Source organism: Embleya sp. NPDC005575 (genome assembly GCF_040605455.1).
GTDB lineage: Bacteria > Actinomycetota > Actinomycetes > Streptomycetales > Streptomycetaceae > Embleya.
The window spans coordinates 1-57,671 of the sequence record NZ_JBEXCV010000031.1 but is presented as its reverse complement, the minus strand read 5'-3'; the positions used below and the strand labels follow the sequence as shown (position 1 = coordinate 57,671).

Genomic DNA, 57,671 nt, shown 5'->3' with positions numbered 1-57,671 from the left:
GGTCCCTCTTCCCACCTATGACCAGCATTGGTGCGCCCACACCGTGAACCGTCGTGGCTTCGGCGAGGGGGCGGCGACCATCGAGCCGGGCCGCGTTGCGGAGTTCCTGGGACGACGCGCGGAGTACGCGGTTCGAATCAACGCGGAGCTGGCAGAGTTCCTCGCCGAGGATCCCGTGGAACGAATCGCCACGCACCTGGAGAGCCTCGCATCCAGTCGCCGAGCGTTCTCCATGGGGCGATAGGCATTGCTCACGCCTACATGGTCCGACGCCGAAGCCGCCCAGGCCCTGACTCTTGCGGTCTCCCTGGCCTGCTACCGCTTCGGGGTCTCCCCGTTAGTTCGCGCGCTGGCCGGCGCATGGGGCCCCGGAAGAGCGCGGAAGGCCACACGGAGCACCGCCGCCGTGCTCTTCGTCGTGCTGCCGACCATCGTCGAACCGGCTGCGGGCATGAGCGACGCCGGGCCGATGAACCTCGCGGTCCTGGCCGTCGTCGCCCTGCTGACCTGGCGCTGGTGGACGCTGGACTACGACGTGACGCACCCCCGACGGCGCCAAGTACTCGCGCGGGCCGCGTTGGTGGTGAGCGCCGCAGCCGGTGTGCTCTACCTGCCGGCGCTGTTGTGCTGGCTGGCCATCGCATGCCGGTACTTCGACGGGTGGCAGCACCACGCGATGATGCCGATCCGCCTGGTCAAGGCTTCACTCGCGTGGTGCGCCACCGGCTTGCTGATCGGCGCGGCCCACGCGTGGACAGCCGTCACCGTGACCACCTCACCCGACGCCATCGTCATGCTGCTGGGCTGCGTGGCGCTGTCCCACTACGTCAAACCGGCCTGGAGCAAGGCCAGGCTGGGGAAGCACTGCTGGGACTGGGCATGGCACAACCGCACGCACTACTTGGCGGGATCGGCGTACGCGTGGGGCTGGGCACGATTCGTACCCGCACGCTCCGCCCGTCGCGTGCTGGTTGTGCTGGCGCGGCTGGACCGCCCAATGAACATAGCGACGATGCTCGTCGAAAGCGCCGGTCTGATCGCCTTCCTTGATCCGCGGCTGCTGATCGCCTGCCTGGTGGCCACCGCCGGTTTCAACCTCGTGATCGCCCTCGCGTCGGGCATCTTCTTCTGGGAGAACATCGCCGCGAACCTCCTCCTGGCCGCCGCACTGATCCACGCAGACCTGCCGGCGACGCCGCTCTTCGGGGTGGCAGGAGCCGCCACAGCTGCGGTGATCGTGCTCCTGGCTTGCGCGGATATGGTCTGGCAGCCCTTCCACCTCGGCTGGTGGGACGCGCCGTTCACCGCCCGTGTGCACTGGGAAGTCGAGACTACGAACGGCCGCAGCTACGGCCTGTACAACGACTTCATGTGCCCGTACGAGCGCGAATACGGGCGCGTCCACGGCTACTTCCTCACGGACGAGCCCGTCCTGCACGGACACCTCGGCATCGTCTGGGACCGTGACCTACGCGATCACATCGCCGCATCCGGCGGAGACGCCACGACCATGCGCGAGCTCAAGCACCGATACGGCCACGTCCAGGCGGACGCGCAACAAGTCGAGGACCACACTCGCTACCTGACCTCGATGTTCACGGCACTCAACCACGGCGCCCACAAGAGCCCGCTTCCTCGACGACTGCGTTGGCTCAAAGCGCCCGGAGGCCAGCTCTTCCACTGGGGCGACCTCCCACGCTATCGAGGCCGAGAGCCGGTCCAGCGCATCGTGATCCGCTACCAAGAGCGCTTCCACCACCCGCACACGCACCGGCTCGAAGTGCTCACCGACGTCGTGCTGCACGAGCTGGAGATTCCGCCACCACAGGTACCGCCCATGAAGAAGGAGAAGTATGCGCCAAGCCCTCATCGACTGCGGCGCCAATCTCGGCGCCATCCTGAAGACGTTCATCGACCAACACCCGGATCGCGACTTCTACGCGTTCGAACCCAACGCTGACCTGCACACGTCCATCCACGATCACATAAGGGACTCAGGCCACCCACGAGTGACCGTGTCCGACCGAGCGGTGTGGACGCACGACGGCACGATCGACTTGTTCCTCGGCCACCACGAAAGTTCGACGCTCCTGCCGGGCAAGTGGGTGCCTCCGGTATACGACAACGACCAGCAGATCGACTACACCAAGCCGGTCGTCGTCCCCTGTCTGAACTTCAGCAACTGGCTCGGGAAGACCTTCGCCACCGGTGACGACCTCATCGTCAAGATGGACATCGAAGGCGCCGAATACCCGGTCCTACGCAAGATGCTTGCGGACGACACCCTCCGCCTCGTCTCCGTGCTCTACATCGAATGGCACTACGACCGGTTCTCGTGGATGACGCGCGACGAGCACGAGGAGCTGTACGCCGCGGTGTCCGCCCAGGTCGACGTCCGGGAGTGGGATTGACCCCGCCCCAGGAGCACCACGAGCGACAGCGCTACATCTACGTCGTTCGCCACGGCCAGACCGAGGAAAACGAACGCGGCCTGCACCAGGGCCAAGGCATCGGCGGTCAACTCAGCACGCAGGGCGCCAGGGACACGCACGAGCTGGGACCGCGCCTGGCCGGGATCGCCTTCGACAGCCTGTACGTCAGCCCGGCCGCCCGCTGCCAAGCCACCGCCGAGATCCTGCGGGAGTACCTGGCCGCCATCCCGGACGTCAGGACCGACAAGCGCCTCGATGCGAAGAACAGCGGCCACCTCGCGGGCCGCCCCCGCGAACTCGCCGCAGCGGAAGCGGCCCGAGCGGGTGTACCGATCCACCGCCATCGCGTGCCGGGCGGGGAAACGAGCGAGGAGGTGCAGGCCCGCTACGTCGCGCTGTGGGACGACCTCTGCGGCGGCCCCGCGCGACGAGTCCTGCTTGTGGGCCACGGAGGCGGGATCGCCTGCCTGCTCCTGCACTTGGCGCGGCGCCTGTTCTCGGACTACCTCGACCACGTGCCGGGCTCCGCCGCGCTGAGCCTGCTGCGGGTTCCGGAAACGACGTCGCGCGGCGAGATCGTTCTGATGAACGTCTCGCCGCGCGAGGTGGGCAGCGAACTGCCGGTGTAGGCGAACCGCGGGGGCGGACCGGATTGGCGGCCTGCCCGCTCCCGCGGTTCAGTCTTCGGAGGGCGCGCCGAAGCGCTCACGCCAGATGGCGACATCCTCATCGGCAATCTTACGGAACAACACCGGCGGAACCTCAAATCCGATGCCGGCGGCGACCTTGTCGAGCTGCTTCAGCTCGTCGGCGACCGGCCAGACGCGCCGGGCGTCGTCGTCGAGTTCGAAGATGCCCTGGATGGTCGCGGCGCTGGCGGGGATCACCGGCTCGGAGATGACGCCGAACAGGTGGATCAGGTTCATCGCGGTTCGGAGCGTGAGCGCGGCGGCCTCCGGGTCGGTCTTGACCTCGGTCCACGGCGCCTTGAACTCCAGGTAGACGTTCGCCGCGCTCCACAGGGCCCGCAGCGCCTGGGCAGCCTTGCGGTACTGGTTCGCTTCCAGGTGCTCCTGGTACTCGGCGAGCAGTTCCACCACCTGGGCGCCCAGGTCGGCTTCGGCCTGACCGGGCGTGCCGCCCGCAGGCACCTGGCCGCCGAACTTCTTGTTACTGAAGGCCAGCACCCGGTTGACGAAGTTGCCGAGGGTGTCGGCCAGGTCCTTGTTGACCTGGGCGGAAAACAGCTCCCACGAAAAGCTCGTGTCATCCGACTCGGGCGCGTTGGCGATGAGGAAGTACCGCCAGTAGTCCGCCGGCAGGATCTCCAGCGCGGCGTCCATGAAGATGCCGTAGCGACGGCTGGTGGAGAACTTGCCGCCGTAGTAGTTCAGCCAGTTGAAGCCCTTGATGAAGTCCGCGAGCTTCCACGGTTCATCCGTCCCCATGATCGTGGCCGGGAACGTGATGGTGTGGAACGGGATGTTGTCCTTGGCCATGAACTGGACGTACTGAACATCCGAGGCATCCCGCCACCACGATTCCCAGTCCCGCTCGCCCTCGGGGGCCTGGTCGGCCCACTCCTTGGTCGCGGCGATGTACTCGATCGGGGCATCGAACCAGACGTAGTAGACCTTGTCCTCGAAGCCCTCGCGGGCCACCGGGACACCCCAGGAGAGGTCGCGCGTGATGCCGCGGTCCTCCAAGCCCTCGTTCAGCCACTTCAGCGCGATCGAGGTGGTCAACGTCGGCCAACCCTCGCGGGTCTCGATCCACTCCCGCAGACGCGGCGCGAGCTGCGACTGCCGGAAGAACAGGTGCTTGCTGTCCCGGACTTCGAGATCGTGGCTGCCGCTGATCGCGGACCGAGGATCGATGAGCTGCGTGGGGTCGAGCAGGCGGGTGCAGTTCTCGCACTGGTCACCGCGCGCCGCGTCGTACCCGCAGTGCGGGCAGGTGCCGATCACGTAGCGGTCGGGCAGGAAGCGCTCGTCCGCACGCGAGTACACCTGCTTGACCACGCGCTCCTCGATCAGCCCCTGCTCGGCGAGCCGGTTGCCGAAGTGCTGCGTCAGCTCGCGGTTCTGCACGGAGGAGCTGCGGCCGAAGTGGTCGAAGGAGAGCTCGAAGCCCGCGTAGATCTGCGCCTGCAGGTCGTGCTGCTGCGCGCAGAACTCGGCGACCGACAGCCCCGCGTCCTTGGCCGCGAGCTCGGCCGGGGTCCCGTGCTCGTCCGTCGCACAGACGTACAGCACCTCGTGCCCACGCTGGCGCAGGTACCGCGCGTACACGTCGGCGGGCAACATGGAGCCGACGAGATTGCCGAGGTGCTTGATCCCGTTGATGTACGGGAGGGCGCTCGTGATGAGGTATCTCGCCATGCGATGCACTACTCCATGAAGAGGTTGCGGGTCGGCCGTGGACCCACAAGCGCGTGCGGCGACTACAACGAGGGCCAGCGGTAACAGAAAGCTAGCACAGCGTCGAGCCCCGCCCAGATGAATACCGAAAGCCACCGAGTCGACACGCAGAGGTCAGGAAGCAGGGTCCGTCAGTCGGCGTCTCGAGGGGTGGCTTCCCCGATTACATGGTACGGGCCGCTGGCGCGCACATTCGCGGTCCATCCAAGCGCCACCAACGCGGCCGTCAGCTCCTGCGGCTCGTGAAGGACCTTCACCGCACGATGCACCGTCCCGTCGACCAGCTCACGGCGCACGATGGTCGGGTCAGGGCCCGGCAGCGGCGTCTCAATCTCGGCCTTCCGGGGCCCATCGTCCACGAACACGACGCGACCACCCGGCTTCAGCGCCTGGCGAAGCATGGCCCAGAACGCTGCAAAGTGGCTCCTCGGAACGTGGGTGAGCCAGAAGGCGAAGAACACCGTGTCGTACCGACGGAGCGGGACCCACTGAAAGACGTCGGCCTCAACGAAGGTGACCGACGCATCGGCCATCCGCTCCCGCGCGACAGCCAGCATCTCCGGTGCCGCATCGAGGGCTGTCAGGGTGCTCGCTCGGTCGACCAGGTAGCGCGTCCATTGCCCAGTCCCGCAGGCCAGCTCCAAGACGTCACCGTCGATGGCGGAACCCGCAACCTCGCTCCACAAAAACTCAAGGCCCATGCGCTGTGCGTAGGCAACGTCGTAGTCACCCGCTCGGGCCCGGTAGTAGGCGACCTGCTCACGCAGAACTTCATTCACGGCATCGCGGCCTTCCACAAGATGTTCAGGTCAAGCTGAGCTCCCCCGTTGTGTGGGAGGGGCAGTTCAGCACACACGGCCTTCAGCTCAGCGGTATTGCCGCTGAGCTGAGGGCCGTTATTGGTGCGCTCAGGTCATGCACCAACCAGAGTCGCAGGTAGCGTCCTTGTCCTCGTCATTGGCGCCAGCCGCAGGGATCGCCAGGGGAAGAGGCCGTCCATAGCGCGTGAGGAAAGCAGGATCGCGTCCGAGATCGCGTCGGCGGGCGTTGAGTGTCTCCTCCAACTGCACTGCACGTGCGAACACTTCGGGCTCTTCGATCCGCTGCCGCCTCCAGGCGTCGACAGTGCGAAGCGGGCAGAAGAAGCAGGAGCTCTTGGGCGGCTCAGGGAGCCCAGCGCGCTCAATGATCTCCAGGCAGTCGGCACGTCGCAGCCCGAGGTCGAGCAACGGGTATTCGATCACCTCATACGCCTCGCACCTACGACGGTTGGCGCGGTGAATCTCGTCCACAGAGATACCGATGCCGACCGTTGCTGGATCGCTCTTGGTAGCGCCTGCGCCACGGAGCCACCGTCCGACAACCTTGATCTTGAAGTCCGCCGTGCAGGACCTACGACCAGGCGCGCCATTGGCCATGCGTACCGGGATCGGGATGGAACGGGTAGCGGGTCGATTGAGACGTTGCCAAAGGGTCTCGGTGGTTCCATCGCGGCGCCGGCGATCCAGGATGCGCAGGTCGAGCCCGGCCTTGGCTGCGTACGGAGCTGCGACCTCGCGGAGGTACTTGAGGGTGCCGGGGTTCTCGCTGTCGTCACCGACGTTGGCAAACAAGAACGTTCGATAGTCGATCTTGCCGTCGGCAGCCAATGCGAGGAGGGCCGTCGACTGCACTCCGCCACCGTAAGAAATGACCTTCACGAGCTGGCTCCCCGTGCACAGCCTGTGGATGACGCGCCGCTAGCGCGGGTAGATGCCGGCGCCTGACAGATACTGCGTGACATGAGGGGCCCCCTGGTGAGAGTCTGAACTCGACATGAGAGATTCTATTGATAGAATTGCTATCGTCAACTGTTTCTCCCACTAAGGGTGCCAATGCAGACGTACGAGCATGTGCTGCGCCGACGTTCGCCAGCGTGCCTCTACCGCTTCGGCCGGATCACCGTGGTGTGGCCCTCGGAGAGCACCTCGCCGAGGAAGGCGACAGCCTCGGCGTGCTCAGCGGACGTGAAACTCTGCGCCGCTGGCAGAGACTTCTTGGGCGGTCGGGGCTCCAATGCCACCTTGCGGCCCCGCGGCTTTTGCGGCGTCCGCTCACCGGCCTTCAGCCGCTCAACCTCCTCCGCAACAAGAGCCGCCCCACGCTCGTGCGCGTCCGTTACGACCGTATCGAGCAACCAGAGCGGCGACCGGGAGAGCAGGAGGTCGGCCTCGGCGATCTGTCTACGGTGTCGCCGACGAGACACGGTCTGCCTATCAACACCTAGCACCTGAGCGACCTCCTGGATCCCCAGGATGACGGGTAGCAGCTCACGGTCGTCGACGCGGTAGCCACCCGGGATGCTCGCTTGGTAGTGCTTGAGGCGTTGCTCGGCGACCTGCCGGCCCGCATGGCCGTCGAGTCGGAGGACGGTGTTCAGCAACCAGTAGGGGTTGCCGGACGCGACAAGGTCGGGCTGGCCCAGTGTTCCGTCGACGCGCCACTTCGCCGAGGTCTGACGTTTGACGCCGAACAGCTCGGCGATCTCGGCGTGGCCAAGCAGGTAGGGGATCCGCGCTACTGCCATGTCCCGGTACCTTCTCCGCCTTGCGCACCACGTCGAAGCCCTGGTTGGTGGGGCGCCATTAAGATATCGCGCTGCCCGGGCTGTGCTGAGCCTTGGTGGCGGGCGGAGATCCCGGAGCGTGGTCCGCCAGAGCATCGAGGCCTCGCAGACCACCCTCTGCGGTGAGGTGGCTCCCTCTAGGTGAGTTCCTTGCCCTGACGAATCTCCCAGGGGCCGACGGGCACGAGGTGGACCTCATCGAAGTAGCCCAGCCACGCTGCGATCGTCTCGACTGCGCGCTGCGCCTGCTCAGCCGTGAAGTCTCCTGTTGCGGCCAGGTCCGCCTGCGCGTCGCCCAGGTTCATCCGCCCGGCTGCCGTCAGGGCGTGCAGTTCGGGCATCGCGCGGAGGCGGGCAAGGACTGCTGAACCGAACGCCTGCTCGTCGAACCCGGGACCGATGTCGAGGTGCGCAAGATCGCGGAGTACGCCGGCGAGCACGTCGCTACCGATGTGGCGGTGGCGTCCGTTGTAGACACGGTAGAGCCGTTCCGGGTTTCGGGTCTCCGGAAGCCAGCGTGCCGGCTGCCTGTCCTGGCCTGGTACGAGGACGCGGGGGCTGTCCTCGTCGCTATGCATGAGGCTCGCCTGCTCGCGTAACTGCTCGGCCAGTTGCACCGTCCCGGGCACCGCGGCGCCCTCGATCGCATCAAGTACCCGCTGCACTTCGGGATGGGCCACGTCGGCCTCCACAAGGAGCTCGACGTTGGCTGCCGGAACTCGACCGGTGGCCTTGCCAGTGAGGTTGGCGGACCCCACGAGACAACGGTCGTCGGCCACGTACAGCTTTGCGTGCAGGTTGTGGCAGAGCAGGACGACCGCGCGGCCGTCCTGCTCTGCCAGTTCGGCGATCTCCGGGTCGGATACGCCAGCGGCGACCTCGGGTACGGACCAGCGGGTGATGCACGTGATCTTCTGGACTCCGGCGGGTATCGCGTCAAGCGCAGCCCGGAAGGTCTCCTTCTTGATGAAGGGCGCTACCAGGATGACGCTGTTGGTCGCCGTGCCCAGGAGCTGTTCGATCTGGCGCCAGACGTGGTCGGTCGTCACTCGTCGTCCTCGTCGTCGGCATCGCTGGCTCCGAGAAATTCGCTGGCGAGGCGGCCCCAGTCCTGCCGCATCTTCTTGGCGCGCTCGCGCGGCTTCTCCGGCTGCTCGTCCTCAAACCGGGCCCAGGAAATCAGCAGAAGTTTGAAAGCACCGGCTGCAGCGGTGAGGCGTTCAGCGAGCTCCTCGCGGCTCGCACCCTCGATGTCCCCGTCGAGGACAGCAATCAGGTCGTTGTAGACCGGGTGGTCCATATTGAGGGCGACCTGGAGCATGCCGGGGATGTATTCGACACTAAAGAAGGCGGGGGAGTCGGGATTGCGGCTGGTCAGGAGCCGGACATGCTTGCCCTGCGACATTGTTTCTTCGATGATGCGCTGGGCGTCGGCCGGGGTGTAGCGGTGCGTTTCGACCAGGCTCTCGTACTGGAGCTGCTTGCTCTCCTCTTCGGTGCTCTCCTCAGCGAGCTGGTCGGTCAGGCTCGGCCGGCTCTCTGCTCGTCGGCGCTTGACTGCAGTCTCGGCCTGGACTTCGACCACCTCGTGGCGCTTGCGGCTCGTACCTGTGCCCTGCGTCTGGTCTTCCAGGTCGGAGCGCAGCTTGCCGAGGAGCTTCTCGCGAATGTGGTAGACGATCTCGATGAGGGGAAGGCGCGGATTTCCCTCCTCGCGCAATGCCTCCCGGAATTCGTCCCATGACAGGCCGGCCGCCTCCTCTCGCCAGTTGAAGTGGGCGAGGCTGGAGAAGATCGTTGCGGACTGCTTGTTGTTGGTGACTCCGAAGACCTCGTCGAGGCCTGGCGGGAAGTCGATCTCCACCCCCCACCAACGTTCACGCGTGTCATAGGAGTTGATCCACCCGGTATCGAGATCCAGTTCCCGGTCTGCGCGTATGAGGGAGATTCCCTGATTCCGAGCTGCGTGCTTGCCCCACGGGGTGTCACCAGGCTTGAGGCTGGTCGGCACGTTCGGAGGCCACGCCTCACCTGCGATGTCGGTGCGGCGGGCGGACTGAACGGCGATCGAAGACCGGACGAAGACGGGGTACTCCTCCCCATCCACGCCCTTGACCACGAACCGCTCGACACCAACCTGGCCAACGTTTCCGGCGCCGTGAGCACGAAACATCGGCTTGCCATCGAAGGGGTGCGGAGTGGCACTCGGCGCCATGAGGTACAACGGGTCGTTGGGGCGGGTGTCCCGGACGCCGGGCAGCTGGACCCAGCCGCGTACCGGGACAAGCTTGATCCGCTTGCCCTTCATGATCAGCCGTCGGTAAATACGACCGATCAAGCTCTCGGTGTTGGCGATAGTGGCCTCGGCACCGCGCCACTGGACCCGCTCAAGAGCGGTCCACTGCACCAGGGTGCCGGACGTGCCGAGACCTTCGGAGAGAGCCTGCCACTCGTCGGGCACAGCGTCCAGCTTGGGCTCGGGGACCTCCTCAAGCCCCTGAGAGATCTCCTGGAGGTCGAGGTAGGTATGGAGAGCGTTCTGGGGGCCGTTGGTCCAGGACCAGACGTCGACCCGGTCGCACTGCGAGATGCTGGAGTTCGGTAGGCCGACACCGAAGCGGCCGATCCCCTTGCGATCCCCACGAGTACCAGCCCCGAAGCGCAGTGACTGCCGCAGGGTCTCGGGATCCATGCCGGAGCCGTTGTCGAGGACCGCGATCTTCTCGACACGGTAGCGGGCCCGATGGGAGGGGCGGTCCATCGACTCGACGACGAAGAGTTCGACAAGGTCAGCCTTGGCTTCAAGGCCGTTGTCGATGAGTTCGGCAATGGCATGGGCCGTCGACTTGTAGCCGCTGTCCTGCAGGGCTTTGACCGTCAGATCGGATGTGACGATCGAGTACTTGGATGTCACCGGGTGTTCCACACGTCCTCCCAGTTGGTGAATGCTTCCGCCACGTCTCCGAAGCCCGGGAGCGCGGGATCGACGACCGTGACGATGTCGCAGGTGGCGGTTCCGCCCGCCTTAGGTCCACGGATGACCCGACCCACCATCTGGCTGTAGAGGACCAGAGACCGGGTGGGGCGGGCGATGACCACGGCACTTGCAGCAGGAGCATCGAAACCTGTGGTCAGGACGCCGAAGTTTGATAGAACCATCGGCCGAGTGCCAGGCCCCTTGAAGCGGGCGATGACCCGGTCTCGGTGTCGCGGCGAGGACTCGGCAGTTACTTGATCGGCATCGAGACCGAAGACGGAGAGAATCGCAACAAGCAGGCGGCTGTGCTCGACGGATGCAGCAAAGAGGAGGATCCGCCGGTGTCGCTCGCTGAGGTCGAGCACGGTATCGACGACCTGCAAGTTCCACTGCACGCTCTCTGCGAGCTTCGTCATCAATTCGTCGGGGATGTCGAACGAGGCGGCGAGGGCCTGTTTGTCCCGGGTACTGAGGAGCATGCCTGAGTCAGCGGCTACGGTGCGGAAGTTCGACCGAGCGAGGTAACCCTGTTCGATCAGGGCCGTAACGGGGCTGTCGTATCCGTCGATCTTCAGCATGACCTTCTGGCGTGCGAAGAAGTCGGACAGCCGCTCATCCTCGTCGATGTCGGCCCATGTCCGTCCAGGGGTCGCCGTCATCCCCAACAAACTTGAGTCGCTACGCAGTGTGAGAGCGTCGACGACTCTGCGGTAGGTCGGGGCGATCGCCTGATGGGCTTCGTCGAAGGTGGTGAGAGTGGTGCGCACGCCGAGGCGGTCGAGGAACGTCGGGTCGGCGTTTGCTGCGGCGTTGGCCTTGTCGAGGCCCAGGACGATGAGGCCGTCCTCAATCGCCGTGAGGTCGGTCGGCGCGTCTCCCCACATCCGGGCCACGGTCACCTCACGGTTGCCGAGTGAGGCCCATGCCTTTTCGAACTCGAGTGCCGCTTGCTCCAGTAGTTCTCGTCCCCTGGCCAGCCACACCACGACGGTCGGCTCGTGCCGGCGCAGGTGGTCGCTGATGAGATTCATGGCTGTGCGTGTCTTGCCGACACCAGTGGGCAGGTGCAGCAGGACCCTGCGCTCTCCGGAGTAAAGCATGCGCTGGACACTGTTGGCCGCGAGTCGCTGATGGGGGAACATCCCGTACAGCGGCGCAGTGGCGCTGCGGAAGGAGACCGGTAGCTCGGGGGCACGGTCGACGACGAGGCCCAGGAAGCCGAGAAGGGTGCGCTGCTGTTCGGTGGTCCACGGCAGGGCCGCGAGGAGGGTGCCGGAGCTCGTGGAGTGGTCGACACCGAGGCGGCTAGCGAGTTCTGCGAGCTTTTCCTCGGGCAAGAACCGCAAGAGCTGCGTGCGCTCCTCGGGGTCGCCGATGAGTCGCTCCGGAGAAACAGCCGAGGCTGCGACCAGGCGCAGCTTCTCGTCTGCGTCTTCTCCCTTGTGCAGAAGGTCCAGCAGGTCACAGGCATGCTGGCCGAGAAGACCCCGCACGTACGAAAGAGGCGCGCTGTTCAGCACGGATGCGAAGGCAATACCTGGAGATCCGGTCACGACACGTATCGCCCTGTCTGCGTCTGCACACCGCGACTTGCTTCTCCAGCTCCCACCCTCAGCCCCTGTCCATTCGCCCGCCCCTTGGCACAGCGGCACGCGACCAGCTCGCCCCTCACTCTGAGATCAGACCCTAGACCCGTCAGCCAAGGTCCGGCCCCCGAACCTCTGGGCTCTACTGCGAGTTCTGGTCGACTCGGCAAACCACTCAGGTCACACTTGCCCGAACTACCGGTTTCCGCAAGGGAATTCGCATCGCTACGAGGCACATCCCATCCAAGGGAACATTTGTTTTATTTCGGTCATTGGGAGTCATTGCCGGGGGCTGAAGTTCATGCCTCGCCTTCGTTTGTCCTTCGCTCCGGCTAGGATCTCCTTACTACTGGTGGAGGGTTTCGTACCGGACGAGATTCGCCGCCAGTTGATGAAGAGCGGCTAGAATAGAGCGAAACGGGGTGAACTGTGACGTTTCAGTCACCTAGCTCGGATCCGGCCTACCTCGACTACAACGCCACCGCGCCGGCACGACCAGAAGCCCTCAAGGCAGCGGTCGAGGCCATGAGCGCCGTCGGCAACGCTTCTAGCACCCATCGCTCCGGCCGTGACGCGGCCGACCGCGTCGATCTGGCGCGCCGGCAGGTAGCTGAACTCTTGAACTGCTCCCACGGCGAGATCGTTTTCACCTCCGGGGCCACAGAAGCCAACAACCTGGCCCTGCGGGCAGCATTCGAGATCGGTGGTCGACTGGTCACGAGCACGGTCGAGCATCCGGCGGTTTTGGAGACTGCCAAGGCCATCACCTTTGGCAGCCCCGGATCCCTGATGCTGTTGCGCGTCGATGAGGACGGCCTGGTCGACCTGGATGCCCTCCGCGCGAGTCTGACCACCGGTGAAGTGGCAGTCGTGTCGCTGATGGCAGCCAACAACGAGACTGGGGTAATCACCGAACTCGAACCTATCGTCGAGGCTTCCCACCGCGCGGGAGCGCTCGTCCACACGGACGCCACGCAACTCATCGGCCGGCTCCCGATCGACCTCGCGGAGACGGACGTAGACCTCCTCTCCCTGTCCGCCCATAAGTTCGGCGGCCCGCAGGGGGTCGGCGCCCTGTTCGTACGCCGCGGTATCGCCTTGCCGTACCGCCCGTTGCTCTTTGGTGGCGGACAGGAGCGAGGCTGGCGGGCCGGAACACACAACGTGGCGGGCATCGCAGGCGCGGGTGCCGCCGCCGAGGCCGCCCGGCGGGCTCTGGCCACGGAGATTCCCCGAATCGAACAGCTGCGTGACGCACTGGAGGAGTCGCTCGTTGGGCAGGTCGGCGATTGCCGGATCAACGGCGCGCTCAGCATGCGGCTGCCTGGAGTCACCAGCATTACGTTCCACGGTGCGCCAGCGGATGCGGTGCTCGCCGCGATGCCGGACGTGGCGGCGTCAGAGGGGAGCGCTTGCTCCTCTGGCGCGCCTAGCCCGAGCCACGTGCTCCTCGCCATGGGACGCAGTCGGGAAGAGGCTGACTCCACACTCCGTTTCTCTCTCGGGTACGCCACGACCACGCTCGACATCGAGCGCGCTGCTGCGTCGGCGGCACGAGCCGTCCGGCAGGTGCGAGCAGCGCTGACGGCCCCCATGTAGCAAGGCCTGCACTAACACCATCCACGCTTTGACGGACACGGAGAAAGCCTCGCATGTCAGACAGCCGGCTCGCGGAAGCCGCCCACTTCAACTTCGCGCGCCACGAGACCTTCGCGCCGCGATTCGGGTGGCTCCATAAGGCATACATGCAGGTGAAGGACCGCCCGGACACGTTCCTAGCGGATGACGCACCCGTTCTTCTCGGGGTCGGCAAGAACATGTCCAATGCCATGAGGTATTGGTCACGGGCTTTCAAACTGACCCGCGAGTTCCCAGGCGATGATGCCAACGCCCGCGCATTGTTCTCCTACCCCACGTGGGAGGCACGGTGGCTCCTCGATGAGAACGGTGCCGATCCTTATCTAGAAGAGCAGGGCAGCCTATGGCTGCTGCATTGGTGGCTGTTGTGCTCCCGGCCCGGGGCAAAGAGCTGGGCGCCGTCCTGGTATGTCGCTTTCCAGCTCGCGCCGTTCGCGCGGTTCTCAGCGCCCGACCTCACCCAGCTGATCGCGCGACACGCGAACTTGTCGTACGCAGAAGCGCCTGCGGAAGCATCCGTTATCAGGGACGTCGACTGCATTACCAAGATGTACGTTCCAGCGAAGCGGGCCAAGGGCGGCGCGCCCGGCGCGCTTGAAGACCTGCTGGCTTGCCCCTTCCGTGAGCTCGGCCTGATGGAAGCGGTGGACCATCCGACCTCCGGACGTGCCGAGTGGGAGTTCACGACCGGCTCGCGCATCTCCTTGCCTGACCGCGTGGTGGCGTACGCCTGCCTCGACTACGCCGCTCAGACCACCCGCAGTGCCGGGTCTATTTCCCTCGCCCGGCTCGCCAACGAGCACGGCGCACCCGGGCGGGCCTTCCGCGTGCGTGAACCTGACATTGCCGGAGCCCTGGAGCGGGTGGCCGCCACCACTGCGGGCCTGCAGGTGGTGGAGGCGGTCGGTCAGCGCAGTCTGGCGTTCACCTCCGACCCGTTCGATCTGGCTTGGGATGTTTTGGACGCCCAGTACGACAAGGTCCGGGAGAGGCCGGGCTTCCCGACCCGCGAGGACTGGGGCCGCAGCTATCCCAAGCTCGCCGAAGCTGAGGCGCGCGAACTCAAGCTTCAGGACGTTTTTGAGCCGCAGCTCGCCCTGATCGAGGAGACACAGTGACCACCGAGACCCCCACGCGGTCCAGCGCCGCCCGCATGTCCTCCGGTGGCCCGCAGTTCCCGGCCGGTGTCCAGGTGATCGGTTCGCGTATGCGCTCCACCAATGTGGAGCGCGATGTCTTGGACGAACTGCACTCCCCGTATATCGGTGCTCGGGCAGTCGACGTGTTCGATCGGGTTGCCAACGCCCTCGGCGACCTGCGCCGTCCCAGGTCGTGGTCGTTCACTGGACCTTATGGCTCGGGCAAGTCCACCCTAGCCAATCTCATCGACGCGACTCTCGGGTGCGACGAGAGCCGGCGCGCCGAGGCACACGCTGTGCTGGCCACCGTCAGCCCCGGCCTGGCGCGGCGCCTGGCCACATCTCGTGACCAACTAGCGCCGGAAGGTTTCCTTGGCGCTGTCGCGACCGCCCGGCGCGAGCCTCTCGTTACCACCCTGTCCCGTGCCCTGCAGACCGCCGCCAAGCGGCGCTGGCCGTCCAGGACACCCAAGGCTGTCGCCACCGCGCTGGCGCGGTGCGATGATCCTGCCACCGCCAAGCCCGAGGACATCGTCGCTGCCGTCACCGCCCTGTGCGCGCAGCAGCCTCTCCTGCTGATCATCGATGAGTTCGGCAAGACCCTGGAGCACCTTGCCGGGCACAGCGAGTTCTCCAGCGCGAAGGACGACCTGTTCCTCCTGCAGGATCTCGCGGAGAAGAGCGCTGGCAGCCGTGGCCTGCCGTTGTTCATGATGACACTGCAGCACTTGTCGTTCATGGACTACGCTGCCCACTCCAGCGAGCTGCAGACCCGCGAATGGGCCAAGATCCAGGGCCGATTCGAAGACATCACCTTTGCCCCCCACCTGGGCGACTCGGTCCAGCTGATGCGCCGCCGACTCGATCAGTCCGCTGTTGCGGAGCCCGGCCGCAAGCTCATCTGGGCGCACGCCGAGGCAGCCGAGAAGGCCTGGCGTGATCACGGCCTCAACGATGTCGTGGACCTCGCGGTGCAGGACTTCGCCGACCTCTATCCCCTGCATCCGTTGACCGCGGTCGCGGCGCCCTTCCTCGCGGCGCAGATCGGTCAGCACGACCGCAGCCTGTCCGGGTTCCTCAACAACGACGAGCCCCACACGATCCGCCGCTCACTCGCCTCGTTCTCGACTGACAAGCCGCGCCGGGCGAGCACCGTCCAGCTGCCCCAGCTGTACGACTTCTTCCTCGACTCCGGCCGAACCTCGTTGCTGGCATCAAGCAACGCCAGCCGCTGGATCGAGATCGAATCCCGGGTCACCGAAGCCAATGGCCTGTCCACTGCCGAGCAGCGCCTTCTGCGCACGATCGGCATGCTGAACCTGATCGACTCCGACGGTGCGCTGCGGGCGACCGCGGCAATGATCTACTTCGCGCTGCACGACCCGGCCGACGCACCCAGTCCCAAGGCGTTCGCCGCCCTGGAGAAGCAGCTCAACGGCCTGGTGGACCGTGGCCTCCTGGTACTCCGCACATTCAACGGCGAGTACCGCGTGTGGCGCGGAAGCAACTTCGACATCGACGGGCGCCTCAAGGAGGCACTCAGCCACCTCGACGAGGCAGCAGTCCTCCAAAGGCTCGGTGACTACCTCCCGCTGGCTGTCGCGGCTGGCCGGCACAGCCAGATCACAGGCATGCTTCGCGCCCTTTTCGTCCGAATCTCCGGTGCCCAGACGCAGCTCATCGAGGGACCCGACGAACTCAACGACCACGCCGACGGCCTTCTCGTCTTCCACCTCGGAACCATGGAGGATCGGCCTTTCGTCGAATCTTCGCTGCCCGTAGTGCTCGGGACGACCGATGAGCCAGACCTAGTCCTGCGTGCTGCCTTCCACCTCGTGGCGCTGGAGGAACTGCAGCGCGACAAAACCCTGGACCCGGTGGCTAGTCGCGAGATCTCCGAGCGGACATCGGCTGCCAAGCGCGAGCTGCTCGAACTGCTCAGCGCAGCATTCTTCCCTCTTACCCAGCGAGCCACCTGGCGCCTGTGGCGCTCGGGCATCACTGCGGAGTCTGGCGAGGGCGAGGTCATCGAAAGCCGTAGCCTCAGCGGACTTGCGTCCATCGCTTGTGACCGGGTGTTCCCTGCAACCCCGCACATTCGCAACGAGATGCTCGGTCGCCATGAGCTGACCAGCCAGGGGGCGAAAGCACGCGGGAAACTGCTGACCGCCATGCTGACCAAGTCCGGCGAACGTCACCTGGGCATCGACAAGTACCCGGCCGAGCGCGCCATGTACAGCGGGGCTCTGGAGTTCATGGGCCTGCACCGGGAGAACAGCGGCACCGCGGACGACTCCTCGACCACGCTGCTGCCCTACGGCTTCTCGCGGCCAGGCCCCGCCCACCCGCACGTGCTGCCCGTCTGGGATGCCCTTGAAATGGCACTCTCGGACGCCCACAAGCGCACCAATCTTGACGAGATCTTCCGCGCCGTCATGGTGCCGCCATACGGCGTCAAGGCCGGCGTGGTGCCTCTGTTGGTGGTGACCGCACTTATCCTGCGCAGCCAGGACGTGGCCCTGTTCGAGGAGGGCTCCTACCTACCGCGCCTGACCACCGACGTGGTGGAGCGGATGATCAAGGCGCCGGGCCGGTTCTCCGTGAAGGCCACGCCACTCGGTGACGGCCTGCGGGAGAGCGTTGTCAAGAAGCTCTCGCTGGCACTGAACGTCGAACCGCCCCGCTCCCAGGCGCTGCGCAACCCGGCCATTCTCTCGGTTACCCGTGCTCTGCTCGAGCGGGTCATGGTGCTCACGCCATACGCGCGCCGCACACAGCGCATCAGCAAGGACGCCATTGCGATCCGCTCCGCGCTGTTCACCGCGCAAGACCCGGACGACCTGCTCTTCCACGCTCTCCCACAAGCCCTATGCCTGGACCCGATCAGCCCCGAGGCTCGCAAAAGCACCAGCGGCAACAAGGGCTACGTCGAGCGCCTGACTGCCGCAGCCGAGGAAATCGCCGGCGCCGACCGCGCGCTTCGCGTCGAGGTCGTCGAGACCATCAGCCGCGAGTTCCGCCTGCCCTCGGCTCTGCCCGAACTGCGACAGGCACTCGCACGCCGTCTCCAAGGCTTTGCCGGTATCTCGCTCAGCCTCGAGCTTCGCGGGTTCGTCGCCATAGCACTGAACGAGGGCTTGTCGGACTCCGACTGGCTCGACCCCGTGATCGTGCGGCTGTCGCACTCTGCCCTGGGCGACTGGTCCGACAACGACGTCACGCTCTTCGCCCGTCGTGTCCGGGAAATGGCCGCCGCGCTCGACCGTGTCAGTCACCTGTACAAGACGGGCGAGGCGGTCGGCGGCGCTGAGGAAGATCTCGAAGCCCGGCTGCTCACCCTGACCGACAAGGATGGTGGCGAGCAGCGCACGCTGATCTACCTGCCCGAGCAGTCCCGGCAGGAGGCGGAGAGCCTCGTTGTCAGTGTCTTGGCACAGGCTAAGAAGGCGCTCGGCCCCGACGGTGCGCGCATTCTGCTCGCGGCGCTCGCCCAGCGTGTGTCCGAGCCTGTTGCCACTACTGCACTCGAGAGGACGGAGTGATCGTGAGTGACGCAACCACCCCGGCGAAGAAGGTCCGGCACGTCCTGGGATTGTCCGGGGGAAAGGACTCCTCCGCACTTGCCATCTACATGCGTGACCGCGTGCCGGAGATGGAGTACTTCTTCTGCGACACCGGCGCTGAACTGCCCGAGACGTACGAGTACCTCAACAAGCTCGAGGCCGCGGTCGGCAAGCCGATCACGCGGTTGAACACCGACCGGGACTTCGACCACTGGCTCGAGGTCTACCAGGGCACTCTACCGAGCCCCCAAATGCGCTGGTGTACGAAGAACCTGAAGATCAAGCCTCTGGAAGAATGGGTCGGCGAGGACGAGGTGATCTCGTACGTCGCAATCCGAGCGGACGAGAACCGGCTCGGCTATGTGAGCACCAAACCCAACATCACCGCGGTCTTCCCCTTCCGTGAGGATGGCATCGACCGGGAGGGCGTCGGCCGCATCCTCGACGAGGCCGGCACCGGCCTGCCCGGCTACTACGAATGGCGCACCCGGTCTGGCTGCTACTTCTGCTTCTTCCAGCGCAAGCACGAGTGGGTCGGCCTCAAGGATCGCCACCCCGAGCTCTTCGACAAGGCTGTTGCGTACGAAGAGAAGGTCCGCCACCAGGACACCGCGATGCAGGGCCGCGACTACACGTGGTCTCAGGGCGAGTCCCTGCACCAGCTCATAGAGCGGCGAGAGGAAATTCAGGCCAAGCACGAGGCGAACCTCGCCCGAGCCGCCAAGCGGATCAAGCCCAACCGGCCACTGCTGGAGGTCCTCTCGGACGCACTCGACGCCGATGACGACGAGGCGGGCTGCTCCGTCTGCCATCTCTGAATCCCTCGATTTCAGTCAAGAGTCCGTTTGATGGCAAACAGTCATCAAACGGACTCTTTTCTGTCTCGCTCACCGACTGTCGGTACGGCGTGTAAGGATGTGTGCGCTCATCACACGCCGTCACCCAGTCGGAGCACATGAGGAATGGCGACACCAGACACGGTCGCGCGCGCAGTCATCCGCCACCGCCTGGACGCCAGTCCCGCTCTGGAGCTCCAGTTCGGCATCACACCGATGATGGACGTGTCGGGCCTCCAAGTCCTCCAGGACGACCTGAAGCGACTCGCATCCCCGTGGGAACGGCTCGTCGCAACCGAGAGCATCGCCATAGCGATTCCCGACGAGCCAGGCGTCTACATGTTCGTCTGGCGCCCCGCGATCAAGCTGGCCATGGCAGACCGGACCGAGGGCAGCTTCCACCAGGTCCTCTACATCGGGCACGCGGGTGGAGCGGGGGAACTGGGCAACACGCTCAGAAATCGGTACCGAAACTACAAGAAGCACCTGCGGGGGAACCCCGAGGACCTCTGGACCCGAGAACCCCCGACCAATCGGGACGACCGGCTTACTTACTACCTTGCCCTGCGCCCCCTGGAGTACTGGTTCGCGACAGTCGACGACAGGTCGATGATCAGGAACCTGGAAAGCCGCCTGATCCACCTCTACAACCCACCGATCAACACCCGGGGCGGTCCCACTCTGCGCGGTCGGCTCAGCACCATCCCCAGACCAGCGCTCCGCTCCTAGGCCGCGCTCGCTCGCCCCCTGACATCGAGGTACCTCCATGCCGTCCAAGACGTTCGTTCCCGCCTTCGAAGCGAAGGTCGGCAACTGGACCTACTACTCCTGCCTGATGAGCTACGCCCAGGTAGCCCGAGAGATTAACTTCGCGCATGAACTCGGCGGAAACCGCGACCTCGGTACCATGATCCAGCGCGGCGTCGGCACGCGGACGCAGTACATCACCGAGTACCTGCTCACCAACGAGAACCGCTTCCTGGGTGCTCTCATCATCGCGGTGTGGGGTGGGGACCCCAACTACCTCTCGGTGACGATGGATGCCGAAAATCAGGCCGTCCTCCAAGGGCTGGACCGCAACTTTGGCGTCCTCACGTTCGACGGCACCCAGCAGTTCTTCGCCCTCGACGGCCAGCACCGGCTCAAGGCCATCAAAGACGCGATCAAGCAGAACCCGGAGCTGGGAAACGAGGACATCAACGTCATCGTGGTACCACACTTCGACACTGATGAAGGCCGGCGCCGCACCCGGCGGCTCTTCACCAACATCAACCGGAACGCCAAGAGCACCAACCTGCAGGAGAACATCGCCCTCGATGAGGACGACAGCTTCGCCATCCTCACTCGGCGTCTGCTCGACGATGACGAGTTCCTGAAGCGGGACAAAGTTGTCCTCGTGTTCAGCAAGGTGGGCCAGGACGGCGAACTCGTTTTGGCTCAACGGTCGGTCTCCGCGTCGAGCCCGGCCTGGAGCACCATTGCCGTTGTCTACGACATCGTCAAGGAGATCGGCTACGACCTCCCCTGCACTACCGAACAGTCCAAGCAACGAGCGACCGACGAACTTCTCGACCAGAGCTTCGAGATCGTCGCCGTACGCCTCCGGGAACTCCTTGACGCGTGTGGCAACTTGCGTCAGCGCTACCTCGCCTCAGTGTCACCGAAGGACGTGCGGGCGCCCAAGGGCCGCGACGGCGCCGGTCACCCGTTCATGCGCCCTGCCATCCAGAACCAGGTGGCGAAGGTGGTTCGGCACATCCTGGAGCAGGGAGCCTTGGAGTGGCCGGAGATCATGAAGCGGCTGTCGGCGCTTGACTGGAAGATGACCTCGGCCCCGTTCTCCTCCATGTGGATCGAGACCCCGGAAGGTGCCAAGGCCAAGGGCAAGATGGCCAGTGGCAACACCCAGCTTCTGTATGACCTCCTGCAGGTCCACGTCGCACCTCGCTCTAAGGCCCAGATCAGTCGGGCGCTGCGCGCCTATGCTGACGTGATGAAGACTAAGTACCCGATTCCGGCTGAGGAGTTCTTCGCGCTTCTCCCGGTCGACGCCGACTGAAGTCGAAGGGCGCTTGGCTAACCGAGATGCGCCTTGCTGGCTCTACTCCTGCGCGCTGCTGATGACGAACCGTCAGCCGGGCTTCTTCTGAAGGGCGCCACATATCGCCAGGCCAGCACGAAGTCGAAGTCCACATCCTGGCTGGACAGATGCGCGACGCGCGGTCAATCTCGCGAATCGCACGCCAGCTCAGCATTGGAAAAATGGCCGAATGTCCGGCAGCGCCAGGACGCCGACTCATGCAATCCACCACCGTCGGACGACGAGCCTACGACCAGGCACCGACACCTCCCGGGGCCTCTGAATGCGTGAGCGATGCGTGAGCGGAGGTGCTCACGCATCGCATCACGGGACGGTATCAGCGGGACGCGGTGGTGTGCAGATCCGGACAGAACTGCACACCGCTACCCGCCCCAACACCCCTTACCACCACCGCTGTCTAGCTTTTAATCCGCGGGTTCAGGGTTCGATCCCCTGACGGCCCACTCGCGTCAGGGCCGGCTTTAGGCTTCTGACCAGCACGAATACCGCGCACTGCGGTCTTCTTTACGGCCCTGGACCTCTGGTCCGGGGCCGCTTGCGTGAGCGGACGTCCCAGTGTCAGGTCACACAGGAGCGGCAGGGCTTCATCGGTCGGCGCGGCGACTTGGTCTTCGGCGGACTCGACCACCTTCGCGGCACGCGGGACGATGCGACCGGCGGCCTCGGCCAGGGCCCGGTCGACCTGCGGCAGCACGCTGAATGGTGACGTCGGGTATGGGCCTGCTGTGTAGGAGGATCTGTGGCTGCGGGTGGTCGCGGCACTGGAGTCGCGGCGGGTACGGCGGTTCCACAGGGAAGTCGGTCACCGGATCGCCCAGGGAATCCGGGCCGGTCCGGAGCCACTTCCGCCGGACCGAACTACTCCCCGTAGAGGGTGGGCAGGTCGACCAGGAGGATGTTGTCACGTCGGCCCACCAGTTCGATCAGGTCGGGGTAGAAGCCGTGCAGGGAGTACAAGGCCAGCGTGGTGCCGGAGGTGTCGTACCCCTGGTCGGCCAGCAGAGTGCAAATGTGCTCCAGACGTTGCAGGTCTCCGGTGCCGCGGCGGGCGGCGGTCGCCTTGGCCTCCCCGATGAGGGCGATCTTCGCGCGGGGGGACTGCGGTCGTTCGCCGGCGGCCAGGGCGATGACGTCGACCTCGTGCTTGGTCCGGGCGGCCGGGTCGGCGACCTCGGTGGTGCCGACCGGTCCGGGCAGACTTGTGGGCAGCAGGCTGTAGGCGTAGCGGCGGGTGAAGTCGCGGGCCAGGTCCTCGAAGTGCGGTCCGAGGATCTTGGAGTTGAAGGTCGGGGCGGCCTGCTGCCACACCTGCTCGGCGAAGCCCTGCTCCACTGCGGCCGCCTGCGGCAGCGTGATCAGCTGGTTGAAGCGGATGACCGGGTCCGCGAGCGTGATGACCGGGTGCCGGGTACGCAGGATGTCCTGCTCACGCCGGATATACCCGGTCGACTCCAGCACCCCGAGAGGGTGGGCAACGGCGTTGCGCGGACGCTCAAGGGCCGCGCCGATCTTGGTGGGGGTGGTGGCGCCCTGGGCGATGGCGGTGAGGATGTCGTAGTACAGCGTGTGCTGCGTGATCCGCGGGTCCTCCCGCAGGAGGTACTCGGTCTCGGTGCGCGAGTACACCGCGCGGCCCGGGTCGAGGAGGGTGCGGGTGAGCCAGGCATCGAAGCCGTCGTCCGGATGCGGGCGGGCGGCCACCGGCCGGTAGCCGGGTGCACCGCCGAGAACCGCGTGCACCTTCAACGCGGTCAGCGGATCCTTGATCTGCCAGAAGGTGCGGCTGTCCCGGTAGTCGAACGGCCCCAGGCGCAGGTCGACCACGGCCCGGCCCCGCAGCGGCTTCGTCCCCGACAACAGCTCATGCATGACACTCATCGCGGAACCGCACAGGATCAACCGCGGGCCCGGCCCGTCCCCGGGCCGCGCGCCACGCTGACGCTCGTCGTAAAGCTGCTGGAGCAGGCCCGGGATCTCAGGTGAGTGCTGCAGCAGGTACGGCAGCTCGTCGATCACCAACAGCGGGTGCGGTGAACGGGCGGTCACATCCAGGGCATTGGACAGCACATCACGCCAGTCCGTCAGGCGCAGACTGCCGGACCGCAGACCGGCATGGGCAGCGATCGCATCGCTGAATCGCTGGATCGCAGGCAGCCGCCCCTCTTCCCGGACCGCCGTGACATACAGGCCGCCGACCTGCTCGGACAAGGCCTGCAGAAGGTACGACTTCCCGTGCCGCCGTCGCCCGGACACGATGCCGAGCCGCATCGCGGGATCCGGATCAGCGAGGAACTCCGCGAGAAGGTTCCACTCTCGGTCCCGGTCGACCACGTCGCCCGGCTTGGCCGGCAGACCGTTCTCCATCGGATCTCCCACACATTGACTGCGACTGATTTTGTCGAAGTCTACTTCGACACAATCTCGCTGGGCTTCACCATGACTGCTACGGCAGCAGAGCCCGGGAGCACGGAGGCTGTCCCAAAACCCATCCTGACCTGCTGTTATTTATGCCTTGGAGGGGCGTAATGATGTGAAGCCCAGGAGAGTCGAACGTCCGGCGGCGCCAGGATGCCTGCTCAGGAAATCCACCATTGTTCGGATGGACGCGGCCAGGTACAGACCACTCCCAAAGGCTCTGCATGCGTGAGCGATGCGTGAGCGGAGGTGCTCACGCATCGCGTCACGGGGCGGTATCAGCGGGACGCGGCCGTGTGCAGATCCGGACAGAACTGCACACCGCTACTCGCCCCAACGCCCGCTACCGCCACCGCTGTCTAGCTTTTAATCCGCGGGTTCAGGGTTCGATCCCCCGACGCCGACGAACGCACCGGCCTGGACGTCCCCGGCGTACTGCTCGCCACCGCCGGCTCCACCCTCCTCGTCTTCGGCCTGGTCAGCGGCCCGGATGCGGGCTGGGCATCGGTCCGCGGCGCGGGCGCGATCGGCCTGGGCGTCGTGCTGCTCGGCACGTTCCTGCTCGTCGAGCAACGCACCCGCGACCCGCTCGTACCGCTTCGCCTGTTCGGCAACCGCAGCCTGGCCGTCGCCATGGCCGCAATCCTGGTCTTCCAGAGCGGCCTCGGCGGCGCCTATTACGTCTTCACCACCTACCTCCAGAACGGCCTGGGCTACGGCGCGCTGCGCACCGGCCTGGCCTTCGTACCGGTGACCGTGTTGTCGGTGTTCGCCGGCATGCGGCTCGGTCCCGCGCTGATTGGCAGCCGGGGCCTGCGGATCACGCTGTTCGCCGGGATGCTCGGCAACGGATTGGGCATCGGCGCGCTCGCGCTCGGCATGTCGGCCGACGGCCCGTTCGCGGCGCTGCTGCCGGGCATCCTGATCTGGGGCATCGGCGGCGGTGTCACCTTCACCGCTGTTCGTCACCGCCGCCTCCGGTGTGGCCGCCGGCGAGCAGGGCATCGCCTCCGCCCTGGCCACCACCGCCCAACAACTCGGCGGCGCGGCCGGACTCGCCGTGCTGATCGCCGTGGCCAACGCCCACCTCGACCTCGACGCCGGCCCGGCCTCCCCCGCCGACCTCGTCGACGGCCTGTGCACCGCCGGCCTCGTCGCGGGCGCGGCAGCCGTACTCGGCGCGTTCCTGGCCCTCGCCCTCAAGCGCCCACCGACCACCGCATCGACGCCGACGCCAACGCTGCCCCCGGTCGCGCCCTCGCCGTCCCCGACCCCGACCGAACCCGCCACCGGGACCGCCGCCCACCCCACCACGCACCCCAACACCACCGAATCCGCCGCGCATACACCTTCTTCGGCTGATCCCGAGCGCCCAAAAACCTGGAACCCAGGCACCCGCCGCCCCCACCACACCACGCGAACGATGGGCCCCGACCACCCGGTCGGGGCCCATCGCCGCGCACACCTCGTCCGCTCGACTCACACCAGAACGTCCACCCTCACCGCCGACCCGTCCGACCCGTCCGACCCGTCCGAACCTTTCGACCCGTGCAACGCACCCGACCCGTTCGACTCTGCCGAACCCGACGCGGCCTCCGCCTGCCGCCTCGGCAGCAGCTGCACCAGCGCCGCGACCGCCGCGCAGAAGGCGGTCAGCAGCCACAGGCCGTTCACGAACGCGTCCCCGAAGGTGTCGGCTGTCGGCGCGTCACCCAGCGTGTCGTAGAAGACGATGCCCACCAGGGCCACCCCGAGCGCGCCGCCCACCTGCTGTGCCGTGGAGAGCAGGCCCGCCGCCGAACCGGCGTGCTTGGCCCTGATGCCGGCCAGTACCGTCGCCGCCATTGGACCCATCACCAGGCCCATGCCGAACCCGGTCAGCGCGAGCCCCGGGATCAGCGCCAACGTCTCGTGGGTGCCGGACAGCGTCTCCACCAGCACCACATGTCCCAGACCCTGCACCAGCGCGCCCGCCGCCAACACCTGTCGACCCAGCTTCGCCGCGATCCGGCCCGAGATCGCCGAGGACAGGAAGTACCCGACCCCCAGCGCGATGAACAGCAGCCCCGAGTCCAGCGCCGACATCCCGTGCCCCATCTGCAGGTAGAGCGCCAGGATCAGGAAGAAGGCGGCGTTCACCAGGCCGTACACCAGCGCCATCGTGATGCCGACCGAGAACGGCCGCTCGCGGAAGAGCACCGGGTCCACCAACGGCGCACCGCCGCCCTGACCCAGCCGGCGCTGGTACAGCGTGAACGCGCCGAGCAGCAGCGGAGCGACGCCGAGGGACAGCCACGTCCACAGTGGCCAGCCCTGCTCGCGGCCCTGGACGAGCGGCAACACCACGGCGACCAGACCGAACGTGATCAGCGCGGTTCCGACCAGGTCGAGCCGGGTGCTGCCCTCGCCCCGGCTCTCCGGCACCAGCCTCGGAGCCAGCACCAGAGCGACCACACCGACCGGCACGTTGATCCAGTAGATGCTGCGCCAGTCGAGTCCGAACAGGTCGACCTGGATCAGCGCGCCGCCGATGAGCTGACCGAAGACTCCGGCGAAGCCCATTGCCAGTCCGTAGGCGGTGAACGCCTTGACCCGCTGCTCGCCGACGTACAGCACGTTGACGATCCCGAGCACCTGCGGCATCAACAGCGCCGCCGCCGCACCCTGCAGAACCCGGGCGGCGATCAGCATCTCCGCGTTCCCGGCCAGCCCACAACCCGCCGAGGCGAGGGTGAACAACCCCAGGCCGATCGCGAACATCCGCCGCCTGCCGTAGATGTCCCCGAGTCGACCGGCCGTGATCAGCCCGGCGGCGACCGCGAGGCCGAAGCCCGCGACCACCCATTGGATCGCGGCCGGAGTGGCGTGCAGGTCCTCCTGAGTGGCCGGGATCGCGACGTTGACGATGAAGAAGTCCAGCGTGGTGATGAAGATTCCGGCGAGCAGGACCAGCAGCGCACCCCACGACTGCCGAGGCGTCGATGCCTGTGCTGCGGGAGCCGTGGCCGTCGTGGCGGCGGACATGGGTGATTCCTTTCCGTTCCGGGTGAAGGCGCCGAACGGCGCGCGAGAGAGGTCGTGATGCGTGAGGTCGTGATGCGTGAGGTCGTGATGCGTGAGGTCGTGATGCGCGAGAGGCCGAGACCGCGCAACGAGGTCGAGCGGTGCAGGAAGAAGCGCACGGCGCGACAAGAAATAGAGAAGAGAACGCGAAACGCGCCACCGCGAGGACACCGGGGGCCGGGCGCTGACGTGGCCCGGCCCCGGATCCGTCGAGCGGGTACATCACCGGATCACAGACCCGCCGGAACCTTGTCCAGGAAGCCGCTGACCAGGGTGATCCGGCCGTCCTCGGCGACGTGGATCACGTCGAAGCCGACCGCGATGGCCTCCTCGCCCGCCGGGCCGAGGTTCCACGTGAAACGTGCCAGGTCGTGGTGGCCGTCCACCGCGCCGCCGAGAGTGAACACGAGGCCCGCGAACTGCCCCTGCACCGCGCCCAACGTGGCGTCGATCGCGTCGTGGCCCTCGGCCACCACCAGCGGGTCGACGTAGCGGGCGTCCTCGGTGTAGACCTCCTCGACCAGCTTGCGGCGGGTGGCCGGGTCGGCCTCGTTCCAGGTGGCGATGTAGCGCTCGGCGAGGGCGGTGAAGTCGATGTTCGTGGTCATGGTGACCGTCCTTGTGCTTCCTCCGGGCTTCCGGCTGTTCCGGCGAGCTCCGTTGCACATGAACCTACGGAGCCCCGTACCGACCGGAATCAGTCCCGCATAGGTACTTTGGCGCAGGAGGGATCAGTACGAGGGATCAGTACGAGGGATCAGTGCCGGCATCGGCACCACGAATCGACACCACGGATCGACACCAAAAACCCGCACGAGGAGCCCGCACGAGGAGCCCGCACCAGGAACCCGCACGAGGATCGACACCGCCGGGAGATCGGTGGACATGGGGGACGGCAAGGCATGTTGTACGGACGAGACTCCGAACTGAGAACAATCGAGCGCCTGCTCGCCGACGCCGAGGAGGGCCGCAGCGGCGTGCTCGTCGTGCGCGGCGAACCCGGCATCGGCAAGACCGCGCTCCTGGATCACGTGCTCACCGGCACGAGTGTGCGCACGCTCCGGGGCACCGGGGTCGAGTACGAGGCCGAACTCCCCTACGCCGGACTGAGCCTGCTGCTCCGCCCGGCGCTGGGACACCTGGACCGGTTGCCCGACCCGCAGCGACAGGCCCTGGCGGCCGCGTTCGGGCTCGCGGCGGGCGAGCGTTCGGAGCCGATGTTCGTCGGTCTGGCGGTGTTGTCGTTGTTGTCCGAGTACGCCGGCGACGGCCCGCTCCTGTGCGTCGTGGACGACGCGCAGTGGCTGGACCGGGCCTCCCACGACGCACTCGTGTTCGCCGCCCGCCGGCTGTACGCCGAGGGCATCGCGCTGATCTTCGCCGCCCGCGAGGACCGGCACGCGTTCGCGGCGCAGGGCCTGCCCGAACTGCCGCTGGCCGCACTGCGACCCGAGCACGCGAGCGCGCTCCTGGACGAGCACGCCCGGGACATGTCCGCGACCACCCGCTCCCGCGTGCTCGCCGAGTCCCGGGGCAACCCGCTCGCGCTGATCGAACTGCCGGTCTCGTTGGCCGGTGAACGGTCCGGCGGCACCCTGCGCCCGGGCGCGCTGCCGCTCACCAGCCGGCTCCAGATCGCCTTCCACGGCCAGGTCACCCGGCTCGACGAGCGGACCGGGATGTTGTTGCTGCTGGCCGCGAGCGACGACTCCGGCGACCTGGGCATCCTGCTTCGGGCCGGGGCCGGGTTCGGCGCGGGCACCGCCGATCTGGCCGCCGCCGAGGAGGCGTCGCTGATCGTCGTCGACGACGACCGGCTGCGCTTTCGGCACCCGCTGATCCGGGCCGCGGTCCAGCAGCGTGCGCCGATCGACCGCCGGCTTGCCGCACACCGCGCGCTGGCCGACGCGTTCGACGCGCCCGACCACGCGGATCGGCGCGCCTGGCACCTGGCCGCCGCCGCGACCGGTGTCGACGAGCCGGCCGCGACCGCGTTGGAGAGCACCGGCGAACGGGCTCGCGAACGCAGCGGTCACCTCGCCGCCGCACTGGCCTACGAGAAGGCCGCACGGCTGAGCCAGGACGTACCGGCGCGCACCCGCCGCCTCGTCCTCGCGGCCGAAGCCGCCTCCGAGGCAGGCGAGTTGGACCGGGCTCGCACATTCGCCGAACGGGCCCAGTCGACCGCGACCGACGACGCGATCCGGGCCCGGCTGTTGCATGTGCGTGCGCTGTCCGACTTCTGGCAGGGCGCGTTCACCAACGCGCACGAGTTGTTGCTCCAAGGCGCCGCGCTCACCGCCGGGAGCCGGCCCGAGCGCGCGGCGCGCATGCTGCTTCAGTCCATACACACCGCGTGGTACCTGGGCGAAGAAGAACTCCGTTTCACTTTGCGGGAGTTGGCAGCACTGCACCTGCCGCCGACGGCGCCGGTGACCCCGGTCGTCGAGTTCATGATCGCCGCGTTCCCGCCGAAGGAGAACGCCGAGCAGCCGGACCCCCGGCACGCTGAGGACGGGCACCCGGACACCCGGCACCCGCAGAACGGGCGCCCGGCGGCCGGGCATCCGGACACCGAGCGCCCCGACCTGGGCGACCTGATCCGCATCGCGCCCCGGACCGGCAACGAAGAGCAGCGCGACCTACTGCTGGCCTGCGGCGTCGGACTGGCCCTGGGCCAGGACGTGGACGCGCACCACATCGCGTCGCTGTTCGCCCGCGAGAGCCGGCTGCACGGCGGAATCGGCCGGTTGCCGACGATCCTGTTCTTCGTGGCCGAGGCCGAGATCTTCGAGAGCCGACACACCGACGCGTTGGCCACCGCGTCCGAGGGCCTGCGGATCGCGCAGGACAGCGGGCAGCAGCAGTGGATCAGCCAGTTCGAGAGCGTGCTGGCCTATTTGGCGGGCATCTCGGGCGACGAGGAGGCCGCCCACCGGCACGCCGACGCAGCACTGGCCGGCGGTGTGGGCAGCGCGATGCCGGCCGGCGCGCCGTGGTCCGCGTGGGCACTGGGACTGCTGGATCTGGGCCTGGGCCGCCCCGAGTCGGCGCTGAACCGGCTGGAGCGGCTCGCCCGCGAACCGCTGCGGCATCACATCAGCGCGACCCGCTCGATCCCCGACCTGGTCGAGGCGGCGGTCCGGTTCGGCGCCCCCGAACGGGCGGATGAGCCGCTGGCCCGCTTCGAGCAGTGGGCCGGGCGGGTCGACCAACGCTGGGCCGACGCGCTGGTGCTGCGCTGCCACGCGCTGCTGGCGAGCGACGACGTCGCCGAGGAGTTGTGGCTCGCCGCACTGGCCCGACACGAGAGCGAGCGCCGGCCGCTGGAGCGGGCCCGGACCGGACTGCTGTACGGCGAGTGGCTGCGCCGACTGCGCCGCAAGACCGACGCGCGCGACCGGCTGCGCACCGCCCTGGCGGAGTTCGACCGCCTCGACGCCCGGTCCTGGGCGGATCGCGCCCGCACCGAGTTGGGCGCGATCGGCGGCAGCGCGACACCCCAGGGCCCACAGCCCGCCGGTGTGCTCGCGCGGCTCACTCCGCAGGAGCTGCAGATCACCCGGCTCGCCGCGCAGGGGTTGTCCAACCGGGACATCGCGGCGCAGCTGTTCCTCAGCCCCCGCACGGTCGGCCACCACCTCTACAAGGCCTACCCCAAGCTCGGCATCGTCTCGCGCACCGAACTGACCGCGATCCCGGAACTGGCCGCGCTCACCGGCTGACCCGCAACCACCACCGCCGATGCCCGGACCACCGATCCCCCCGGCTCGCCGATTCGTGAACCACCGGCCGGGGACCACCGGCCCCGGGACCACCGATCCACAAACCACCGATCGCCGCGCCCCCGCAACCCGGCGATCAGCCACCGACGTCGATCCGCACGGGCCGATTCCAATCCGCCGCAACCCGGCGCAGTACCGGGTGTTCGGCTCCGCCACCGGCCCGGATGTGCTCGTACAGCGCGCGCAGCACGTCCGCGCCGCCGGCCGCCCACAGCTGTTCGGCGACCCGCGTCAGGGAGAAGTGGTACCACCCGAAGTTGATCGCACCCCGCTCGAACGAGCGTTCCATGTCCGTGAGTTCGCGAATCGGCGTGACCTCGACCGGCAACTCGTCCACGGTCGCGGTGAAGGCCCTCAGGGCCGGCAACAGTTCCGGCTCCACCTCGTGCGTGTAGCCGACCATCGCGAGATTCGCGTGCAGCTCGGCGATCCACATGCCCGGGTAGGCGGGCCAGGCCTGATCCTGGAAGAGGTGGGTGAGTTCGTGCACGGCCACCAGGTCGAAGTACGGCCGCAGTGCGGGCGGCTCCCCGTACTCGGCGCGCACCGCCGCGGCTGCGCCCGCACCCAGGTGCGGCCGGATCGCCGCGAACAACTCGGTGCCGAACCAACCGTCGTCGGCGGCCACCCGCAGGTGGTCCTGCGCGCCCTGCGGCGTGCCGTACAGCGGCACCGTCGCCACGCCGTCCCAGTCCGCCGCATCCGCCACGGACAACCGGATGCGCGGTGCGAAGCCCAGTCGTTCGGTCAACCACGCGGCGGCACGGTCCACGCGCTCCGCGACGCACGCGGCCCGCTTCCGCGCGCCCGGGCTGTACCGGACCGTACAACCGAAACCGTCGAGTGTCGCCAACGCTGCCACGCATACCTCCGAATGAGCTCGCCCGCCACCATAGGCACAGCGATCCCACCCCCGCCCGGATTTCCCCGGCCGCCAAACGATCCTGCCGATCCGCCGGCCCGGACCCGCGCCACCCGACCACCCAGCCATCCAGCCACCGCGCCCCCGACCACCGACCACCGACCACCGCCGTGGACGATCCGGGCACCCGGCGCCCCGACCAGGAAACGGGCGACCGATCCCCTCAGGGCTTCCAGAGCAGATCCCGGCCGGATGCGCCGACCGCCCGCTCGAAAGCGGTCGCCCCCTCGGGCACGGCCACCGGCACCGCGAAGCCGTCGTACTCGCGGTACATCTGCGCATACCCAGCCACGATGCCCTCGACCGCCTCGCCCAGCTCCGCCGACGCCCGGTAGTCCTGCCCGGTCGCCCGGGCCACGTCCCAGCCGTGCAGGACCAGCTCCAAGAGCAGCATCGCGGCGATCTCCGGCGCGGGCATCGTCCCGCCGCCGCCGAAGTCGATCTCGCCCTCCCACGCGGCCGGCTCCGCCCACGCCGCCACCCCGCGCCGCAGCTGCGCGCCGTAGGCGTCGGCCCAGTCCGACTCGGCCACGAAGTCACGTGCGGTCAGCTCCTCGGGCAGTGCCGTGCGCCGTGCCCGGTGCTCCATGCCGTGCGAGGTGAAGACGACCCAGTGGTTGAGCAGGGCGCGGGTGTCGTATTCGGGGCACGGCGTCGGTCCGGCGATCTGCTCGGGCACAACGCCGTGGGCGAGCCGATCGGCTTCGGCGGCGGCTTCCACGAAGTGGTGGTGAATGTTCATGGATACGACGCTATGCGGCCCCCCGGAGCCGGTCTTGAACAAACGCGACAGCCCCCGAGCACCGGCGCCGTCCGCCTCGCCGGGCCATGTCACAGGCACCGTCTACGGTGGTGGGATGAGGCTTCCCTACCGCCCTCGCGGGGTGCTGCGCGCGGCCGTCGCGCCCGGCGCCTGGGACCTGAGCCTGTACGAGCCGGCCGCCGATCTGGCGCCGTTCGTCGACTACCACTGGATCGTGCGCTGGGATTTGCGCGGTCGATCGCCCTACCGGCAGAAGGTGCTCTCCCATCCCAACGTGCACCTGGTCTTCGAGCAGCCGCACCCGGCGGTGTACGGCGTGGTGCGGGACGTGTTCGAGCGCGAGCTGAGCGGCGCGGGTCACGTGTTCGGGATCCGGTTCCGTGCGGGCGGCTTCCGGCCGTTCCTGAGCGGCCCGGTGGCGGCGCTGACCGATCGGGTGCCGCCCGCGGCCGACCTGTTCGGCCCGGGCGTCGTGGCCGTGGGCGAACGGGTGCTCGGCACCGTCGACGAGTCCGACCGGGTCATCCTCGTGGAGTCCTGGCTGCGCGGCGTGTTGCCCGCACCGGCCGACGCTCCGACCGGCGTCGACCCGACGATCGCCGAGGTGGCCGCGATCGTCGAGCGCATCACCACGAATCCGAACCTGTTCCGGGTCGACGACCTGGCCCAGGAGGTCGGCGTCCCGGTCCGCCGGCTCCAGCGGCTGTTCGCCGAGTACGTGGGGGTCGGCCCCAAGTGGGTGCTCCGCCGGGCCCGCCTCCACGAGGTCGCCGATCGGGCCGAGCACGGCGACGGGATCGACTGGGCGGCGCTGGCCGCCGCTCTGGGCTACGCCGACCAGGCCCACCTGACCCGCGATTTCACCGCCGCGGTGGGCACCGCACCGGGCCGCTACGCCAGGACCTGAACGCCCGCAGACCCCGGGCGCGGCCGGCGCCGCTCGGGGCCGGATCGTCCGCTCGCCGAAAATGCAATCCTTGACGGGTGCCCACCACGCTCGTCGAAACCCAATTCCATGCCGTCCTGAGCGCGTCCGACGACGCCCTGGAGGACACGATCGACCTCGGCGCGTCCCTGCTCGCGGCCTCCGCCGCCGACTGGCCGCAGATCTCGCGCGCGGTGCTCGCCCTGTACGAGCGCACCGCGGACGGCTGCTGGCGACGCGGCTGGCAACCCGCCGACGTGGTCCGCGCGGTCACCCGCGAGCTGGGCGAACGACACGCCCCGATCGCCGCCGACCTGGTCGCCGCACAGGCCCGCAGCCACCCGGGCACCGGCCGCCGATGGACCGCCCAGCTGCGCGACCTGGACGCGAGCACACCGTGGTGGAGCTCGGACGACGCCTACCTCACCGAGCTGGGCGCCCGGGAGAACCTGGACCGTTTCGGCACCGCCGCACGCGTGCTCGAACTGCTCCGCTCGATCGCCCGACTGCCCGCCATCGAGCCGCTCGCCGCCGCCTCCTTCCAGGAGCCGGTCCGCAACCGGCCCGCGACCGGCGAACCCCGCCAACTCGGTCGGGTGCGCGCCCTGCTCGCCAAGGCCGAGTCGAGCGAGTTCCCGGAGGAGGCCGAGGCGTTCACCGCCAAGGCGCAGGAACTGATGACCCGGCACCGGATCGACGAGGCGCTGCTGGGCGCGCAGGAGGGCTCACGCCACGCTCCCGCCGCCTGCCGAATCGGCGTGGACAATCCGTACGAGGGCGCGAAGGCACTGCTGCTGGACGCGGTCGCCGACGCCAACGGCTGCCAGGCGATCTGGTCGAGTTCGCTGGGCTTTTCCACCGTCGTCGGCTTCGACTCCGAACTGGACGCGGTCGAGTTGCTCTACACCTCGCTCCTGGTACAGGCCACCACCGCGATGAACCGAGCCGGCTCGCGCTACCACGAGTCCGGCCGCTCCCGCCGCACCAAGACCTTCCGCCAGTCGTTCCTGATCGCCTACGCCGACCGGATCCGCGAGCGGCTCACCGCTGCCAAGGAGGAGGCCGAGGCGAGCGCGAACGAGGCCGCCGAGAACCGCCTGCTGCCGGTCCTGGCCGCCCGCGACGTCGCGGTTCGGGAGACCACCGAGCGCATGTTCCCGACCAAGACCACTCACCGCCTGCGCGGTCGCGACGCGGACGGGTGGCGCCATGGCCAGGCCGCCGCCGACCGGGCCGAACTGGGCCTGCGGGGCAAGCTGGACCGGGGCGAGCCGGCCCGCTCGTAGGTCTGCGAAAGCATCGGATCCGCGAAACCAGCGCATCCGCGAAGCCATCGAACCCGCCAGGACAACAAAGCCGCGAAGGCATCAGAGCCGCGGCAACCAGTTCCCCCGCTGCGCCGGCACCGCCGAGGGGCGCGGCCCACAGCGCCCCTCGGCGACCGCCCGATGCGCCTGACGCGGCGTCATACCCGGTCCCGTCAACGGCTCGACGTCCTCCAGACGGAGCGGGTCGCCGCATACCGAACAGACCACGGCCGGTTCCGCCTCGTGCCCCTCGGACCCACCGTGCCGGTAGACCACCGGCGGCCCGGTCTCGTCCGCGAGCCAGGTGTCGCCCCACTGGCCGATCGCGACGAGCACCGGAAAGAAGTCGCGGCCCTTGGCGGTCAGCACGTACTCGTGCCGGGGGCGCCGCTCCTCGTACGGGACCCGATCGAGCAGGCCCTCCTCGACCAGGAGATTCAGCCGCTGCGCCAGCACGTTGCGGCCGATGCCGAGGTTCTCCTGGAGATCCTCGAACCGCCGGACCCCGTAGGACGCCTCCCGCAACACGAGCGGCGTCCAGCCGTCGCCGAACAAATCGAGGACGCGCGCGATGGAACACGGCCAGGTTCCGAACGAGGTCCGCTTCATGTCGCCACATTACTGAGCGGGGCGGGATCGATACGCGATCGATCCCGCCCCGCTCAGTGTTTTTGACTACACGTCAGTTACAGCTCGGTCACCCGGCGCTTACGCGTCGCGCTTCCACCGCGGCTTGCGGTCGCCCGCCGCCGGGCCACCGGCCGGACGGTCGTAGTGACCGTCCCGACGCGGCGCACGGTCGTGCGAACGGTCGCGGTCGCCGTAGGACGGCCGGTCGTTGTTGTACGTCGGACGGTCACCGCGCGGAGCGCGGTCGTTGCCGTAACCGGGACGGTCGCCGGTACGCGGCGCGCGGTCCCCGTACGACGGACGGTCGCCGCGGTAGCCACCCTCGCGCCGCTCGCCGCCGCCGCCGTAGGACGGACGGTCGCCGGAACGCGGTGCGCGGTCCCCGTACGCGGGACGGTCGCCGGTACGCGGCGCCCGGTCGCCGTAGGCCGGCCGGTCACCCGTGCGCGGAGCGCGGTCGCCGTTGTTGTACGCCGGACGGTCGTTGTAGGCGGGGCGGTCGCCACGCGGGCCGCGGTCGCCCGACGGACGGTCGCCGCGGTAGCCACCCTCGCGCCGCTCGCCGCCGCCGTAGGACGGACGGTCGCCGGAACGCGGCGCCCGGTCCCGGTCGCCGTAGGACGGACGGTCGCCACGCGGCGCGCCGCCACGACGGTCGCCGCCGCGGTCGCTGCCGTACGGCGGACGGTCGCTGCCGCGGTCGCCGCGGTAACCACCCTCACGCCGGTCGCCACCGCGGTCGCCCCGGTCGGGACGCTCATAGCGCTCGGTGCGCACCGGCACGTCGCCGTTCTTCGCGGCCTCGGCCAACTCGGCCGCCTTGCGGCGCAGTTCCGCGGCCTCGGCCTTGAGCTCGATGATCCGACCGGCGAGCCGCTCGGCCTCGGCCTCGGCCTCGACCGCGGCGTCCGCCACGGACTGCGCCTTGACCTCGGACAGCGTGCGCGCGCCGGTCAGCTTGCGCATCTCCGGGTCGTTGGAGCCCTGCACCCGAAGGCGGGTCGGCTCGACACCGGCGTCCTCCATCAGGCGGTCCACCGTGCGGCGCTGGTGCGGCAGCGCGAGGGTGACCACCGCACCGGCCTCGCCGGCGCGCGCGGTACGACCGGCGCGGTGCAGGTAGTCCTTCGAGTCGGCGGCCGGGTCCACATGCAGGACCAGGTCGATGCCGTCGACGTGGATGCCGCGGGCGGCGACGTCGGTGGCGACCAGGACCGGCGTGCGGCCCTCCTTGTACTCGGCCAGGGTGCGGGTACGCGCGCCCTGGGTCATCCCGCCGTGCAGGGCCTCGGCCCGGACGCCGGCCTCACGCAGCTGCTGCGCGACGCGGTCGGCACCGAACTTGGTCCGCACGAAGATCATCGTGCGCCCGCGACGGGCGGCGATGGCCGCCGTGACGTACGTCTTGTCCTTGGGCTGTACGACCAGCACGTGGTGCGACATGGTCGTCACCGACGACGCGTGCGGGTCCACCGAGTGGGTGACCGGGTCGACCAGGTACTTGCGGACGATCGCGTCCACACCCTTGTCCAGCGTCGCGGAGAACAACATCCGCTGGCCGCCACCCGGGATCAGGTCGAGCAGCGCGGTGACCTCGGGCAGGAAGCCCATGTCCGCCATCTGGTCGGCCTCGTCGAGGATGGTGATCTCGACGTTGTCCAGCACGGCCGAACCGCGGTCCACCAGGTCCTGGAGCCGACCGGGGGTGGCGACCAGGATCTCCACGCCGCGCTCCAGCGCGAAGATCTGCTTCGGCATCGACATGCCGCCGGTGACCGTCTTCATCCGCAGGTCGAGGATGCGACCGTAGGGCTCCAACGCGTCGTGCACCTGCATCGCGAGTTCACGCGTCGGCGTGAGGATCAGCGCGAGCGGGCGACGGGCCCTGGCCTTGCGACCCGACAGGCGGGTCAGCATCGGCAGGCCGAAGCCCAGCGTCTTGCCGGAACCGGTACGACCGCGGCCGAGGATGTCCTTGCCGGACATCGCGTCCGGCAACGTCGCCGCCTGGATCGGGAACGGGTGGGTCACGCCGCGGCGCGCGAGCGCGTCCACGACGTCCTTGTGCAGACCGAACTCGGCGAAGCTGGGGCCGGTCGGTTCGGGCACGGCCTCGGCGGCGACCTCGTCCGAGGCGTCCTCGGCCTCGTCGAGCCCGGCCTCGGCGGCGGCGTCGTCCTCGACGCTCGCGTCGACGTCCGCTTCGGTGTCGGTGTCCACATCGGCGTCCGCCGCGGCTTCGTCCTGCGCCGCGAGCTCGGTGTCGCCGTCATTGGTGTCGTCGTTCTCGACGACCTCGGGAGCGATCTCGGTAATCTCCGCGGCGACCTCGGTCACCTCGGCTGCCTGCGCACCCGCCACACCCTCCTGCACCTCGGCACCTTCGGTACCGGGCATGGGCGTAGCAGTGTCATTGGCATAGGGGGGCATGCAAAACCTTCCGGATGCGGCCCGTCTCGAAGGTCCGCAGCCGAAATGTGGTCGCACGAGAAAGCGACACTTCTGCGGAGCACCAGAACGAGCCTACGAGGCGTCGCGACTCATGGCGGCGCCTGGATATGGGCAAAGCGATTCACCAGCGTACCCGATCACTGCTCGTTTACGCCTATCGGGTGCGTTCGTACTCCACCCGCAGGCGGGCGTCCTCATGCACGACCAGCAGTCTCGGACGCTGCCACGACCAGTGCTCGGGGAGCAGGAACAGCGTCCCTGGGGCGCGGCGCAGCAGGCGCAGACCGGTGTACCGATAACGGTAGGAGGCACCGATTTCTTCCTCGACCACGATCCCGTCGTCCGAGCGCATCCGCAGATCCTGCACCGAGTACAGGACGACACCGGTCCGCCTGGGCAGTTGGTGGGCGACCGCCTTGCCCGCGTCGCGCCCGGACACCTTCGCGTACGCCCCGGACGCCCCGAACAGACACAGCACCACGGCGGCCCCGGTCAGCAGCACCGACAGCGACCACGACCGCGAGCCGGCCGCGGAGCTGCGCCGGTGCGCACCGATCCGACGCGAGAGCAGCACTCCGTACGCACTGATCGACAGCCCCACCGCGAGCGCGCCCGGCAGCAGCAGCGGCCACCACTGCGCACCACGAACGGGCCACCGGTACACCGCGACCCAGGTCGCGCCCGGCACCACGAACCACGCGCAGCGCAGCGACCACGCGCACCACGCGGCGATCCGCCGATGCCTGCGCAGCCATACCAGCAGCCGGGGGTGCGCCGCTCGTGCCGCGAGCAGCGCGGCGACCAGCACGAGCAGAGGCCGGTACAGCGCACGCAGGCCGTCCGCCAGATACTCCAACGTCGGCGTGTCCAGCACGCTCTCGTCGAACCCCAGGTAGTCGGACCGGGCCGAGGCACGTGCCCAGCCGAAGTGATACAGCAACCCCGCAAGGACGAGCGCCGACACCACGAAGGCGGTGGCGAACTCGCCGACGGGGCTTGCCGATCGCCCCTCCGAGGCGCCCTTGGCGACCTCGGTGCGCGCCGCCTCGACGACCCGATGGGCGGCCCGGTGCGCGGACTTGCGACGCCTGGTGGCCCGTCGAATCGGCACTGCGGATCCGTGTTCCACCGCGTGTGCGGGCCCGGTTGCGGCCTGTACGCCGAACCACCGGGTGAGCATCGAGACCGGCTCGCCGCAGGACACCTCGGCCAACCCCGTCGCGAGGTTGCCGGTCGCCCGGAAGGGTGCGAACTCGGTCGGCCGTCCGGGGACTTGTGCGTGCCCCCCGGCCGGCTCGGCGAACACGTCGGGCTCATCGGACCCATCCGGCCGCACCGGCTCGGCGGCGCCCGCGCGCCCCGTCTCCCGGGTCTGCGCCTCCGGATCCCCCCACGCCTGGCCGGGGACCGGTCCGTACGCCTGCGGTCCCGGCACGCGCCGCCGCTCGCCGCGAGTGCGCGGCACGGCCGACGCGGCCGGCGCGGGCTCGCCCACCCGGGTGGTCGACCCGGTTCCGGGAAACTCGGGCTCATCGTCGGCGAAGTCCGGCATCGGCCCGATGTCCCCCTGCGTGGTCACCGCTTCAGCATGGGCACGGGAAAACTCCGGCTCCAATTTCGCAACACCGCCCGTCACCCGTTCGGCCGCCGGCGCGTGAGGGCGCGACGGGAGCGCGCGCGATCTCGAACCCGACACCGGCGCTAGCGTGTTCGGGTGTCACAGACCCGAGTACTCACTGCGGTCTCGCTCGGCGGCGCCATCGGGGCGCTGGGCCGCTGGGCGCTCGCCGAGGCGCTCCCGCACAGCGGCACGGCATTCCCGTGGGCGACCCTGCTCACCAACGTCACGGGTTGCCTGCTGATGGGGATCCTGATGGGCCTGACCCCGCCCGGCCCGCTGATCCGCCCGTTCCTGGGCACCGGTGTGCTGGGCGGCTTCACCACGTTCTCCACGTTCGCCGTCGAGACTCGCACCCTGGCGGCCGGCCAGGCGTGGGTCTCGGCCTGCCTCTACGTCGTGGGCAGCGTCGCCCTGGGATTGGCCGCCGTACAGGTAGGCCTCGCCATCGCCCGCCGCCCGCGCGAAATCGCCGGATGATCCCGCTGATGGTGGTCCTGGGCGCGCTGATCGGCGCCCCGCTGCGCTACCTGACCGACCTGCACGTGTCCGCGCGCACGAAATCGGCCTTCCCGTGGGGCGTGCTGACCGTGAACGTGGTCGGCTCGCTGATCTTGGGCGTGCTCACCGCCCTGGCCCCCGACGAGCGGATCGCCGCACTGATCGGCACCGGCTTCTGCGGCACCCTCACCACGTTCAGCACCTTCGGCTACGCGACCGTGGACACCTACGCCCGCGGCCGACGCGCCGTCGCCGCCGGCTACATCCTGCTCAGCCTGATCCTGGGCCTGGCCGCGGCCGCCCTCGGCCACGCCGCGGCCGGCTGACGCGCGGTCAGCCGTACCCGTGCTCGTGCAGCCACTCGTCCCCGATCCCGAAGTGGTGCGCAACCTCGTGCACGACGGTCACCTCTACCTCCTCGACGACGTGTTCGTACGTCTCGCAGATCCGCAGGATGGGGTGGCGGTAGATGGTGATCCGGTCCGGCAGCACGCCCGCGTACCAGTCGCCGCGCTCGGTCAGCGGGATGCCCTCGTACAGGCCGAGGAGGCCGGTCCCGTGTTCGCCGTCGGGGGCGGGCTCGTCCTCGACGAAGATCGCCACGTTGTCCATGAGCCTGGTCAGCTCAGGCGGGATCCGGTCCAGGGCCTCGGCCACCAGTTCCTCGAACTCCTCACGCGACATCTCCAGCACTCCCCCATTCTGCGGCTTCGCACCCGTGTTCACCGGGCCTGCCACAGGCCCGAACCGGCCCCCGGTTATCCGCTTTGCAAGCGCCGCCGAAAACCCCGTATAGTTCGGGACGTCCCCGACGGCAACAAGACGCCGGACACGGCCAACAAGCCCCCATCGTCTAGTGGCCTAGGACGTCGCCCTTTCAAGGCGGTAGCACGGGTTCGAATCCCGTTGGGGGCACGCAACAAACCCCCTCCGGGGCCGCAACAAGCCGGACAGCCAGTACGGTAGGGTTCAACACGAAGGAAGCCCGAGGAAACGCGGGTAGAGGTCCTGTGGAGCAGTTTGGAGTGCTCGTCACCCTGTCAAGGTGAAGGCCGCGGGTTCAAATCCCGTCAGGACCGCAAGATGGAAAGATCGGGGCGCCGAAAGGCGCCCTGATCCATCGAGGCCAGGTAGCTCAGTTGGTACGAGCGTCCGACTGAAAATCGGAAGGTCGGCGGTTCGACCCCGCCCCTGGCCACCGCAGCCGGAGAAACCGACGCCCCAGACGATTCGTCGTCCGGGGCGTTCTTGCGTTGTCGCACCGATCACGGTGGGCCGGTCACGCAGGTCGGCTGCCGACGCCCCCGGCCGACTCACCCGCTCGGGTGCAGCCCCGGGCACGGGCTCGTGTCCGTGCCGTTCGTCCCGGACTTCGTCGTGATACTTCGGTCATGAGCGCCGCGGATATCCCCCACCGGATGCCTCCCCGTTCCCCGCACGACGAGACGATGGGGACACGGCTGAACTGGCTGCGGGCGGCGGTGCTGGGCGCCAACGACGGAATCGTCTCCACCGCGGGTCTCGTGGTCGGCGTCGCCGGAGCCACCGACGTGCGCGCCCAGTTGTTCACCGCCGGGCTGGCCGGACTGCTCGCCGGATCGTTGTCGATGGCCGCGGGCGAATACGTCTCGGTGAGCACCCAGCGCGACGCGGAGAAGGCCGCGCTGATCGAGGAGCGACGCGAGTTGACCGACGAACCGGAGGCCGAACTCGACGAGTTGACGGGGCTGTACGAGGAGCAGGGGCTCGCCGGGCCGCTCGCACGGGCGGTGGCCGAGCAGCTCACCGCCCACGACGCGCTCGCCGCGCACGCCCAGGCCGAGCTCAAGATCGATCCGAACGAGCTGACCAACCCGTGGCACGCGGCGGGCGCCAGCTTCCTGGCCTTCACCGTCGGCGCACTGTTGCCGCTGCTCGCGATCGTGCTGCCGCCCGCCTCGATCCGGCTCTCGATCACGGTGGCGGCTGTACTGGTCGCACTGGTGCTGTGCGGCTGGAGCGGAGCCCGATTGGGCGGCGCGCGGCCGATGCGCGCGATCGTGCGCACCACCGCGGGCGGGGCCCTGGCGATGGCGGTCACCTACGGGGTGGGCAGCCTGCTCGGTGCGAACGGGGTCTGAGCAAGATCGCCACCCGGCGCAAAGTCGCCCGATTTCGGTAGTCGTTCACGCCGGTCCGCGCGTTGACGGTCTCGCACTCGACGACGTCGGGCCGGCGGTCCCAGCGCTGCCGCATCGGCTGGGCCGGGCCACCGCCATCGGCGTCCGGGATCGGGCATCCCCACCACCATCGAACAAATCGACCCGGACTCGTCGAGGACTTGCGTGTTTTCCCACTCACCGGGCCACCGCAGGCCCGCCGGTGTCGATACCGTCCTCGGAGTCGGTTCGCATCGGACCGTCACGGACAGCCCGTGGAGCGGAGGACTCGTGGCCACCACCCCCTCTCGTATCGTCAGGCTCGTGTCGTCGGGCTCGCGTCCGCAGCGCAAGGGCGGCGTGAAGTCGACCGCTGTCGCGGCGACCCTGACCCTGACCCTCGCGGGCGCGCTCACCGCGTGCGGGAGCAGCGGCGGCAAGAACTCCGCCAGGAGTGGTTACGCCGAGGTCTGCGCGGACCGCACGCACAACGTGCGCGTCGACGACTTCCGCTGCCTGGGCCGCACCGACCCGACGCTGTCCTGGTACTACGTCCCGCATGCCTGTGGACAGACCCTCACCCCGGCCAGGGGTACGGCACTCGCCGCCGGGCAGGGATCCTTCGATCGCCCGCGCAAGGGCAAAGTGGAACGCGGCGGCTTCGGCTCGTGCCCGTCGAAGAGTTCAAGCTGACGCGGTGTCACATCCGGGAAGGGCTTGAGCCATGCGCCGTATACCCAGCACGCCTCGACCGGGCTGGAAATCGCTCGTCGAGTCGCAGGGGCTGCTCTATGCGACCTGGGAAGAGAACGACGGCACCGAGGTGCCGTACTGGCACGAAGAGGCGTACTACGAGCTCACCCTCGACGAGGTGGACCGACTCGAGGACGTCACCGAGGAACTTCACGAGATGTCGGTCGCCGCGGCCCGGCACGTGATCGAGCGCGGCGACCTGACCGCGTTCGGTCTGCCCGACGAGGCCCGCGACTACCTGCGGATCACGCTCGAGGAGGAACACCCGAGCGTCTACGGGCGGTTCGACCTCGCGTGGGACGGCGACGGCCGGGCGGCCAAGCTGCTCGAGTACAACGCGGACACCCCCACCGCGCTGATCGAGGCGTCCCTGGTCCAGTGGTACTGGCTGCGCGACTGCTTCCCCGAGCGCGACCAGTGGAACAGCCTGCACGAGCGGCTGGTCCACGCGTGGCGGCGGATCAAGCCCTACCTGCGCTCGGAGACGATGCACTTCGCGCATGTGGAGGGCACCGAGGACGAGGAGGAGTGGCTGCACACCGCCTACCTCCGCGACACCGCGACCGAGGCCGGACTGACCACAATCGGCCTGGAGGTCGCCGAGATCGGCTGGGACAGCGAGCGGCTGCGCTTCGTCGACCTGGAGGAGCGGGGCATCGACACGATGTTCATGCTCTATCCGTGGGAGGACATGCTCGCCGAGCCGTTCGGGAAGCACCTGGTGGGCCATCCCCGCTCGTGTCTGTTCATCGAACCGGCCTGGAAGGCGATCCTGTCCAACAAGGCGCTGCTCGCGGTGCTGTGGGAGCTGTATCCCGGCCACCCGAACCTGCTGCCCGCCTTCCTGGACTCGCCGCGCGGCATGGAGTCGTACGTGGCCAAGCCGCTGCACGGGCGCGAGGGCGACGCGATCCGGATCGTCACCCCCGCCGGCGAGCACGTCCAGCCCGCCGAGGCGTACGGCGACGAGGGCTGGTGCTTCCAGGAGTACGTGCCGTTGCCCGACTTCGACGGCAACAAGCCCGTGCTCGGCGCGTGGGTGGTGGACGGGAAGTCCGCAGGCGTCGGCATCCGCGAGTCCAGCGGCCCGGTCACCGACGGGTACGCCCGCTTCCTGCCGCACGTGATCGACGGCCCGGCGCCGGACGAGGACACCCGGCTCGCCTGGCTCGACGAGGGCTGACCGGGCACGCCGCGGGGCGCGTCGGCCATCCTGCTTGCACACAGTTACGAAGGCCGGCGATTCGGCGAGATCGAAATCGCGCCGTAAACGCTCGGAACATTACTCAGCGTGTTCAATCAGCGATTTCGGGCCGGTCCGTCGAATCCATCCCGACGATCCCGGTCGTCGTGCCCGAACGGCACGGGTGGGGTCGGAAACCCCGCGTCCGCCGAGCCCGCGCCGCGGCGCCCCTCGACCAACCGCGCCGCGCGCGGGCCCCGACGGCGCCCACCGGCCTCGCGACCCCCGCAGCGCTCGTAATACCCGGGGACCGCTCCGGGTCGCCCCATGGGCTCGCGCCGCCCGGCCGGCGGCCTCATCGATCGGCCGGACCCAGGAAAGGTCCGAACCACTGCCGCGCGCGGCCGCGCGGGCCGACCGGGAACACCTGTGTGACCAAGGTCACTGTTTTGACTGGAAATGGTTTTCATCGACGGCCGGAAATCGACCGCGCATTCTATGTGATATTTTACTGGACGCCGTCATGGATCCCCCGTGAAAACGGCCGGGCGGGCCCCGTCGGCGCCCCTGGCCGACCGCACCGGACGCCGCCCGGAGCACCGCCCGAGTCCCGGGCCGGCCCGCGGAGCAGCATCGAAGCGACGCCGGGCCGACCGGCATGCCGGATCGACCCCCACCGGGCACACAAAAGAGTGCTGCACCGGACCCGGCGGGATCCGGTGCAGCACTCAGGGGAAAAGCTTTCGACGCAGCCCTCAGGCTTCGCTGCGCTGCTGCGGAATGCCCGCGAGCAGGGCGCGGACCTCCACCTCGCGGTAGCGACGGTGTCCGCCGAGCGTGCGGATCGACGTGAGCTTGCCGGCCTTGGCCCAGCGCGTCACCGTCTTGGGGTCGACGCGGAACATGCTGGCAACCTCGGCCGGCGTCAGCAGCGGCTCGGCATCAGGCGTACGAGCGGTCATGAGCGGCCTCCTCGGGAGAACCGAACCAACACGGTTCTTTCTTCAAATTCTGCACCTTGACCCACGATGTCCTAAATAGTTCACGAGGGCCAAGTCGGTTATAGGACGAACGGCTTGTCCTTCACAGTACAAGTACACCATCCGCCGCACCCGGTTGGTCAAACCGCCGGAATTGGCATCCCAGGGTTCAAGCCACGCGATCCCGAAGGACCAGGCATAGCGGACAGTCACCCGACTGTGACGATGAGTCACTCAGGCCCGAACGACCCCTCGTGTCCACCCCGCCCCACCAGCAACGAAGTATCCCCGATGACCCGACCCGACCAGACCGACTACATCTGGTTTGTCCTTTTCATCATATACGAACCATTCGCTGGCGTATGCACCTTGTTGTGAGTCGATCTCCAACAACCTGGAGGGCTGGGAGTCCCACAACTCGAACCAGCAGGTTGAGAGGCTTTCAGATCGCAGGGTGAGTGAACACGAAAGAGTGACGACGGTCACGCCGAAACTTCATGAAATGCGGACGCTTGCTCAGCTCGCATGCTCCAGGGCACGTACCGTTTGCCAACGCTCCGTAATCCTGCGGTAAGCCGCCGATGCTCGCGCTCCGTCACCGGAGCCCAGCGCGGCGATGCCCTCCGCGACGTCCGCGACCGAGTTCTCGGCCGCCGGATCACCCGACCCGAGCAGTCGCACCAGACCGCCGTAGTCCAACTCGACCAGCGCGCGCGGATGGAACTCCTCCAGCCAGCGGCCCACGCTCTCCAGGCCGGTGATCAGGGCACCGTCCTCGACCGTCTCGCGGAGCACCTTCAGCGCCCGGGCGACCCGACGCCGGGCCTGCACCATCGGCGTCCGGTAGTAGAGCTCGCCCGGCCCCGCCGACGCGTCCTCGGCCGCGGGCACCAGGACTCGCTCGTTCGGGGCGAACAGCACGAACCAGCGCACCGGGACATGCCACGTGCTGCTGTGGATGTGCGGATGCACGTCGGGATGCGCGGACTTCCACCGCTCGTGCTCCAGGTGCGTCTGATCGATCACCATCCGCGGCCAGAACACGTCCAGCACGGTCGCCGGATACTCCCGACGCAGCTCGGCCAGCGCCGTCCAGCAGCGCAGCCGGGTCTGCCGCGGGCAGATCACCGTGACGCCGTCCAGGACGTGCACGTAGGCGTCCTCGCTCTCGTGCGGGGGCGCGATCACCGGAGGGGTGGCCAGGAGGTTCTCCAGGCCGCTCCGGTGCTCCTGTGCGGTCAGCCCGGCGGGCGAGGGCGCCTCGGGCGACGCGGGGGTGCCTGCCGGCTGTGTGGCGGCGTAGTCGGCCCACCGCTCGCGTTCCGGTTCGGGAAACGCGGCAAGCGGCTCGTACACCCGCAGGTACGCCGCGTAAGGGGCAACCACCGAAGTCCGCACGAACGAATCTTGGCACGTCGGCCGGGCCCCGACGTGAAGAAGGTCCAACCCGGTGATCCGCCCGGGTTCTAGGCTTGAACCGCCGCGCAGATCCGCGCGGCGAATACGTCACCACGATCCCATGGAGTCACCACAGTGACCGACAGGATGGATGGCCCCGACGGCACGACGTCGGGCCTGGTGTTCGGCAGGTCGACCGGCCACGAACAGGTCGTCTTCTGCCAGGACCGCGCGAGCGGCCTGCGCGCGATCATCGCGATCTACTCCAGTGCCCTGGGACCCGCCCTCGGCGGCACCAGGTTCCACCCCTACGAGACCGAGGAAGCGGCCGTCGCGGACGTCCTCAACCTCTCCCGCGGCATGGCGTACAAGAACGCCCTCGCCGGGCTCGACCACGGCGGCGGCAAGGCGGTGATCATCGGCGACCCGAACCGGGACAAGTCCGAGGTGCTGCTGCGCGCCTACGGGCGGTTCGTCCAGTCGCTGAGTGGTCGCTACATCACCGCCTGCGACGTGGGCACCTACGTCGACGACATGGACGTGGTCGCCAAGGAATGCGCCTACGTCACCGGCCGCTCCCCCGAGAACGGCGGTGCGGGCGACTCGTCCGTGCTGACCGCGTACGGGGTCTTCCAGGGCATGCTGGCGTCCGCCGAGCATCGTTGGGGCACCCCGACGCTACGTGGGCGCCGGGTGGGCGTGGCGGGCGTCGGGAAGGTCGGCCGGCACCTGGTCGGACACCTGGTCGCGGACGGCGCCTCGGTGGTGATCACCGACGTGGACGAGCGGGCGGTGGCGCGCGTGCGCCACGAGCATCCCGGGGTGGACTTCGCAACCGACACCGACACCCTGATCCGGCTCTCGGACCTGGACGTGTACGCGCCGTGCGCGCTGGGCGGCGCGCTCAACGACGACACCGTCCCGGTGCTGACCGCGGCCGTGGTGTGCGGCGCGGCCAACAACCAATTGGCCCACCCCGGCATCGAGAAGGCGCTCGCGGAACGCGGCGTGCTCTACGCGCCGGACTACCTGGTCAACTCCGGCGGGGTGATCCAGGTCGCCGACGAGCGGCACGGATTCGACTTCGAACGGGCCAAGCGCAAGGCCACGGGCATCCGCGCGACGACCGCGAAGATCTTCGCGGTGGCCGACGAGGAGGGGGTGCCACCGGCCGTCGCGGCGGACCGATTGGCCGAGCGGCGCATGGCGGATGTGGGCCGCCTGCGTGACATCTACCTCCAAAGCTGACCGACACGGTATCGTCAGACTCGGCAAAGGACCCCAGATCAGGCCCCTGACCAGCCGGAACGGCACAGCCCGGTCGGGGTCCGAGCCCCGCTGTCACCCATGCGACGTACCGTCCGGCGGCGGAAGCAGGTACCGTTAATCCCCTACGGGCCGGTTCTCAAGTGCCATCGAACCGACCCTGACTATGAACGCGTGTCAAGACCCGGGGCCGTGAGCCCCGTCGTTGAGGGGGTCGAGCCATGGGGCGCGGCCGGGCCAAGGCCAAGCAGACAAAGGTCGCCCGCCAGCTGAAGTACAACAGCGGCGGTACGGATCTGAGCCGTCTGGCTGAAGAGCTGGGCGCGTCGTCGCCAACCGACTTGCCGATCGGCAAGCCTGAGGTTGACGACGACACGAGTGAAGACGAGTTCGACGACCCCTACGCGGGGTATTCGGCTCGTTACAACGATGACGAAGACGAGGAAGACGACGGCCGATCGCGCCATCGTTGACCCTGCGCTCTTCGTTCTCGAGCATGGGAACGAACGCCCTCTTCAGCCGGGGCGCCCGTGCGCTGCGACACCGCCCGGTCCGGGACCGAGTAGGACGACTACTCGACCCCGGGCCGTTTGGCGTGTTCGCGAACACGCCCACGGAGGTACCGCCGTCCCGATCCGGGACGACGGCCACCGCCGCGGGTGCCTTCGTCATGCCTTGTGATCACCGTTCAGTACGGCCCGGCCCGAGCCGGTGACGACGTCGCCGAGGATCCAGGCGGGTACGCCACGCTCGGCGAGCACCGCGAGCGCCGCGTCGGCCGCGTCCGCGGCGACCACCGCGACCATGCCGACACCCATGTTCAGCGTCTTCTCCAACTCGGCCCGGGCCACCTCGCCGAGCGCGCCGACCAGGCCGAAGATCGGGGCCGGCGTCCAGGTCGAGCGGTCCAGGCGCGCGTCCAGGTGGGCCGGGAGCACGCGCGCGAGGTTGGCCTCCAGGCCGCCACCGGTGACGTGCGAGTAGGCGTGCACGTCGGTACGCCGGGCCAGGTCGAGGCAGTCGAGCGAGTAGATCCGGGTCGGCTCGAGCAGTTCCTCGCCGAGCGTGCGGCCCAGTTCCGGGACGTCCCGGTCCAGGCTCCAGCCGGCGAGCGTGAAGAACACGTGCCGGGTCAGCGAGTAGCCGTTCGAGTGCAGGCCGGAGGCGGCCATCGCGATCACCACGTCGCCCTCGCGCACCCGCTCCGCGCCGAGCAGGCCGTCGGCCTCCACGACCCCGGTGCCGGCGCCCGCGACGTCGTACTCGTTCGGGTCGAGCAGGCCGGGGTGTTCGGCCGTCTCGCCGCCGACCAGCGCGCAGCCGGCCAGTACACAGCCCTCGGCGATGCCCTTGACGATCGCCGCGATGCGCTCGGGGACGACCTTGCCGGTGGCGATGTAGTCGGTCATGAACAGCGGCTCGGCACCGCACACGACCAGGTCGTCGACGACCATGCCGACCAGGTCGTGGCCGATCGTGTCGTGCTTGTCCATCGCCTGCGCGATGGCGACCTTGGTTCCCACCCCGTCGGTCGCGGTGGCCAGCAGGGGGCGCTCGTACCGCTTGAGCGTGGACACATCGAACAGGCCCGCGAAGCCGCCCAGGCCGCCGACGACCTCGGGCCGGGTGGCCTTGCCGACCCATTGCTTCATGAGTTCGACGGCTCGGTCACCGGCCTCGATGTCGACGCCGGCCGCGGCGTAGGTCGCGGTGCGGGGGGTGGGGGTGGACTGGTCGCTCACGGCGGCGGCCCTTTCGGGTCGGGTCGGTGGATCTCCTCGGACGCCCCGCCGCGGCCCCCGGGAGGGGGCCACGACGTGGCGATCCGAAGAAGAGAACTCGGGGACTCGGCTGATCAGGGACGGCGGAGCGCGTCCTCGGCCCCGCCGCCGCCGAGGAGGGCCTGCACGCCGTCCACGTCGGTGCGGACGGTCTGCTCGATGCCTTCGAGGAGGTGCTTGCCCAGCCGCTCGGGGTCGGGCAGTTCGATCGGGTATTCCCCGTCGAAGCAGGCCCGGCACAGCCGGTCCTTGGGGATGGTGGTCGCCTCGACCATCGCGTCGATCGAGATGTAGGCGAGCGAGTCGGCCCCGAGGGACTTGGCGATCTCGTCGACCGAGAGACCGTTGGCGATCAACTCGGCCCGGGTGGCGAAGTCGATGCCGAAGAAGCACGGCCACTTCACCGGCGGCGAGGAGATCCGCACGTGCACCTCGGCCGCGCCGGCCTCGCGCAGCATGCGCACCAGCGCACGCTGGGTGTTGCCGCGCACGATCGAGTCGTCGACGACGACCAGTCGCTTGCCCTGGATGACCTCGCGCAGTGGATTGAGCTTGAGCCGGATGCCCAGCTGCCGGATGGTCTGGCTGGGCTGGATGAAGGTCCGGCCCACGTAGGAGTTCTTGACCAGGCCGTTTCCGTACGGGATGCCGGACTGCTCGGCGTAGCCGATCGCGGCGGGTGTGCCCGATTCCGGGGTCGGCATGACCAGGTCGGCGTCGACCGGGAACTCCTGGGCCAGTCGACGGCCCATCTCGACACGCGACGCGTAGACGCCGCGGCCGGCGATCGTGGTGTCCGGGCGGGCCAGGTAGACGTACTCGAAGACGCAGCCCTTGGGCTTGGCCTCGGCGAAGCGTCGGGTGCGCAGGCCGTGCTCGTCGACCGCGATCAGCTCGCCCGGCTCGATCTCGCGGATGAACGAGGCACCGACGATGTCCAGGGCCGCGGTTTCGCTCGCGACCACCCAGCCACGCTCCAGCCGACCGAGCACGAGGGGCCGGATGCCCTGGGGATCGCGCGCGGCGTAGAGCGTGGTCTCGTCCATGAAGACCAGCGAGAAGGCGCCCTTGACCTCGGGCAACACCTGCATCGCGGTCTGTTCCAGGGACAGGTCCGGGCTGCCGGCCAGCAGCGAGGTCAGCAGATCGGTGTCGCTGCTGGCCTCGATCCGGCCCTGGTAGGGATAGTTCAGTTCGCCGCGATCGGCGCCCTGCTCGGCGACCAGACGGGACAGCTCACCCGTGTTGGTGAGGTTTCCGTTGTGGCCGAGCGCGATGCTGCCGGTCGCGGTTGCCCGGAAGGTCGGCTGGGCGTTCTCCCAGACCGACGAACCGGTGGTCGAGTAGCGGGCATGGCCGACGGCCATGTGCCCGCGAAGCGAGCCCAGAGTGGTTTCGTCGAAGACCTGGGAGACCAGGCCCATGTCCTTGAAGACCAGGATCTGGGATCCGTTGCTCACAGCTATGCCGGCGGATTCCGTTCCGCGGTGCTGCAATGCGTAGAGACCGAAGTAGGTGAGTTTTGCGACCTCTTCGCCGGGGGCCCAAACGCCGAAGACGCCGCAGGCATCCTGCGGGCCCTTCTCGCCGGGGAAGAGATCGTGGTTGAGTCGTCCATCGCCACGTGGCACGTGATCGAGTCTACGACAGGGCCGGATCAGTCGCGGATCACCCCATCAGTGGCAGGTATCCGGACAAGTCGCTGCGTTCGCCACTGGCCAGCACCCGACCGTCCTCGACCGCGTCCGCCCAGGTCAGACGGCCGGTGGCGAGTCGGATCCAGGTCCTTGGGTCGGTCTCGACCACGTTGGGCGGAACGCCCCGAGTGTGCCGGGGGCCTGTGACGCACTGCACTACGGCGAACGGCGGGACGCGGACCTCGACCGAATGTCCGGGCGCCCGGGTCGCCAGCGCGTCGGCCAGTGCCCGGACCACGGTGCCCAGAGCATGCCGGTCGTGCGGGAACGGCTCGCCGGTGGCGCGTTCCAGGTCGTCGGCGTGCACGACCGCCTCGACCAGGCGGGTCACGAGCATGTCGGCGACGCGCATCGGGCCGATCCGGGTGACGGTGATCCGGGTGTCCGGGACGCCGTCCAGGGCGGCGATCGCGGCGTCCGCGTAGTCGGCGGGGGTGTGGCCGGCCTCCGCCATCTCGTCGGCGATGGAGGAGATCACGGCGGCGTACGCGGAGGTGCCGTTCGCCCACTGTTCGACGGTGATCACCGGGCCGGTCGGAACCGGTTCGGCGAGCCAGCACGGCACGGCCCGGATGCTCGCGGCCAGGTGCCCGACCAGGTTGGCGGTGGACCAGCCGGTCAGACCGGAGGGGGCGGCGAGCCGGGTCGGGGTCAGCCGCGCCGTGACGTCCACGATCGCGCGCCACTGCGCGATCAGGGCGGCGCGCACCTTGACCGGGTCGACCTTGCGAGGGCGGGGGGCGGTGGGGCGGCTCGGCATGGGTGCAGGCTAGGCCCTGTCCGGCGGGTCTTGGTGGTCCGCCGGACAGGGCCGGGGGCGCGCGGCCGACCGCGGGTAGCCGATTCGTTTCTGCACAGATTCGGCCCTCGATCGCCCGGACCGGCCGCCGATTCGTCACGCTGGGCGCATGAGCAATTACGGGGATCCGGGCCGGGTCGACGCGACCGCGGCCGAGTTGGCGGCGGCGACCGAACGGGTGCGGCCCGGGCCGATCATCGCGGCGAACTGGCACGGCGGCGCGGCGGACGCCTTCGCGGTTCGCGCGCAGACCTGGCGGCGGGAGTGCGCGGCGACCGAGCCTGCCGTGCTCGCGGTGGTCGAAGCGCTGCGGGCGCACGCCGCGGCGATGCGGGCCGCGCTCGCCCGGATCGCGGCCAACGAGCGGGCCGCCCGGGAGGGGGCCGGGCCCGGCGGCCACGAGCATTTTCCGGCAGGCGGCAGTGCGGCCTGGTTGGACGAGCGGTGGGCGCCTCGGTGACCGGGGGGTTCACCGCGACGCCGGATGTGCTGGTGGCGCTCGCGGGCCGGCTGCGCGCGGTCGCCGGGGAGGTGTGGGCGCTGCGCGAGCGCGTCGCGTCGGTCGATGTGGCGGCGAGCCGGCCGCTGGCGCCGCCGACCTTCGAGGCGGTGCGCGCTCGGCTGCGCGAAGCGGTGGAGACGCTGGATCGGGCCGAGCGCACCGGGGTGGATCTGGCCGACCGGTTGGCCGAGAACGCCCGGGCGTACGCGGAGGTGGACGCGATCGCGGCGACCCGACTGCTGGACCTGGCCGCGCCGGATATCGCTCCCCCGCCGGCCACCGCCTCGGTCCGGGTCGCCGAGCGGCCGTTCGCGCTGCCCGAGGCGTACGACGGACCGGTCACCGTCCGGCCGATCGGCCGCGGCGCGGGCATCACCCGGATAACACCGGTCACACCGATCACACCCGTCGCATCGGACACACCGGTCGCGTCGTCGGTGCCGGGTGGGGGCGAGATCGTGGCCCGGGCGAAGCGGTGGGCCGACCTGCGCCTGGGCTACAGCATGAGCGGACTGCACGACGGCTACCGCACGGACTGTTCGGGGCTGGTCTCGATGGCCTGGGGGCTGCCGCCACCGGGGCTGACCACGGTGACCCTGCCGGAGGTGTCCCACCGGATCGCCAGGGACGAGCTGAGGCCAGGCGACATCCTGCTGAACACCGCCCCGGGCGCGGCCGGACACACGCTGATCTTCGCGGGCTGGGCCGATGAGGCACACACGACCTACCACGCGTACGAGGAGAGCGCCTCGAAGGGCGCGCACTACGGCACGGTGCCCTATCCGTACTGGCCCGGGCACGGTGCGTTCCGCCCGTATCGGTTGGGGACGTAGCACCCGCGGTCCCCGGGGGCGGGGGCGGCATCGCGGGTGCGCTTCGATCGAAATGTGCGAGTCGAACGCCGAAGGTGCCCATGCGGCGTGCGCGGGGCACGTCGCACGGGCACCTCGGTGCGGTGGCTCAGCCGAACAGACCCTCGAGGATCCCCTCGTGGGCGGTGCGCACCTCGTCCAGCGCCACCGTGAAGTGGCCCTGGAAGTCGAGCGTGTCACCGTCGACCACGCCGATCCGGGCGCACGGCAGGCCGCGCACCTTGCACATGTCGCTGAAGCGCAGTTCCTCGCTCCGCGGCACCGCGACGATCGCCCGGCCCGCCGACTCGCTGAACAGCGCGACCGTGGGGTCCAGGTCCTCGGCCAGCACCACTCGGGCGCCGTGGCCACCGGCCAGGCACGCCTCGACCAGTGCCTGGGCCAGGCCACCGTCGGCGAGGTCGTGCGCCGCGTCGATCATGCCGTCCCGCGAACCCGCGATCAGGATCTCGGCGAGCAGCCGCTCGCGCTCCAGGTCGACCCTCGGCGGCAGGCCGCCGAGGTGGTCGTGGGCCACCTGGGCCCAGGCCGAGCCGGAGAGCTCCTCGTGCGTGTCGCCCAGGAGCAGGATGATCTGCCCCTCCTCGGCGAAGCCGATCGGCGTGCGCCGCTCGACGTCGTCGATCACACCCAGCACGCCGACCACCGGCGTCGGGTGGATCGCCGTCTCGCCGGTCTGGTTGTAGAAGGACACATTGCCACCGGTCACCGGCGTGCCCAGGATCTGGCACGCGTCGGCGAGACCACGCGTGGTCTCGGCGAACTGCCACATCACCGCCGGGTCCTCGGGCGAGCCGAAGTTGAGGCAGTCGGTGACGGCCAGCGGCTTGGCGCCGGTGGTGGCCACGTTGCGGTAGGCCTCGGCCAGTGCGAGCTGCGCGCCGGTGTACGGGTCGAGCTTGCAGAAGCGGCCGTTGCCGTCGGTGGCGAGCGCGACGCCCAGGCCGCTCTCCTCGTCGATCCGGACCATGCCGGAGTCCTCCGGCTGGGCCAGCACGGTGTTGCCGAGCACGTACTTGTCGTACTGCGCGGTGACCCACGACTTGTCCGCCAGGTTCGGCGACGCGACCACCTTCAGCAGGGTGGCCTTGAGCTCCTCGGCCGTACCCGGGCGGGGCAGCCGCTCGGCGGCGTCCGCCTGGAGCGTGTCCTGCCACTGGGGGCGGGCGTACGGGCGCTCGTAGACGGGACCCTCGTGCGCGACGGTGCGCGGCGGCACATCGACGATCTGCTCGCCGTGCCAGTAGATCTCCAGCCGGTCGCCCTCGGTGACCTCGCCGACGACGGTGGCGATCACGTCCCACTTGTCACAGATCTCCATGAAACGGGCCACGTGGGCCGGCTCCACGACCGCGCACATGCGCTCCTGCGACTCGCTCATCAGGATCTCTTCGGGCGAGAGCGTGTGGTCGCGCAGCGGGACGGTGTCCAGCTCGACCCGCATGCCGCCGGAACCGGCCGAGGCCAGCTCGGAGGTGGCGCAGGACAGACCCGCACCACCGAGGTCCTGGATGCCCGCGACCAGGTGCTCGCGGAACAGCTCCAGGGTGCACTCGATCAGCAGCTTCTCCTGGAACGGGTCGCCGACCTGGACGGCCGGGCGCTTGGCCGGGCCGTCTGCGTCGAAGGTCTCCGAGGCCAGGACCGAGACGCCGCCGATCCCGTCGCCGCCGGTGCGGGCGCCGTACAGGATCACCAGGTTGCCCGCGCCCGAGGCCTGCGCGAGGTGGATGTCCTCGTGCTTCATCACGCCCACACACAGGGCGTTGACCAGCGGGTTGCCCTGGTAACAGGGGTCGAAGACGATCTCGCCGCCGATGTTGGGCAGGCCCAGGCAGTTGCCGTAGCCGCCGATGCCCGCGACCACGCCGGGCAGCACCCGCCGGGTGTCGGGGTGCTCGGCCGCGCCGAATCGCAGCGGGTCCATCACCGCGACCGGGCGGGCACCCATCGCCAGGATGTCGCGCACGATGCCACCGATGCCGGTCGCGGCGCCCTGGTAGGGCTCCACGTAGGAGGGGTGGTTGTGCGACTCGACCTTGAAGGTCACCGCGTAGCCCTGGCCGACGTCGACGACGCCGGCGTTCTCGCCGATGCCCACGAGCATCGCGTCGTTCTCGGGCATCTTGTCGCCGAACTGGCGCAGGTGCACCTTGCTCGACTTGTACGAGCAGTGCTCGGACCACATCACCGAGTACATCGCCAGCTCGGACGAGGTCGGCCGGCGGCCGAGGATCTCCAGGATGCGCGCGTACTCGTCCGGCTTGAGGCCGAGTTCGGCGAAGGGCTGCTCGACCTCGGGGTGGTCGACCGCGTTCTTGACGGTGTCCAGGCTCATCAGGCGTTCACCAGGCGCTTCAGGATCGAGGTGAAGAACGGAAGGCCCTCGGTCGTCGGGCCGGTCAGCGGCTCGACCGCGTGCTCGGGGTGCGGCATCAGGCCGACCACATTTCCGGCGGCGTTGCTGATGCCGGCGATGTCGCGACGCGATCCGTTCGGGTTGACGTCGAGGTATCGCGCGACCACGCGGCCCTCGGCCTCCAGCATGTCCAGGGTGTGCTCGTCGGCGACGAAACCGCCTTCACCGTTCTTGAGCGGAACGGTGATCTCCTGCCCCTGCTCGAAGTCCGACGTCCATGCGCTGGACACGTTCTCGATGCGCAACTTTTGGTCACGGCAGATGAAGTGCAGGTGATCGTTGCGGGTGAGCGCGCCCGGCAGCAGGTGGGATTCGCAAAGAATTTGGAAACCGTTGCAGATGCCCAATACCGGAAGGCCGGCCTGCGCCTGCTCGATCACCGATTCCATGACCGGCGAGAAGCGCGAGATCGCGCCGCAACGCAGGTAGTCGCCGTAGGAGAATCCACCGGGCAGGACGACCGCGTCGACCTGCTGGAGGTTCTTGTCCTTGTGCCACAGCGCAACCGGCTCGGCACCGGCGATGCGCACCGCGCGCTGGGCGTCGCGGTCGTCGAGCGAGCCGGGGAAGGTGACGACGCCGACGCGGATCGTCACTTCCCCTCCTCCGCCTCGACGCGGACCACGAAGTCCTCGATCACGGTGTTGGCGAGAAACGACTCGGCGGCTTCGCGGATGCGGGCGAGGGCGGCCTCGTCGGCCGGCCCCTCCAGCTCCAGTTCGAAACGCTTGCCTTGGCGGACGTCGGTGATTCCGTCGAATCCCAGACGCGGCAGCGCGCGCTGCACGGCCTGCCCCTGGGGATCGAGGATTTCCGGCTTGAGCATGACGTCGACGACGACGCGTGCCACAGGCACTCCCACTGTGATGGTTCGGGCCGGTCCGTATCCGGGATACGGGGGTTCGGACCCTGCTGCTGGATCGGGCCGGTCGACGCCGGCACCCGATGGATCGGCGGTATCAGGGTACCGGCCGCCTCCGGGCGACCGCCCCGACGCCGAGTTATCCACAGTTCTGGGGTTGTCCACAGGCGGGTTCGCCAAGCCTCGATGTCAATAAATCGCCTTCAAACGGGCAATGTGCCTCACTTGGCTCTCTCGGATCGTCGACATGACCGGATGTTATCCACAGGCTGTGGATCCTTCACTCGTCGGCGGATGGACACGCCCACCCGCGCGCGGCGAGAGGAATATCTCGCGTATCGTGAAAACGAATCGCCGACCGGTAAATTAGCGCTTACCGAACCGAAGAACTGCGGACCACACCGCGACGGTTCGCGTTTAGCGCCTAGACTCGGCAATGTAGTTTTGTTTTTCGCCTCGGTGCTATCACCCGAGAGGACACCGCCATGGCCCAGCGTGTAGTCGTCAGCCTGCACGACGACATCGACGGAAGCGAGGCCACGGAAACCATCCGTTTCGGCCTCGACGGCAAGTCGTATGAAATCGACCTTTCGGAAGAGCACGTTCAGCAGATGCGGGATGCCCTCGCCCCTTATCTCGCGGTCGCCCGGCGAACCGCGCGCACGGGAAAGCCGTTCCGTCAGACGACGGTCGCCTCCGACCCCGCGGCGGTGCGGGCCTGGGCTCGAGCGCGCGGCATGGACGTGCCCGCCCGCGGGCGCATCCCGGCCCGCGTGTACGCGGAATTCGAGGCTGCCAACACCGCCAACTGACGACACCCCACCCTCCCGGCACCCGGCACGATCCACGCCCGGCCGGGCCTTCCGTCCCCGTCCTGCGTCCGTCGGCAGGACGGGGATCGGGACACCCGCGAAAGAACTTTTCCGGCAAAGTCGGACATTTGTAACGAAGCAACTTCGGAGCGTACTGGGCACCCCCGGGGGTCCTATAGAGTTCTCTTGCACCCGGGAAACCGGGGAACACACGCAGGCGTAGCTCAGTGGTAGAGCGCCCCCTTTCCAAGGGGGAGACGCAGTGTTCGATTCCTGTCGCCTGCTCTGCTCGACCCCTCGAACCGAGGTCGGTGGCAACCACCTCCGCGGATCGGGTAGGGTTGGGGACACAACGCGGGGCCGAAACCCCGAGTCGTGCGGACGTGGCTCAGTTGGTAGAGCATCACCTTGCCAAGGTGAGGGTCGCGAGTTCGAATCTCGTCGTCCGCTCCATGAGAAGGCCGGATCACTTATGTGATCCGGCCAACCAGCTGTGAGCGAAAGGCAAGCGTAAAAAAGGAAAAGAGTCGGG

At 68.7% G+C, this 57,671-nt stretch carries 49 protein-coding genes and 5 tRNA genes (1 of these 54 running past the window's edge); 28 read left to right on the top strand and 26 right to left on the bottom strand.

The window, feature by feature from the left end; genetic code table 11:
* From ABZS54_RS13750 to ABZS54_RS13735, 4 genes are all read left to right on the top strand, one after another.
* A protein-coding gene (locus tag ABZS54_RS13750; protein WP_355534441.1) for a glycosyltransferase family protein crosses the window boundary here: on the top strand, positions 1-244 show its 3' end. It extends 863 nt beyond the left edge of the window; 244 of the gene's 1,107 nt are visible here — the last part of the coding sequence; the start codon falls outside the window, past its left edge; it ends in the stop codon at positions 242-244.
* Between the two features lie 162 nt (positions 245-406).
* Positions 407-1,960 (top strand): hypothetical protein, encoded by a 1,554-nt coding sequence (locus ABZS54_RS13745; protein WP_355534418.1) that lies wholly within the window; start codon positions 407-409, stop codon positions 1,958-1,960.
* Entirely contained in the window at positions 1,854-2,411 is a 558-nt protein-coding gene (locus ABZS54_RS13740; protein ID WP_355534416.1) for an FkbM family methyltransferase, read from the top strand. The genes ABZS54_RS13745 and ABZS54_RS13740 overlap by 107 nt, the downstream gene beginning before the upstream one ends.
* On the top strand, positions 2,408-3,061 hold the full coding sequence (locus ABZS54_RS13735; RefSeq protein WP_355534414.1) for a histidine phosphatase family protein: 654 nt from the start codon (positions 2,408-2,410) through the stop codon (positions 3,059-3,061). The genes ABZS54_RS13740 and ABZS54_RS13735 overlap by 4 nt, the downstream gene beginning before the upstream one ends.
* 48 nt (positions 3,062-3,109) lie before the next feature.
* Here the strand turns inward: ABZS54_RS13735 and metG are convergent, their stop codons facing one another.
* The 7 genes from metG to ABZS54_RS13700 all read right to left on the bottom strand — a co-directional run bounded on the left by metG (position 3,110) and on the right by ABZS54_RS13700 (position 11,954).
* Positions 3,110-4,813, bottom strand: coding sequence for a methionine--tRNA ligase (gene metG / locus ABZS54_RS13730; protein ID WP_355534412.1), 1,704 nt, complete (start codon positions 4,811-4,813; stop codon positions 3,110-3,112).
* 170 nt (positions 4,814-4,983) lie between these two features.
* Positions 4,984-5,631, bottom strand: coding sequence for a class I SAM-dependent methyltransferase (locus ABZS54_RS13725; RefSeq protein ID WP_355534410.1), 648 nt, complete (start codon positions 5,629-5,631; stop codon positions 4,984-4,986).
* Positions 5,632-5,760: 129 nt separating this feature from the next.
* Positions 5,761-6,552, bottom strand: a complete 792-nt coding sequence (locus ABZS54_RS13720) for a phosphoadenosine phosphosulfate reductase (protein ID WP_355534409.1) — start codon at positions 6,550-6,552, stop codon at positions 5,761-5,763.
* Positions 6,553-6,773: 221 nt separating this feature from the next.
* Entirely contained in the window at positions 6,774-7,418 is a 645-nt protein-coding gene (locus ABZS54_RS13715) for a hypothetical protein (RefSeq protein ID WP_355534407.1), read from the bottom strand.
* A 176-nt stretch (positions 7,419-7,594) separates the two neighbouring features.
* Entirely contained in the window at positions 7,595-8,506 is a 912-nt protein-coding gene (locus ABZS54_RS13710; protein WP_355534405.1) for a phospholipase D family protein, read from the bottom strand.
* Complete coding sequence (locus tag ABZS54_RS13705) at positions 8,503-10,371, bottom strand: ATP-binding protein (RefSeq protein WP_355534403.1); 1,869 nt, start codon at positions 10,369-10,371, stop codon at positions 8,503-8,505. Before ABZS54_RS13705 ends, ABZS54_RS13710 begins: the two co-directional genes overlap by 4 nt.
* Entirely contained in the window at positions 10,368-11,954 is a 1,587-nt protein-coding gene (locus tag ABZS54_RS13700; protein WP_355534401.1) for a DEAD/DEAH box helicase family protein, read from the bottom strand. Before ABZS54_RS13700 ends, ABZS54_RS13705 begins: the two co-directional genes overlap by 4 nt.
* 495 nt (positions 11,955-12,449) lie before the next feature.
* On the opposite strand from ABZS54_RS13700, the gene ABZS54_RS13695 reads away from it, so the two are divergent.
* The 6 genes from ABZS54_RS13695 to ABZS54_RS13670 all read left to right on the top strand — a co-directional run bounded on the left by ABZS54_RS13695 (position 12,450) and on the right by ABZS54_RS13670 (position 21,255).
* The gene (locus ABZS54_RS13695; RefSeq protein ID WP_355534400.1) at positions 12,450-13,619 is read left to right on the top strand and encodes a cysteine desulfurase family protein; all 1,170 of its coding nucleotides are present in this window, start codon (positions 12,450-12,452) and stop codon (positions 13,617-13,619) included.
* 53 nt (positions 13,620-13,672) lie between these two features.
* A complete protein-coding gene (locus ABZS54_RS13690; RefSeq protein ID WP_355534398.1) occupies positions 13,673-14,776 on the top strand; it encodes a DUF4007 family protein in 1,104 nt (367 codons plus the stop codon).
* On the top strand, positions 14,773-18,339 hold the full coding sequence (locus ABZS54_RS13685) for an ATP-binding protein (RefSeq protein WP_355534396.1): 3,567 nt from the start codon (positions 14,773-14,775) through the stop codon (positions 18,337-18,339). Before ABZS54_RS13690 ends, ABZS54_RS13685 begins: the two co-directional genes overlap by 4 nt.
* Before the next feature lie 2 nt (positions 18,340-18,341).
* Complete coding sequence (locus ABZS54_RS13680) at positions 18,342-19,178, top strand: phosphoadenosine phosphosulfate reductase family protein (RefSeq protein WP_355534394.1); 837 nt, start codon at positions 18,342-18,344, stop codon at positions 19,176-19,178.
* 144 nt (positions 19,179-19,322) lie between these two features.
* Complete coding sequence (locus ABZS54_RS13675; RefSeq protein WP_355534392.1) at positions 19,323-19,925, top strand: hypothetical protein; 603 nt, start codon at positions 19,323-19,325, stop codon at positions 19,923-19,925.
* A gap of 37 nt (positions 19,926-19,962) precedes the next feature.
* Positions 19,963-21,255 (top strand): DNA sulfur modification protein DndB, encoded by a 1,293-nt coding sequence (locus tag ABZS54_RS13670; RefSeq protein ID WP_355534390.1) that lies wholly within the window; start codon positions 19,963-19,965, stop codon positions 21,253-21,255.
* A 900-nt stretch (positions 21,256-22,155) separates the two neighbouring features.
* Here the strand turns inward: ABZS54_RS13670 and ABZS54_RS13665 are convergent.
* From ABZS54_RS13665 to ABZS54_RS13645, 5 genes are all read right to left on the bottom strand, one after another.
* Entirely contained in the window at positions 22,156-23,661 is a 1,506-nt protein-coding gene (locus tag ABZS54_RS13665) for an ATP-binding protein (protein WP_355534388.1), read from the bottom strand.
* Between the two features lie 417 nt (positions 23,662-24,078).
* Positions 24,079-24,681: a hypothetical protein gene (locus ABZS54_RS13660; RefSeq protein WP_355534386.1), complete on the bottom strand. Its 603-nt coding sequence runs from the start codon at positions 24,679-24,681 to the stop codon at positions 24,079-24,081.
* Positions 24,665-25,030: a hypothetical protein gene (locus ABZS54_RS13655; RefSeq protein ID WP_355534384.1), complete on the bottom strand. Its 366-nt coding sequence runs from the start codon at positions 25,028-25,030 to the stop codon at positions 24,665-24,667. The genes ABZS54_RS13660 and ABZS54_RS13655 overlap by 17 nt, the downstream gene beginning before the upstream one ends.
* Positions 25,031-25,191: 161 nt before the next feature.
* Entirely contained in the window at positions 25,192-26,736 is a 1,545-nt protein-coding gene (locus ABZS54_RS13650; RefSeq protein WP_355534382.1) for an MFS transporter, read from the bottom strand.
* A gap of 269 nt (positions 26,737-27,005) precedes the next feature.
* Positions 27,006-27,383 carry a nuclear transport factor 2 family protein gene (locus ABZS54_RS13645; protein ID WP_355534380.1) on the bottom strand — a complete coding sequence of 126 codons (378 nt, stop codon included), beginning with the start codon at positions 27,381-27,383 and terminating at the stop codon, positions 27,006-27,008.
* A 294-nt stretch (positions 27,384-27,677) separates the two neighbouring features.
* Between ABZS54_RS13645 and ABZS54_RS13640 the strand changes: the two genes are divergently transcribed.
* Positions 27,678-30,500, top strand: coding sequence for an AAA family ATPase (locus tag ABZS54_RS13640; RefSeq protein WP_355534378.1), 2,823 nt, complete (start codon positions 27,678-27,680; stop codon positions 30,498-30,500).
* 136 nt (positions 30,501-30,636) lie between these two features.
* On the opposite strand, the gene ABZS54_RS13635 is transcribed toward ABZS54_RS13640, so the two are convergent.
* Both ABZS54_RS13635 and ABZS54_RS13630 read right to left on the bottom strand, forming a co-directional pair.
* The gene (locus ABZS54_RS13635) at positions 30,637-31,422 is read right to left on the bottom strand and encodes a hypothetical protein (protein WP_355534376.1); all 786 of its coding nucleotides are present in this window, start codon (positions 31,420-31,422) and stop codon (positions 30,637-30,639) included.
* Positions 31,423-31,645: 223 nt separating this feature from the next.
* A complete protein-coding gene (locus ABZS54_RS13630) occupies positions 31,646-32,224 on the bottom strand; it encodes a TIGR03086 family metal-binding protein (RefSeq protein ID WP_355534374.1) in 579 nt (192 codons plus the stop codon).
* A gap of 115 nt (positions 32,225-32,339) precedes the next feature.
* On the opposite strand from ABZS54_RS13630, the gene ABZS54_RS13625 reads away from it, so the two are divergent.
* Both ABZS54_RS13625 and ABZS54_RS13620 read left to right on the top strand, forming a co-directional pair.
* Positions 32,340-33,152 carry an AraC family transcriptional regulator gene (locus ABZS54_RS13625; RefSeq protein ID WP_355534372.1) on the top strand — a complete coding sequence of 271 codons (813 nt, stop codon included), beginning with the start codon at positions 32,340-32,342 and terminating at the stop codon, positions 33,150-33,152.
* Between the two features lie 77 nt (positions 33,153-33,229).
* The gene (locus ABZS54_RS13620; protein WP_355534370.1) at positions 33,230-34,456 is read left to right on the top strand and encodes a DUF2786 domain-containing protein; all 1,227 of its coding nucleotides are present in this window, start codon (positions 33,230-33,232) and stop codon (positions 34,454-34,456) included.
* Positions 34,457-34,537: 81 nt separating this feature from the next.
* Here the strand turns inward: ABZS54_RS13620 and ABZS54_RS13615 are convergent, their stop codons facing one another.
* The 3 genes from ABZS54_RS13615 to ABZS54_RS13605 all read right to left on the bottom strand — a co-directional run bounded on the left by ABZS54_RS13615 (position 34,538) and on the right by ABZS54_RS13605 (position 39,137).
* Positions 34,538-35,086, bottom strand: coding sequence for a helix-turn-helix domain-containing protein (locus ABZS54_RS13615; RefSeq protein WP_355534368.1), 549 nt, complete (start codon positions 35,084-35,086; stop codon positions 34,538-34,540).
* 99 nt (positions 35,087-35,185) lie between these two features.
* Positions 35,186-37,504: a DEAD/DEAH box helicase gene (locus ABZS54_RS13610; RefSeq protein WP_355534366.1), complete on the bottom strand. Its 2,319-nt coding sequence runs from the start codon at positions 37,502-37,504 to the stop codon at positions 35,186-35,188.
* 208 nt (positions 37,505-37,712) lie between these two features.
* Complete coding sequence (locus ABZS54_RS13605) at positions 37,713-39,137, bottom strand: hypothetical protein (protein WP_355534364.1); 1,425 nt, start codon at positions 39,135-39,137, stop codon at positions 37,713-37,715.
* Positions 39,138-39,272: 135 nt separating this feature from the next.
* On the opposite strand from ABZS54_RS13605, the gene crcB (ABZS54_RS13600) reads away from it, so the two are divergent.
* Both crcB (ABZS54_RS13600) and crcB (ABZS54_RS13595) read left to right on the top strand, forming a co-directional pair.
* The gene (gene crcB / locus ABZS54_RS13600; RefSeq protein WP_355534362.1) at positions 39,273-39,656 is read left to right on the top strand and encodes a fluoride efflux transporter CrcB; all 384 of its coding nucleotides are present in this window, start codon (positions 39,273-39,275) and stop codon (positions 39,654-39,656) included.
* On the top strand, positions 39,653-40,003 hold the full coding sequence (gene crcB, locus ABZS54_RS13595; protein WP_355534360.1) for a fluoride efflux transporter CrcB: 351 nt from the start codon (positions 39,653-39,655) through the stop codon (positions 40,001-40,003). Before crcB (ABZS54_RS13600) ends, crcB (ABZS54_RS13595) begins: the two co-directional genes overlap by 4 nt.
* A gap of 7 nt (positions 40,004-40,010) precedes the next feature.
* Here the strand turns inward: crcB (ABZS54_RS13595) and ABZS54_RS13590 are convergent, their stop codons facing one another.
* Positions 40,011-40,370, bottom strand: coding sequence for a metallopeptidase family protein (locus ABZS54_RS13590; RefSeq protein WP_355534358.1), 360 nt, complete (start codon positions 40,368-40,370; stop codon positions 40,011-40,013).
* A 149-nt stretch (positions 40,371-40,519) separates the two neighbouring features.
* Between ABZS54_RS13590 and ABZS54_RS13585 the strand changes: the two genes are divergently transcribed.
* The 6 genes from ABZS54_RS13585 to ABZS54_RS13560 all read left to right on the top strand — a co-directional run bounded on the left by ABZS54_RS13585 (position 40,520) and on the right by ABZS54_RS13560 (position 43,751).
* Positions 40,520-40,592: transfer RNA gene (locus tag ABZS54_RS13585), tRNA-Glu, on the top strand.
* Between the two features lie 89 nt (positions 40,593-40,681).
* Positions 40,682-40,756, top strand: a tRNA-Asp gene (locus tag ABZS54_RS13580).
* A 45-nt stretch (positions 40,757-40,801) separates the two neighbouring features.
* Positions 40,802-40,875 (top strand) — tRNA-Phe (locus ABZS54_RS13575).
* Between the two features lie 193 nt (positions 40,876-41,068).
* On the top strand, positions 41,069-41,797 hold the full coding sequence (locus ABZS54_RS13570; protein ID WP_355534356.1) for a VIT family protein: 729 nt from the start codon (positions 41,069-41,071) through the stop codon (positions 41,795-41,797).
* A gap of 342 nt (positions 41,798-42,139) precedes the next feature.
* On the top strand, positions 42,140-42,508 hold the full coding sequence (locus tag ABZS54_RS13565; protein ID WP_355534354.1) for a hypothetical protein: 369 nt from the start codon (positions 42,140-42,142) through the stop codon (positions 42,506-42,508).
* Between the two features lie 31 nt (positions 42,509-42,539).
* Entirely contained in the window at positions 42,540-43,751 is a 1,212-nt protein-coding gene (locus ABZS54_RS13560; protein WP_355534352.1) for a glutathionylspermidine synthase family protein, read from the top strand.
* A gap of 755 nt (positions 43,752-44,506) precedes the next feature.
* Here ABZS54_RS13560 and bldC read toward each other — a convergent pair.
* Together bldC and ABZS54_RS13550 are read right to left on the bottom strand one after the other, a co-directional pair.
* Positions 44,507-44,713 (bottom strand): developmental transcriptional regulator BldC, encoded by a 207-nt coding sequence (gene bldC / locus ABZS54_RS13555; protein WP_020555617.1) that lies wholly within the window; start codon positions 44,711-44,713, stop codon positions 44,507-44,509.
* Positions 44,714-45,247: 534 nt separating this feature from the next.
* Entirely contained in the window at positions 45,248-46,129 is an 882-nt protein-coding gene (locus tag ABZS54_RS13550; RefSeq protein ID WP_355534350.1) for a hypothetical protein, read from the bottom strand.
* A 147-nt stretch (positions 46,130-46,276) separates the two neighbouring features.
* Here ABZS54_RS13550 and ABZS54_RS13545 point away from each other — a divergent pair, with 147 nt between their 5' ends.
* Both ABZS54_RS13545 and ABZS54_RS13540 read left to right on the top strand, forming a co-directional pair.
* Positions 46,277-47,377, top strand: coding sequence for a Glu/Leu/Phe/Val dehydrogenase dimerization domain-containing protein (locus ABZS54_RS13545; RefSeq protein WP_355534439.1), 1,101 nt, complete (start codon positions 46,277-46,279; stop codon positions 47,375-47,377).
* A gap of 239 nt (positions 47,378-47,616) precedes the next feature.
* Complete coding sequence (locus ABZS54_RS13540; RefSeq protein WP_020555620.1) at positions 47,617-47,868, top strand: DUF3073 domain-containing protein; 252 nt, start codon at positions 47,617-47,619, stop codon at positions 47,866-47,868.
* A 195-nt stretch (positions 47,869-48,063) separates the two neighbouring features.
* On the opposite strand, the gene purM is transcribed toward ABZS54_RS13540, so the two are convergent.
* From purM to ABZS54_RS13525, 3 genes are all read right to left on the bottom strand, one after another.
* Positions 48,064-49,137, bottom strand: coding sequence for a phosphoribosylformylglycinamidine cyclo-ligase (gene purM, locus ABZS54_RS13535; protein WP_355534348.1), 1,074 nt, complete (start codon positions 49,135-49,137; stop codon positions 48,064-48,066).
* A 113-nt stretch (positions 49,138-49,250) separates the two neighbouring features.
* Positions 49,251-50,807, bottom strand: coding sequence for an amidophosphoribosyltransferase (gene purF, locus ABZS54_RS13530; protein ID WP_355534346.1), 1,557 nt, complete (start codon positions 50,805-50,807; stop codon positions 49,251-49,253).
* Positions 50,808-50,844: 37 nt separating this feature from the next.
* The gene (locus ABZS54_RS13525) at positions 50,845-51,633 is read right to left on the bottom strand and encodes a sterol carrier family protein (protein WP_355534344.1); all 789 of its coding nucleotides are present in this window, start codon (positions 51,631-51,633) and stop codon (positions 50,845-50,847) included.
* 148 nt (positions 51,634-51,781) lie between these two features.
* On the opposite strand from ABZS54_RS13525, the gene ABZS54_RS13520 reads away from it, so the two are divergent.
* Both ABZS54_RS13520 and ABZS54_RS13515 read left to right on the top strand, forming a co-directional pair.
* Positions 51,782-52,132, top strand: a complete 351-nt coding sequence (locus ABZS54_RS13520) for a hypothetical protein (protein ID WP_355534342.1) — start codon at positions 51,782-51,784, stop codon at positions 52,130-52,132.
* Positions 52,129-53,007: a hypothetical protein gene (locus ABZS54_RS13515; RefSeq protein WP_355534340.1), complete on the top strand. Its 879-nt coding sequence runs from the start codon at positions 52,129-52,131 to the stop codon at positions 53,005-53,007. Before ABZS54_RS13520 ends, ABZS54_RS13515 begins: the two co-directional genes overlap by 4 nt.
* Before the next feature lie 127 nt (positions 53,008-53,134).
* Here ABZS54_RS13515 and purL read toward each other — a convergent pair whose 3' ends face one another.
* From purL to purS, 3 genes are read right to left on the bottom strand one after another with little or no spacing between them, the layout of a single operon-like run.
* On the bottom strand, positions 53,135-55,384 hold the full coding sequence (purL, locus tag ABZS54_RS13510; RefSeq protein ID WP_355534338.1) for a phosphoribosylformylglycinamidine synthase subunit PurL: 2,250 nt from the start codon (positions 55,382-55,384) through the stop codon (positions 53,135-53,137).
* Entirely contained in the window at positions 55,384-56,061 is a 678-nt protein-coding gene (gene purQ / locus ABZS54_RS13505) for a phosphoribosylformylglycinamidine synthase subunit PurQ (protein WP_355534336.1), read from the bottom strand. The genes purL and purQ overlap by 1 nt, the downstream gene beginning before the upstream one ends.
* Entirely contained in the window at positions 56,058-56,315 is a 258-nt protein-coding gene (gene purS, locus ABZS54_RS13500; protein WP_355534334.1) for a phosphoribosylformylglycinamidine synthase subunit PurS, read from the bottom strand. Before purS ends, purQ begins: the two co-directional genes overlap by 4 nt.
* A 497-nt stretch (positions 56,316-56,812) precedes the next feature.
* Here purS and ABZS54_RS13495 point away from each other — a divergent pair, with 497 nt between their 5' ends.
* From ABZS54_RS13495 to ABZS54_RS13485, 3 genes are all read left to right on the top strand, one after another.
* Positions 56,813-57,139: an Lsr2 family protein gene (locus tag ABZS54_RS13495; RefSeq protein WP_020555629.1), complete on the top strand. Its 327-nt coding sequence runs from the start codon at positions 56,813-56,815 to the stop codon at positions 57,137-57,139.
* Positions 57,140-57,352: 213 nt separating this feature from the next.
* Positions 57,353-57,424: transfer RNA gene (locus ABZS54_RS13490), tRNA-Gly, on the top strand.
* Positions 57,425-57,516: 92 nt separating this feature from the next.
* Positions 57,517-57,592 (top strand) — tRNA-Gly (locus ABZS54_RS13485).
* The last annotated feature ends 79 nt before the right edge of the window (positions 57,593-57,671 follow it).

Coding starts and splice junctions, on each gene's coding strand:
- ABZS54_RS13740 (WP_355534416.1), top strand. CDS start 1,854: ATGCGCCAAGCCCTCATCGACTGCGGCGCCAATCTCGGCGCCATCCTG.
- metG (WP_355534412.1), bottom strand. CDS start 4,813: ATGGCGAGATACCTCATCACGAGCGCCCTCCCGTACATCAACGGGATC.
- ABZS54_RS13715 (WP_355534407.1), bottom strand. CDS start 7,418: ATGGCAGTAGCGCGGATCCCCTACCTGCTTGGCCACGCCGAGATCGCC.
- ABZS54_RS13690 (WP_355534398.1), top strand. CDS start 13,673: ATGTCAGACAGCCGGCTCGCGGAAGCCGCCCACTTCAACTTCGCGCGC.
- ABZS54_RS13675 (WP_355534392.1), top strand. CDS start 19,323: ATGGCGACACCAGACACGGTCGCGCGCGCAGTCATCCGCCACCGCCTG.
- ABZS54_RS13670 (WP_355534390.1), top strand. CDS start 19,963: ATGCCGTCCAAGACGTTCGTTCCCGCCTTCGAAGCGAAGGTCGGCAAC.
- ABZS54_RS13665 (WP_355534388.1), bottom strand. CDS start 23,661: ATGGAGAACGGTCTGCCGGCCAAGCCGGGCGACGTGGTCGACCGGGAC.
- ABZS54_RS13650 (WP_355534382.1), bottom strand. CDS start 26,736: ATGTCCGCCGCCACGACGGCCACGGCTCCCGCAGCACAGGCATCGACG.
- ABZS54_RS13645 (WP_355534380.1), bottom strand. CDS start 27,383: ATGACCACGAACATCGACTTCACCGCCCTCGCCGAGCGCTACATCGCC.
- ABZS54_RS13640 (WP_355534378.1), top strand. CDS start 27,678: ATGTTGTACGGACGAGACTCCGAACTGAGAACAATCGAGCGCCTGCTC.
- ABZS54_RS13630 (WP_355534374.1), bottom strand. CDS start 32,224: ATGAACATTCACCACCACTTCGTGGAAGCCGCCGCCGAAGCCGATCGG.
- ABZS54_RS13625 (WP_355534372.1), top strand. CDS start 32,340: ATGAGGCTTCCCTACCGCCCTCGCGGGGTGCTGCGCGCGGCCGTCGCG.
- ABZS54_RS13615 (WP_355534368.1), bottom strand. CDS start 35,086: ATGAAGCGGACCTCGTTCGGAACCTGGCCGTGTTCCATCGCGCGCGTC.
- ABZS54_RS13610 (WP_355534366.1), bottom strand. CDS start 37,504: ATGCCCGGTACCGAAGGTGCCGAGGTGCAGGAGGGTGTGGCGGGTGCG.
- crcB (WP_355534360.1), top strand. CDS start 39,653: ATGATCCCGCTGATGGTGGTCCTGGGCGCGCTGATCGGCGCCCCGCTG.
- ABZS54_RS13570 (WP_355534356.1), top strand. CDS start 41,069: ATGAGCGCCGCGGATATCCCCCACCGGATGCCTCCCCGTTCCCCGCAC.
- ABZS54_RS13560 (WP_355534352.1), top strand. CDS start 42,540: ATGCGCCGTATACCCAGCACGCCTCGACCGGGCTGGAAATCGCTCGTC.
- bldC (WP_020555617.1), bottom strand. CDS start 44,713: ATGACCGCTCGTACGCCTGATGCCGAGCCGCTGCTGACGCCGGCCGAG.
- ABZS54_RS13545 (WP_355534439.1), top strand. CDS start 46,277: ATGGATGGCCCCGACGGCACGACGTCGGGCCTGGTGTTCGGCAGGTCG.
- ABZS54_RS13540 (WP_020555620.1), top strand. CDS start 47,617: ATGGGGCGCGGCCGGGCCAAGGCCAAGCAGACAAAGGTCGCCCGCCAG.
- ABZS54_RS13525 (WP_355534344.1), bottom strand. CDS start 51,633: ATGCCGAGCCGCCCCACCGCCCCCCGCCCTCGCAAGGTCGACCCGGTC.
- ABZS54_RS13520 (WP_355534342.1), top strand. CDS start 51,782: ATGAGCAATTACGGGGATCCGGGCCGGGTCGACGCGACCGCGGCCGAG.
- purL (WP_355534338.1), bottom strand. CDS start 55,384: ATGAGCCTGGACACCGTCAAGAACGCGGTCGACCACCCCGAGGTCGAG.
- ABZS54_RS13495 (WP_020555629.1), top strand. CDS start 56,813: ATGGCCCAGCGTGTAGTCGTCAGCCTGCACGACGACATCGACGGAAGC.